This window comes from Phytohabitans aurantiacus (genome assembly GCF_027923225.1).
Lineage (GTDB): Bacteria > Actinomycetota > Actinomycetes > Mycobacteriales > Micromonosporaceae > Phytohabitans > Phytohabitans aurantiacus.
On sequence record NZ_BSDI01000032.1, the window covers coordinates 135,132 to 192,802 of the forward strand.

Genomic DNA, 57,671 nt, shown 5'->3' on the forward strand with positions numbered 1-57,671 from the left:
CCCCGCTACTGCTTATATACCATATATCCGTTATTTCCGGTGTACTGGTGCCAACTTCGTTCGACTGCTTCAAATCGTCACGATGATTTCGTATGGTAGTCACTGGCTATACGGAGTGGAGTCGGTGATGGCAGACACCCGACGCCCTATGTGGCGGAAGAGCAGTCGTTGTGACAAGGACACGTGTGTGGAGGTGGCTCTCGCGCAACCAATGGTTGCGGTGCGAGACGGGAAGGATCCGGCAGGGCCGATGCTGATCTTCCGGGCTGAGGAATGGCGGGCCTTCGTTCGCGCGTTGCGTGATCACGAATTGTGATCGGTTCACTACTCGCACGATTTTGTTTGTGAGATCGAGCACTGCCGGTCCATTCATCCGCGTCTAGCTCTGTTTCCGTACCCCGTTTCAACGTCAGTGGCGTTGGGGGAGGCGGAAGGAGGCACGGATGGATCGCAGGCGAATTCTCGCTGCCAGCGTCGTCTTCGCGACCTTGGGGGCGGCTGCGGCGATCACGGTGCCGGCGCTCGCGACGACGGGCGAAGATGAGCGCACCACGGCCGCCAACAAGGCTGAGCCGGAGTTGCTCGCCGCTCTTCAGCGCGACCTGTCGCTCAGCTCGGACCAGGCGCAGCGGCGGCTGGACTCGGAGCGGACGGCCACCCGTACTCTCGCGGAACTGCGGCAGGACGTGTCGGCGGCGTACGCCGGTGGGTGGCTGAACAAGGATAGTGGCCAGCTCATGGTCGCGGTGACCGACAGCGCGCTGGCCGACGAGGTGCGGGCCGCTGGTGCGGAGCCGAAGGTCGTGGAGCGCTCCGCGACCGAGCTTGACAGCCTCAAGCAGAGTTTGGACCGGCGGGCGGCAGTGGCGTCGCCCGAGTTGCCGGGCTGGTACATCGACGTGGCGACCAATTCTGTCGTCGTACTCGCGAATGATGGCGCTGAGGCGGCGGCCCGCGAGTTCGCGGGCGACGCGCCCGGCGTGCGTGTGGTGTCGACCGACGAGGCGCCGGTGCCGCTGTTCGACGTGCGCGGCGGCGACCCGTTCTTCATCGGTAACGGGCGCTGCTCGGTCGGCTTCTCGGTCGAGGGCGGCTTCGTGACGGCCGGGCACTGCGGCCAGGTCGGCGACGACACGACAGGATTCAACCAGGAGGCGCAGGGCACGTTCAGCGCCTCGTCGTTCCCCGGTGACGACTTCGGTGTGGTGCGGGTGAACGGCGACTGGACGCCGCGGCCGGTGGTCAACGACTTCAACGGTGGCGAGGTCGTGGTGGCCGGTTCGGAGGAGGCGCCGGTGGGCGCGTCGATCTGCCGGTCGGGCTCGACGACGGGCACGCGGTGCGGCGTGATCCAGGCCAAGAATGCCACGGTCAACTACCCGGAGGGTACGGTCACGGGCCTGACCCGCACGAACGTCTGCGCCGAGCCGGGTGACTCGGGCGGCTCGTGGATGTCGGGTGACCAGGCGCAGGGTGTCACCTCGGGCGGATCCGGCAACTGCACGGTGGGCGGCACGACGTTCTTCCAGCCGCTGAACGAGATTCTTCAGCGGAACGGGCTGACGCTGGTCACCTCCGCGAACGGCGGCGGGGGCGGGGAAGCCCCACCGCCGGCCACGGAGGCGCCGGAGCCGGAGGAGCCCGCCGAACCGCCGGCCGGCCAGTGCGCCGACATGGAGAACGTGATGACCGGGTCGCTGAACCGCACCGGGAGCCGCGCGGTACAGCCCAACGGCCGGTTCTTCCGGTTGACCGGTACGGCGCGGTTGACGGCCTGCCTCGACGGTCCGGCCGGTGCCGACTTCGACCTGTACCTCCAGCGGTGGAACGGCCGGTCCTTCCAGACCGTGGCGCGCGCCACCGGGCCGGGTTCTGACGAGCAGATCGTGGTGAACGCGCCGGCCGGTGCCTACCGGTACCGGGTGGAGTCGGACAGCGGTTCGGGCGCGTACACGCTCGGCATCAGTACTTCGTAGCTTGTGGTGCGAGAGCCCGGCCCCTGCCAGCCGGGCTCTCGCGGGTAAGCCGCGGCGAGCGCAACCTCCTCGTTCGCCGGGGCTGTGGTGAGGGGCCCCGACACCCGTCATATCGGGTCAGGCGGGTCGGTGGGCCGGTCGGGTGCCGGCGTCCAGGTACGGGACGCCGGCACCCAGTGCCTGAGTACGCGGCCTCACGTCGCGCGCGCGAAGCGGACGTACGCTGGCGGCATCATGGGGTACCGGTATCTGACCACGCTGATTCTCGGCCTGCACTTTGCCTACCTGCTGTACCTGGTGGCGGGCGGCTTCCTCGCGTGGCGCTGGCCGCGCGCGATCTGGCCGCACCTGGCGGCGGGTGTGTGGGGGTTCGCGGTGATCGCGGGCCGGCTGGTGTGCCCGCTGACCTACGCCGAGGACTGGTCGCGGCGTCAGGCCGGTGAGGCCGGCCTGACGCAGGGTTTCATCGACCGGTACGTCGAGGGCGTCATCTACCCCCAGCAGTACACCCACGTGGCGCAGGCCCTGACCGCGGTGATCGTGCTGGTGTCCTGGGCCGGCTACCTAGTGCGGCGCAAGAAGATCAGGGCGTCCCTCAAGTCGTTAGAGCAACTTGGGGGACGCCCTGATCACCACGGAGAAGCTATGGGAGCTGCGCCGCCTCGTCGGCGAACTGCGCACCGGTCATGAGCGCGGCGTGGATCAGCACGGCCAGCTGACCCGCTGCCACACCGTGCTCCAGGTCGGTGCTGACGTCGCCGGCCAGGATCAGCTCACCCTCGCCGGTGTCGTGCACGTACGCCTTCGGCAGCAGCTTGTCGTGGTTCCAGGCGTTGCAGAACGCGTACGCCTCGGTCAGTCGCTCGGCGGATAGCCGGCGCTGGGCGACGACCCTGACGTGCAGGATCTCGTTGCCCTCGCCCATCCGGTCGAACGTGATGTGCGCCCGTCCCCAGGTGCCGCCGACCGTGCCGTCGTCGTCCACGTAGTACTTGTCGCCGCGGTCGTTGAGCGCCGCGGTGATCGCCTCCAGCGTCAGCGGGCCGACCACCTCCTCGCGCCCCTCGGCGGGCAGCGCGGCCTCCGGTCCGGGGCCGGCCGGCTGGTCCGGCGGCAGCTCCACCTGTACGCCGATCGGGCTCAGGGCCAGCCACGCCTCGACCCGCCGCGACTGGTGATCGGTGCCGTTGCGGGCGTCGAACTGCCCGGCGATCTCGCGGGCCTGGGTGGCCAGCTCCTTGCCGAGGTCGCCCGCGGGGCGGCCGGCCACCACGGTGTCGGGGGATAGGCCGCAGGCCAGCGCGCCAGCGGCCGCGAACTCCATCGCCGACGCCTCATCGAACGGCCGCTCCAGCCATTCGAGGTGCTCGCCCAGGATCTCCAGCGCACGGTCGACGTTGCCGGTCAGCGCGCAGAACCGGATGTGCTCGGGCAGGAACGGGAACGCGTCCCGCTCGAACCGGTGCCGCCGGTACGCCCGCACGTGCGCCCGTGCCGCGTCGTCGAGGCGACCCAGCCGCATGTACGGCTCCAGCACGGTGACCAGCGCCTTTTCGGGCTGCTCGGTGCAACCGAGAACGCCGTTGAGCACGGGCTCGACGGTGCGCAGGGCGTCTTCCCACTCGCCCCAACCCGCGAGCAGCTCCGCCTGGCGGGATGGGTCGCAGCCCGCGCAGTCACTGTTTTCGTCGCGGTCGGTGGTGCGCCACAGCTCGAACCACCGCTGCGCCTCCTCACGGTCACCGACGTGATCGGCGATCTTGCAGCGGAGGTTGTAGATGGTCTGCATGCTGTGGCCGCCCTCGCGGAACCGCCGCTCCATGTCGTCGAGCGCGGCGCGGGTCTGCGCGAGGCCGACGCGGGGCGTGCTGCGCAGCGTGGCGACCGCCCACTTGTGGTACCAGCGCAGCTGCTCGGCGTCCCAGTCGTCGAACATCGGCTCGCCTGTCGTTCCGCGCCGCTCGGCGACATCCTTGTCGAACGTCGCCAGGCACCAGCCGAACGCCGGCAGCATCCGCCACCGCTCGGTGTGATTGTTGTACGCGTCGATCAGCGCGATCCGCGAGTCGTACGCGAGCCGCACATCGCCGGCGGCGTCGGCGTGCGCCGTGATGCGCTCCAGCTCGGCGATCTTTCCGTCACCGTCGGGCATCGACGTGGCATCGTCGAGCGCGTGGCGCAGCTCAGTACTCATGGGGCCTCCGAAGGGAACGCGCGGTCGAGCAGCGCGAGGAAGGAACGGTTGAGTGCCGCGCTGTCCACTGCGCGCAGCGGGTGGTGGCCAGCCAGCAGGGCCTGGCCGTACAGGGCCTCGACGGCGTGCCGCAGAGCGGGGCCCGGCGGGTACGAGGCGAGCTTGCGGATCAGCGGGTGCCGCCAGTTGAGGACCAGCTCGGGCCGGTGCTCGACGGTCACGTCGTCGAACGCCGACAGCACGTCGGCCCACAGCTCATCGGACGCCTCACGGCCGCGCCGGACCGCGTCCTGGGTACGGGCGCGCTGGCTGATGACGTACAGGGCGGGCATGGTCACCGGGTCGAATTGCCGGATCAGCGGCACGCATTCGAGCTCGCGCAGCACCGACCGGGCGGTCTCCAGGAACGGCGCGACCGTGATCTCCTGCTCGGCGGGCAGCGGTTCGAGCCGGGCGGCTAGCTCACCGGGGTCGAGCCGGCGCACCCGGATGTCCGGGTCCAAACGGGACAGTCGTTCGAGGATCTCGGTGTCGTACGCGTACCCGGCGTTGACGACCGGCGTACCGGCGGCGCTGGCGATCGCCGCGAGCGCCCGGAACTCGTCGACCGTCTCCACGTACCGGATCATCGCCAGCCCGCGGCGGAACACCCGCAGCGGCATGCTGCCCCGGCTCGTCTCGAACGGCAGCCACGCGTCGACGAGGCGGAGCATCTCGTCGTCGCGCACGGCGAGCGCCTTGACGCCCAGGTGGTGCACCCGCAGGAAGGCCGCGAGCCGCTCCGGGTGGTTGGCGGACAGGTCGAGCAGCCAGGTGCGCACCTGCTCGCCCAGCGACTCGCGCACCGACGAGAGCAGGTCGTCCTCGTACAGTGCTTCGCGGCTCGCGGTCGGGCGCAGCTGCGAGGTGTCGACGACACACCGCACGAAGAACGCCCACTCCGGCATCAGCTTCGACGCGTCTTCGCTGACCAGCATCCGTTTGAGGTACACGCGGTGGCCGCCCTGGCCGACGGCCGCCGGCGACGCGAGCACGAAGCCGACGCCACGCAGCCCGGCCTCGGGCACGTCGAGGTCGATGACCTCCATCGGGCGGCTGCCGAGCAGCGTGGCACCGTAGTCCAGGAGCGCGGTCCGCCGTACCTCCGGGTCGTCGTACTTGACCTCCCACGGCGCCTCGGGCTCCGTGATCCGCTCGCCACTCACCGTGACGTCGACGTCCAGCAGGTGGGCGTACGAGGACGCGAGCTGGCGGACGGTCTCAGGCTTGAGCCAGTGCTCGGCGCCGACGCGGGGGCGGAGCGTGACCGTGGTGCCAGTCTCGTCGCGGTCGCCCGCCGCGACCGTGTATCGCCCATCCGAGTACCCGGTCCACCGCACCGCTCCCTCACCGCGAGCGGAGCGGGTCACGACCTCGATGGCGTCGGCGACCATGAAGCACGACAGCAGCCCGATGCCGAACTGGCCGAGGAAGTCCTGGCGGGCGAAGCCCAACTCGTCGCGCTTGGAGGTGCGGCCGACGCTCGCGAGGAACGTGTGCACCTCCTCCTCGGTCAGGCCGATGCCGTTGTCGCTGACGCGCAGCGCGCCGTCCGGCAGCGGCTCGATGGTGACCCGACCCGGCTCGTCCCCACCACGCGCCGTGATGGCGTCGGTGGCATTCTGCAACAGCTCGCGCACGAAGACGCGCGGGCTGGCATACAGGTGGTGGCTGAGCAGGTCGACCACACCGCGCAGGTCGACCTGGAACCGGTGTTCCTCGCCTCTCGTGCTCACCCTTTGAGCTCCGCCGCCGCGCTCGCCAGCTGGCAGCCGGTGGCGATACCACACTCCATGAGCTGGTCGAGCTGGGCGAGGGAGACACCGCGTTCGAGGTCGGTGGTGAGCTCGCCGCAGACCCGGGCGCTGCCGTCGTCGGCGACGTGCACGAACGCCTTCGGCCACAGGCGGTCGTGGTTCCACTCGTTGCAGAACTCGTATAGCCGCGGCACGTCGTCGACCGTGAAATCAGTGCTGGACAGCACCCGGATCTGGAGGATCTCGTTGTCCGCGCCGCGGCGGAAGAAGTAGATGACGTTGTCGTCCCACATCCCGCCAACGTCGCCGTCGTCGTCGACCCCATAGTGGTAGTCGTGCGCGCTCAGCACCTGCGTGATCAGCTCATTGGTGAGCGGCGCGAGAATCTGCACCTCACCATCCGGCGGTGGCATGGACGTGTCCTTCCGTACTGGCGTGAGTTGTCGAGAGCACCCTACGTCGAGCGTGCCAACGCGTGGACACGCCCACAAATCCCCAGGTTCGAGGGCTGAACCCCCTACCGTGTGATGGTATGGCGGGCCGTACCTCTTCGGCGAGTCGGCGGCGCGGCGCGACCACAACACGCGGCGCGGCCGCCTCGCGTGGCACGACAGCCCGTAATCGCAGGCCAGCTCGGCGTACCACCAACCCCAGCATCGCGGTCCTGGCCGGTCGTGGCATCCGCGCGGTCTGGATGGGTGTCGCACACAGCGTCGGCTGGGCGGCGCGCAGCGTCGGTAAGCAGGCGGCGACGGCCCGTGACCTCGACCCCGAGCATCGCCGCGACGGCGCCGGCCTTCTGATACTGGGCGTCGCGATCCTCAGCGGCGTGGCGGTCTGGTTCTCCTCAGCCGGTCCGGTCGGCACCTGGGTGGCCGACAGCATGCGGCTGTTCTTCGGTGCGATCTCGGCGGCCCTGCCGTTGCTGCTGCTCGTGGCGGCCGTCCGGCTGATGCGCGAGCCGGGCGACCCGGCGCGCCGCGGCCGCGGCATGGTCGGCTGGTCGGCCCTCATCCTGGCGTCCGCCGGCCTGCTCCACATCGGGCAGTCGCCCATCGACAACACGCAGCGCGACTATGCGGGCGGCCTCATCGGCGCGGGCATCGGGTCGCTGCTGGAGCGCGCGGTGACCCAGTGGGTGGCCGTGCCGCTGCTGATCCTGCTGCTGCTCTTCGGGCTGCTCGTCATCACCGCCACGCCCATCAACAAGGTGCCCGAGCGGCTGGGCGTGCTCGTGGCGTCGGTACTGGGTCGCCCGATCGCCACCGAGGAAGGCCAGGACGAGGACGAGGAGGACGAGGAGCCGGTCCCCGCGCCCCGCCGCCGCTCCTCGCGGCGCCGCCAGGCGAGCGTGTCACAGGACGCCGACGCCGACGAAGACGAGATCGTGCACGACACGGTCGTCCTGCCGCGTACCCCGCCGGCGAAGGTGCCGGCCGCCCGCAAGGTGGCCGAGCCGCCCGAGCACTCGCCGCCGCCGACGCGGGCCGAGCAGTTGGCGATCACCGGGATGGCGGGCGACTACAAGCTGCCGCCGCCGAACCTGCTGCGCGCGGGGACCGCGGCGAAGACTCGCAGCAAGGCCAACGACGAGGTGATCGCCGCGCTGCAGGGTGTTTTCGAGCAGTTCGACGTCGACGCGGCCGTGACGGGATTCACACGCGGTCCGACGGTCACCCGGTACGAGGTAGAGCTGGGCCACGGCGTCAAGGTGGAGCGGATCACCCAGCTGTCCCGCAACATCGCGTACGCCGTGAAGTCACCGGATGTTCGTATTCTCAGCCCGATCCCGGGCAAGAGCGCGGTCGGCGTCGAGATCCCGAACTCCGACCGGGAAGACGTGGCGCTCGGCGACGTGCTGCGGTCACGGGCGTCGGGCAGCGACCACCACCCGATGCTGGTCGCGCTCGGCAAGGACATCGAGGGCGGCTACGTGGTGGCCAACCTCGCCAAGATGCCGCACATCCTCATCGCGGGCGCCACCGGCGCGGGCAAGTCGTCCTGCCTCAACTCGTTGCTGGTGTCGATCCTGAGCCGGGCGACGCCGGACGAGGTGCGGCTGATCCTCATCGACCCCAAGCGCGTGGAGATGACCGCTTACGAGGGCGTACCGCACCTCGTGACGCCCATCATCACCAACCCGAAGAAGGCGGCCGACTCCCTCGACTGGGTCGTGCGCGAGATGGACATGCGCTACGACGACCTGGCCGCCGCCGGGGTACGCCACATCGACGACTACAACCGCAAGGTGCGCGCTGGGCAGATCAAGCCGCCGCCGGGCAGTGAGCGCGAGATCCGCCCGTACCCGTACCTGCTGGTCATCGTCGACGAGCTCGCCGACCTCATGATGGTGGCGCCGCGCGACGTCGAAGATTCGGTCGTGCGGATCACGCAGCTCGCCCGGGCGGCCGGCATCCACCTGGTACTGGCCACCCAGCGCCCCTCGGTCGACGTGGTCACCGGCCTCATCAAGGCGAACGTGCCGTCGCGGCTCGCGTTCGCCACGTCCTCGCTCGCCGACTCGCGGGTCATCCTCGACCAGCCCGGCGCGGAGAAGCTGATCGGGCGCGGCGACGGGCTGTTCCTGCCGATGGGCGCGTCGAAGCCGATCCGCATCCAGGGTGCCTGGGTGTCCGAATCGGAGATCCAGGACATCGTCAAGTTCTGCAAGGACCAGCGCGAGCCGGAGTTCCGGCCGGACGTGCTGGCGCCCGCCGAGCCGAAGAAGAAGATCGACGAAGACATCGGCGACGACCTCGATGTGCTGGTGCAGGCGATCGAGCTGGTGGTCACGTCGCAGTTCGGCTCGACGTCGATGTTGCAGCGCAAGCTGCGGGTCGGCTTCGCCAAGGCGGGACGCCTCATGGACCTCATGGAGACCCGGGGCATCGTCGGGCCGTCCGAGGGCTCCAAGGCGCGCGACGTGCTGATCAAGCCGGACGAGCTGGACGAGGTCATGGCCTCTATCACCAACGCCGGTGAGTCATAGACTTGAGGCGTGGAAGATCTCGACGCCCTCTCCTTACTGACCGACCCTGTGCGCCGGGCGGCGTACGACGCCGTGGTCGCGAGCGCGTCGCCCGTCGGGCGTGACGAGGTCGCGACGGCGCTCGGCGTCGGCCGTACCCTCGCCGCTTTTCATCTCGACAAGCTGGTCGACGCCGGCTTGCTGGAGGCGTCGTTCGCGCGGCGTACCGGAAAATCCGGACCGGGCGCCGGGCGTCCCGCGAAGCTCTACCACCGCGCGGCCGTCGAGCGCGCGGTCAGCGTGCCGCCGCGCACCTATGAGTCCGCGGCCGAGTTGCTGGCCGAGGCCATCGAGCGGTCCGGCGCCGACGCCGCCCTCTTCGAGGTCGCGCGCCGGCGCGGCCGCGCGGACGCCGCCGGGTCCGACGTGGTCACCCTGCTCGCGGAGCGCGGGTACCACCCAGAGGTCGACGATCAAGAGGTACGCCTGCGCAACTGCCCGTTCCACCGGCTGGCCGAGCAGTTCCCACCGCTGGTGTGCGGCATGAACCTCGCGCTTGTCGAGGGCCTGGTCGAGGGCACCGGCTGGCGCGCCCGCCTGGACCCGGCACCGGGCGACTGCTGCGTGCGCCTTTCTAAAAACAACGGCGATGATTTATAGTACCGCCATGATTTTTCACCTCGCCGAGCTCAACGTCGCCCGCATGAAGGCTTCCCTCGACGACCCCGCGATGGCTGGCTTCGTCGCCGGCCTGCAGCCGCTCAACGCGCTCGCCGACGCGTCACCCGGGTTCGTGTGGCGGCTCATCGAGGAGGGCGGCGAAGACTCGACGGGCCTGCGCCCGTTCGGCCCCGACATGCTGGTCAACCTGTCGGTCTGGGAAGACGTCGAGTCGCTGCGGGCGTACACGTACCAGACCCGCGACCACCTGGAGGCGGTACGCAGGCGGCGGGAGTGGTTTCACCACGACAGCGTCGGCGAGCATCTGGTGATGTGGTGGATTCCGGCCGGCACGCTGCCCACCCTCAAAGAGGCGGGCGAGCGGCGCGACCTGCTGAACCGGTCGGGTCCTTGCCCCGAGGCGTTCACCCTCCGCCGTCCGTTCCCCGCGCCACGCGCCGCTGCCGTCTAATTACGAAGGTGTCAGGCTCGCCCGGTACCCTCGGATGGTGTCTGACTCCTCCTCTGACCACTCTCACGTTGCACCGCCCCGCAGGGTCGCGCTGCTGACGCTCGGCTGCGCGCGCAACGAGGTCGATTCGGAGGAGCTGGCCGGCCGGCTGCACGCCGACGGTTGGGATGTCACCACCGATGGCGAGGCCGCCGACGTGGTGCTGGTCAACACGTGCGGCTTCGTCGAAAAAGCCAAGCAAGACTCGATACAGACCCTCATGGCCGCCGCCGACACCGGTGCCAAGGTGGTGGCCGCCGGCTGCATGGCCGAGCGATACGGGCGCGAGCTGGCCGGCAGCCTGCCCGAGGCGCACGCCGTGCTCGGTTTCGACGACTACCCCGAGATCTCCGAGCGGCTCGGCGCGGTGCTGAACGGCGAGCGGCTGGCCGCGCACACCCCTCGTGACCGGCGAGAGCTGCTGCCGATCACGCCGGTGGCCCGGCGCGACACCGGCGTCGTCGTGCCCGGCCACGCGCTGCCCAAGCACCTGCGCCGGCGGCGCCTGGCGGAGGGTCCGGTCGCGTCGCTCAAGCTCGCGAGTGGCTGCGACCGCCGGTGCTCCTTCTGCGCGATCCCCTCGTTCCGCGGGTCCTTCGTCTCGCGTACTCCCGAAGAGCTGCTCGCCGAAGCCGAGTGGCTGGCCAAGAACGGCGTGCGCGAGCTCGTGCTCGTGAGCGAAAACTCCACGTCCTACGGCAAGGATCTCGGCGACCCCCGGCTGCTCGAAAAGCTGCTGCCGCAGCTCGCCGCGATCGAGGGCATCGTGCGCGTCCGGGCCAGCTACCTGCAGCCCGCCGAGACCCGCCCCGGTCTGGTCGAGGTGATCGCCACCACGCCGGGCGTCGCGCCGTACTTCGACCTGTCCTTCCAGCACTCCAGCGAGCCGGTGCTGCGGCGGATGCGCCGGTTCGGGTCGACCGAGCGGTTCCTGGAGCTGCTGGCATCCGCGCGGGCGCTCGCGGCAGATGCCGGCGCGCGCAGCAACTTCATCGTCGGGTTCCCGGGCGAGACCCGCGGCGACGTCGACGAGCTGGTGCGCTTCCTGACCGAGGCGCGGCTCGACGCCATCGGCGTCTTCGACTACAGCGACGAAGACGGCACCGAGGCCGCCACGATGACCGGCAAGGTGAGTCGCGCCACGATCAAGCGGCGGTACGAGAAGCTGCTGTCGCTGGCCGACGAGCTGTGCGCCCAGCGGGCCGAGGAGCGGCTGGGCAGCACGGTCGAGGTGCTCGTCGACACCATTGACGATGGGGTGGTCGAGGGGCGTGCCGCGCACCAGGCGCCCGAGGTCGACGGTTCCACCACGCTGGTCGCGGGCGACGGGGTCGACCTGGCCGCGCTGCGCCCCGGCGACCTGGTCCGGGCCACCGTCACCGCCACCGAGGGCGTCGACCTGGTGGCGGTCCCCGTCACGATGGTCTCGGCGGCGGTGACTGGAGTTTCTGGGCCGGTGACTGGATGACTCTGCTGGTCGGCGCTCGCTCCGCTCGCGCGGGTCATGCGCCCTTTGTGCCTCCCTGTAGCCGCCAGTCGCTCCGGTCGCTGTCCTCGCTGCTGTCAGGTGGCACCACCCGCTTTGTGGCGGCTGCGGGAGGCGGCGCATGACCGAGCCGGGGGCAGCGGCCGTTTCCGTTCCGGTCGTCAACGCCGCCAACGCGTTGACCCTCCTCCGGCTCGTGCTCGTACCGGTCTTCGTCGGCATGGTGCTGGCGTCCGAGATGGTCCACCAGGGCTGGCGGATCGCGGCGTGCCTGACGTTCATGTTCGCTTCGGGCACCGACTTCGCCGACGGCTGGATCGCCCGGCGATACGGGCTGGTGACCGCCTTCGGCAAGGTGGCCGACCCGATCGCCGACAAGGCGCTCACCGGCACCGCGCTGCTGCTGCTGTCCTGGTACGACGGGCTGCCGTGGTGGGTGACCATGGTCATCCTGGTCCGCGAGTTCGGGGTGACGGCGCTGCGGTTCTGGGTCATCCGGTACGGCGTGATCGCCGCCAGCCGTGGCGGCAAGATCAAGACGACGCTCCAGATCCTGGCGATCAGCTGGTACCTGTGGCCGTTCCCGTCCGGGCTGGCCTCCGTCGGTCCGTGGATCATGGCGGCCGCTGTCGTGGTGACCGTGATCACCGGGCTCGACTACACGCTCCGGGCGCTGCGCCTGCGCCGCACTGCCGGCGCCACGTGACCGTCGACACGCTCGTCCGCGCGCTGATCGAGCGGCGCGAGACGGTCGCCGCCGTCGAGTCGCTCACCGGCGGGCTGCTGGCCGCCACGCTGGTCACCGTCCCGGGGGTGAGTGCCGTGTTCCGGGGCGGGCTCGTGGTGTACGCCACCGATCTCAAGGCGACGCTGGCGGGCGTACCCGAGAAGCTTTTGAAGGAGCGCGGGCCGGTCGATCCGGATGTGGCCGTCGCGCTGGCCCATGGTGGGCGCGAGCGTTGCCGGGCCGACTGGGGGTTGTCCACCACGGGCGTCGCCGGACCCGAACCGCAAGACGGCGTACCCGTCGGCACCGTTTACGTGGCGGTGGCCGGCCCTGCCGCCTCTTCCGTGCGAAGGCTGGTCCTGGCCGGCGACCGCCAGGCCATCCGGGTGGCGGCCGTCGACGCCGCGTTTTCCCTTCTCGGCGAGCGTCTCGCGGTGCGGTGAGCGCGGTCCGCGCCGGCCTTTCGGCGGGCGCTGAGCGCGATCCGCGCCGGCCTTCTCGCGTGCGCTGAGCGCGATCTACGCTGTGCGCGAACCGGCAGTGTGGCGGGATGTCGTGCTGCCGGATAGCGGGTACGGTTGCGGGAAGCCTCCGGCAGCCGCCGGTCGGTCCGCGTCAGGGGGAGGTGCGATGGTCCTGCTACGTCGGGTTCTCGGCGACGCATTGCGCGCGCGCCGGCAGGGTCAGCATCGCACCCTGCGCGAGGTGTCCACCGCGGCGAATGTCAGCCTCGGCTACCTGTCCGAAATCGAGCGCGGCCAGAAAGAGGCGTCCAGCGAGCTGCTTTCGGCGATCTGTGACGCGCTCGGTGCCCAGCTCTCCGAGCTGCTGCGCGAGGTGAGCGACACGCTCGCGCTGGCCGAGGACATGGACGGCGTCCTGGTCCCGGTGCGCGACGAGCGGCGGGCCGCCGCCGAGCCGGCAGCGATTCCGGCACAGGCCGACGCTGGGCGGACGCTGGCGCCAGAGGCGTCCATGCGCCGGGTCGCCACCGACGGTTCCGTGTCGGTGTCGGTACGCCAGGAGACGCCACTGAAGGCGACCCTGCGGGCCACCCGCAACATGCGCCCCGTTCAACGCGACCGCGACTTCTGCGCCGCCTGACTCAGCGCTGCCCGCGGCGCGCTACGCGCGCCTGTGGCGCGTGCCAGCGCGCTCGCGGGCAGCGCCCGTTAGCGCGCTCGCGCGCCCGGCGGGCCCTGCCCGTCGATCAAGGGCGAACGCACGTGGTTTGATCTCTTTTCCGCGTGTTTTGGCCCTTGATCCATGCGGTTGACCTTGATCCGCGCAGGGTGGCTGGGGCGGAAGTGTGCGCGTAGGGTTCTGGATGAGACGGCCGAAACCCGGATATCCCCCTGAGGTCGCATGACGGGTTGGCGTCGGGCTGGGACGATGGGGATCTGCCGCGCCGTCGCCCGGGTTGCTGCCCGGCGCCGGCCACATAGAGCGATCACACTGAGGGGATACCGCGGAGATGGCGAACCCGTTCGTCAAGGGCTGGCGCTACATGATGGCCTTGTTCGGCGCCAAGATAGATGAGTACGCCGATCCCAAGGTGCAGATCCAGCAGGCCATCGAAGACGCCCAGCGCCAGCACCAGGCCCTCGTGCAGCAGGCCGCCGCCGTGATCGGCAACCAGCGACAGCTCGAAATGAAGCTGTCCCGCCAGATGTCCGAGGTCGAGCGGCTCCAGTCCATGGCACGGCAGGCGCTCGTGCTCGCCGACAAGGCGCGGGCCAGCGGCGACGAGGCGGAGGCCGGAAAGTACGAGCAGACGGCGCAGACGCTCGCCACCCAGCTTGTCGCGGCCGAGCAGTCGATGGAAGACCTCAAGACGCTGCACGACCAGGCCCTCGGCGCCGCCGCCCAGGCTCGCCGGGCGGTCGAAAACAACTCGATGATCCTCCAGCAGAAGCTCGCCGAGCGCACCAAGCTGCTCAGCCAGCTCGAGCAGGCCAAGATGCAGGAGAGCGTGGCCCGTTCGCTGGAGTCCATGTCGTCGCTGGCCGCGCCCGGCAACACCCCGTCCCTCGACGAGGTGCGCGAGAAGATCGAGCGCCGGTACGCCAACGCGATGGGCCGCGCCGAGCTGGCTGGCAACTCCGTCGAGGGGCGCATGCTGGAGATCCAGAAGTCGACGCTCGACATGGCCGGCGCGTCCCGGCTGGAGCAGATCCGGGCGAGCATGTCCGGCGACAAGCTGGCGGCCAAGCCCGAGCAGCCCGCCGTCGAGCCGGCCGCCAGCGCCGCCGACACCGCCGGAGTGGCCCGTCTCGACGAAATCCGCGCCAACCTGGCCCGCGACAAGAGCGCGGGAGACACCAGCGCCGCAGGCTGACCAGCTACGGGGGAGGACGAGATGGCAGACGCCCGGACCAGGTACTTCCGGCGGCTCAAGCGGTTGCGCCGATCGGCCCGTCGATGGAGCGTCCTCGCGGGCGGTCTTGGCGGTGCGGCCATCGTCCTCACCCCGTACGCCGGACTCGGGCTCGCCGACGCCTTCTGGGCGGCTGCCGCGGGCGGCTCGGTGGCACTGGCCGGATGGCGCTGGGCCGACCTGCGCGCCCTGGCGGCACAGCCGGCCCCACCGCCACCCGACCCGGCCCTGGCCGGCGAGCAGGCCCGCCAACGCCTGGTCAACGCCGTCCAGCGGTTGCCGATCGGCCGCACGGCCGTCGAGGAGGTACGGCGGCAGCAGGCCCGGTTCGCCCTGCGCGGCTCGGGGGCGGCCGGCCCGTGGGCTCGCCTCGACCGGGCGGCTATGACGCTGCACGGGCTCGCCGCACGGCTCACCGGCCCCGGCGAGCCGGCCGTGCTGGAGGCGGCGGTCGCGGAGCGTTCGCTGCGTGACCTCGCGCAGCGGGTGGCGGGGGTGGAAAAGGCACTACGGTTCGCGCCGCCGGACACCCGGCCCGCCCTCGAAGACGCGCACTCGACGCTTGTGGGCCAGCTCGACACCGGTGTGGCGGCGTACGAGCGGCTGGTGGCGGCCGCCGCCAGCTACGTCGCGGAAGACGGCCGCATGGTCACCGAAGACCCGTCGGTGACCCGGCTCACCGAGGCGAGCGACCTGCTCCGCGGGGTGGCGGCCGGGTTGGCCGAGCTCCGCGACACGACTCCCCGGACCCCGCACCCCGGCCCAACCCTCGCGTAACCAGCGGCGTCGCCGCCCGCGCCGGGCCGTGCCCGACAGCCCTCGCCGATCGGTCGAAAGCGCGCGGCGTTACGCCCGCCTGGTCGGCTGCTAGGGCAGTGATTCGCCACGGACGCCTGCGGCGTCCGAATCTTGGAGCTCTACCGTCGTCCAGGCGACGCTCGCGCTCCAAGATTGCCGGATACGGGCGCGGCGGTCGCGCCCTCGGTCACAGCGCGGCAGTCCGTGACCGCAGCCCGCCGGCCGCGCGTGCGGCGCGAGGCCGAGCACCCAAGATCGCCGCATGGGGGGCGCGGGGTTATGAGGTGGTCAGGGCCATCGGGCCTAGGAGCCAGGCGTCGTCGCCAGCGGTCGCTGTCAGCGACGCGGACCCCGAGATTCGTGTACTGAGACGGCGCGCGTCCGTGCCGAACGTGTGCCACCCGTCCGGGGTACCCGACGCGCGGCTGGCCGCCACGTTGTCGCCGAGCGACCGCCCACCGAGAGTCACACGATCGCCGGTCAGGGTCCGGTCGCCCTCCCAGCCCACGAACCCGACCTGCGCCGCGCCAGGAGCCCCGAAGACCGGCGCCGTGAACGACTGCCCGCGTGCCAGCGCCGTGAACCCGTCGAAGACCGCCACGGTACGCGCCGGACCATCACCCCGTACCACCATGAGCAGCGTCCAACCACCGAACGCGTTCATGCCGGTCCGGAACGCTCCCGCATCGACGGCCACCCACCATCTACCACCGCGCGAGCCGCGGACGAGGCCGGTGACGTCGGCGGTCGCCTGGTACGCGCCGCCTTCGAAGTCGTCGTCCGTCGTCCGGTCCACGCGGTCGGCGCTGATCATCGTGTACTCGGACGCGCCCGGCCCGCGCAGCCGGGCGGCCACCGTGGCGGGTGGTGTGCCGGAACCGGCCCAGTAGAGGCCCGCCCATACAACCGACCCGGGTACCGCGATGTCGGCACCGCTCACCATCGAGCCGTACGGGACGCCGGCTGGCGCTTCCGGATCGGCGTACCGGGCCATGCGGTGGTCGCCGTTGTCACCCGGCCGCGAGCCCGCGCGCACCGCTGTGCAGGTGAGCGACAGAGCGCCGCAGGACAGCAGCGAGTTGCCGCCGACCGCGACGGTGGCTGGCAGGGAGCCGGCGAAGGCCGCGGCGAGGCCGCCATCGCGTACGCCGATCGGTGCGACCGCCGTCGTCGTACTGGCGCGGGGTGCGGTGAGCCGGACCCGTGGGGTACCCGCCGCGGTGCCCGAGACGGTGACCGGCAGGTACCCGCGGGCTGTGGCGCCCGGCTTCAGTGACGTACGCGTACAGCGGATGCGTCCGGCGGACCCGGCGCAGCGCCACCCGCCGCCCGGCGCTCCCTCGCGCAGCGCGACGCCACCGGGCACGGTGACCTCCGCGGTGAGCGGGCCGGTATCCGTCGCCCCGAAGCTAGGCAGGGCGCTCCCGCCGCCTGAGCCGCCGCCGGGAGGGGGCGCGGAACTGGCGCTGGATCGGCCGGCGTGTGTCACCGTCAGGGCCAGCACCGCGGGGCGGCCGCGCACGAGGGTGCCGACAGGTTCCAGGCGGGCTTCCAACGCTGCGATCGGCTGGGCCGGTGAGCGCGAGGGGGTCGCGGGCGACGACTCTGGTGGCCGGGTCGGATCGGGTTGCGGCGTCTGGGCTGGCGAGGGCGGCGGGGCTGCGGGGGACGGGGCGGGGGCCGCTTCGGTCGGTGAGGGCGCGGCCTCCGGACGCTCGACCGGCGAAGGCTGGCCGGTGAGCACCAGCGCGATCACCACGAGGCTTGCCGCCACGGCACCGCCGCCGGCCACCGCCTGCGTCGACCGCTGGCGCACCAGCTTCCGGACGACGGCACCCTTCCCGCCGCCACCGAAGCCCCCGGCACCGCCCGCGCCGGCCGAGCCCGCGCCCGTCCCAGCCCCGCCTGCACCAAACCCGGCGCCAGCCGCGCCTGTCCCAGCCGCGCCCGCGCCTGTCCCAGCCCCGGCCGCGCCGAATCCAGCTCCAGCCGCGCCCGCGCCGGTCGCGGCCGTCGTGCCCAGGGCAGCCGCTGCCGCGGTGGTGCCGGCCGTGCCGAGGTACGCCGCCGCTGGGATTCCGAGCAGCACTGGCACCAGGATCAGGCGCAGCGCCGAGTTGACCTCGTCCAGTTCGACGAAGAGCAGGTGGCACGGCCCGCAGCCGGACAGGTGCTCACCGACCCGCCGGTTCTCGCGGCGGGACAGGCCACCGCGGACATGGGCGCCCAGCCGCTCGATCGCCCACCGGCACTCGTCGGCGGGCTCGGTGGCGATGTGTTCGCGCAAGTAGTTTTCGCGCAGCCGCTCCCGTGCCCGGTACGCCATCGCGGCCACACCATTGGGTGTCAGGCCCATGAGCGGCGCGACGGCCGACGGCGGGTCGCCTTCGACTTCGGTGTGCCACAGCACCGTGCGCCACCGTTCGGGCAGCTTGGTGAAGGCCCGCGCCACCAGGGCGTGTTCCAGTTTGCGCTCGGCGGTGTCGTCGAACGGTACACCCGGGGCGTGGATCGCCGGGTCGTCGGTGACGTTCTCGCGTCGCGCCCGCCGCTGGCTGTCGTAGAAGAGTCGCCTGATCGTGGTGACCAGGTACGGGCGGAAGGCCACGTCGGGGCCGCCGCCGTCGCGGAGGGTGCCGAAAAGCTTGGCGAACGCCTCCGCCACCAGGTCGTCGACCTCGGCCGGGTCGCGCGCGAGGGCACGGGCCACCCGCCGCGCCGGCTCGAAATGGCGGCGGTACAGCGCTTCGAAGGCGTCGTGCGCGCCAGCGCGTACCGCGGCGATCAGCTCCGGGTCGCTGGGTTCACCGTCGTATCCGTCGGTCATCACACGGACCAACGCCCACGCCCCGAGCGTGTCACGGAGGTGTCCGTTTAATCCGGTTAGTGAAATCGCGTCATGATCGCGTACCCCGGCTGTCGTCGTGATGGCGGGCGAACGCCCGCAATCGAACAGAGCGCGAGCGGGGAGCCGACGATGGGTATGGACGGCGACCGGTGGCTGTCGGCAAAGGCAGCCGAACGGCGGGCGAGGACGAGCTACCGCCACCGGACGGACGCGGTGATGCTGCGCGAGGCGTGGCGCGCCGGTGTCCAGGAGATCGGGTACGCGCCGCCGGGCGACTGGTGGACACCGGCGGTGGACGCGTTGACCAGGGCGATCGTGCAGGGGCGGGCGCCCGAGCCGCCTGCGGCCCAACTCGGACGGGAACGCGCGGCGGCCGGCTGGACGGTCGAGCAGGCGCTCGGCGACCTGCGCCTGCTGTACCGCCTCCTGCCCGCCGGCACGCCCCCGCCCGACGTGGTTACCGCGCTGGTCGAGGCGGCTGGCAGCGAGGGCACCAGTACGTGATCCGCTCGCCCTGCTCGCGCATCTTGATCAGCGTGCCGCACCGCCGGCACGGCTGGCCACGCCGGCCGTACACGTAATTGGCCTCCGTCTTGCGCAGCGACCCCGTCGTGGTCTGGAGCCAGCGGCCGCGGTTGGACGCGAGCATCCGCTGCGCGAGCGCCACCAGGCCGGGCAGGTCGGGTACGTCGCGGACCGCGGTCCACGGCTCGATGCCGCGCACAAACAAGACCTCGCACTTGTACAGGTTGCCGATGCCGGCCAGATTCCGCTGGTCGAGCAGCGCCTCGGCGATGGCCGTGCCGGGGTGGAGCCCGATGCGTCGGGCCGCCTCGGCGGGATCCCAGTCGGTGCCGAGCAGGTCGGGGCCGAGGTGGCCGACGAGCGTTTCCTCTTCGGCGGTGGGCACCAGCGCCAACTCGTGCAGGTGGTACCCGACGGCGACGGCGTCAGCCGTTCGCAGTACCGCGCGGATCAGGTGCGCCGGACGGGCGGCCCAGCGCTCACCCGGCGCGTATGTCCGCCAGGCCCCGTCCATGCGCAGGTGCGAGTGCAGCGTGAGCTGTCGCGTGCCGTCTTCGTCGCGGACGCGCAGCAGGAGGTGCTTGCCCCGGCTGCGGGACTCCAGGACGGTCCAGCCGACGAGGCTGGCGGTGGCGAGTTGGGGTACCCGGAAATCCGACGCGGTCAGCCGGCGGCCCGCGAGCGCGCGGTGCAGCCCGCGCGCCGTGTTCCAAACGGTGTCCCCTTCCGGCACGCTCATATCCTCCCGCCGGCGAGAGGATATGAGCGCGGAGGGGGCGTTTTATGCGGGGAGGCCGCCGACCTGGGTGTTGATCCAGGAGCGGATCGACGGGAGGTCGCCGTAGATCGACGGGCCGGTCGCGCACGTGGCGTTGTTGTTGCCGGCGCGGCTGGTGGCGCCGATGAGGTTCCAACGCCCGTTGATCATCCGCACCTGCGGCCCGCCCGAGTCGCCGTAGCAGGCGCCCGCGTTGCCGTTGGTGTTGTTGGTGCAGATCTCGCCCGGCCCGTTGATGCCGATGCACCGGCTGTCGGCGACGATCGACGTGTCGAGCTCGTTGGCGACGGTGGGCGCTGAGCCGCAGCCGCGGTTCGGGCACGTGATTCCCCAGCCGATGATCCGCGTGGCGGTGCCGACCGCGCCGGACGTCGTGGGGATGGGTGCCGGCGCGTGCGTGACGTTGCCAGCCAGCTGGAGCAGCTTGACGTCGATGCTCGGGTTGTTGACCGCACGGGTCACGCCGATCACGGTGCCGCCGCTGGTGCGGTTGACGCTGCCGACGCGCACGGAGCTGGGCGTGGGGCAGTGCTTGGCGGTAACCGCCCAGTTGGCCTTGATCAGCGAACCGGTGCAGCCCGACACGTACACCATGAACGAGTAGTTCTCGGTGGCGGGCCGCCCGTTCACGACGTACGGGCCGATGTCGGCGCTGGCGGCGTTGGGTACGGCTACGCCGAAGGCCGCTAGTGCGAGTACGAGGAGCAGCCGGAGCGATTTCATGGTCGCCGTCCTTTCCCGGTGGGATTGGGGTGCCCCGACCATATCGATTGACTGGCATATGTGGATGCATATCGAACTCGCCCTACCACTGGGCGATGAAACAGAATGAAGGTCATGACCGGAGTGGCGGAAACAGACGTGGAGATCGCCACCGTCGCCGAGCGGCCCGAGTGGGCACCGATGCTGGGCCAGCTCGACGGATTCTGGCCGGCGTTCATGTCGAACGACCCGACCGCGTGGTTCTACTACGGCTACCACGTGTCCGCGTACCCGGACTTCGTGCTCATCGCGGTCGACAGCGCCACCGGCCAGCCGATGGCCAAGGCGCACTCGGTGCCGATCGCCTGGGACGGCGACCCCGACGACGGGCTGCCCGACGGCGGGTGGGACTGGGTGGTCCGGGCGTCCGCGTACGACCGGCTGGGCGGCGGGCAGCCCACGATCGTGTCAGCCCTGGAGATCCTCATCCGGCCCGACCTGCGCGGCACGGGCATGTCGGGGCGGATGCTGGCGGCGATGCGCGACAACGCGGCCAAGCACGGCTTCGAAGACCTGGTCGCGCCGGTGCGCCCCAACGGCAAGCACCTGCACCCTGACATGCCGATCGACGAGTACGCCAGGTGGACCCGCGACGACGGGCTGCCGGTCGACCCGTGGCTGCGCGTGCACGTGCGCGCCGGCGGCCGCATCGTCAACGTCGCGCACACCAGCATGGTCATCCCGGCCCGCCTGGAGCGCTGGCGCGAGTGGACCGGGCTGCCCTTCGACACCAGCGGCGCGGTGCGGGTGCCGCAGGCGCTCAGCCCGGTGCACTGCGACGTCGCGCAGGACATCGCCGTCTACGTCGAGCCCAACGTCTGGGTGCACCACCGGCTCACTTCGTCGAGTTGATCCGCACCACGTCACCCGGTGTCACCGAGAGCACGACCGCGGCGCGCCCACCGTTCACCGCCACCGCTGCCCGGCCGGACGAATCCGAGTACACGATCAAGCCGCCGGGGGAGGCCTCGGCGAACGTGCCACCGCGCACGGCGCGGACCCCACCGACGCGCAGCGTCGGCCCGAGGCCGTCGAGCGCCTCGCCGGGCGCGGCGAGCTGCACGTTTCCGAACCGGTCGATGGTCAGCACCTCCGCCTCCAGCCAGCCGTCGCCGACCGCGACCACCGGGTCGGGCAGCCGCACGAGTTTCGTGGCGTCGACGGGCGGGCCGGCGTCGGTGAGCGGCGCGCCTCGCGCGAGGCGGGCGGCCACCGGCGCGAAGACGTCGCGACCATGGAACGTGCGCGAGACGTCAGGCGCGAACCACTCCGGATTCGCAAGCTCGACAACGGCTTCGAGCCCGCCGAGCGCATCCGCCGCCCACGGCAGCAGGCCGTTGTCAGGGCCGACGAGCAGACCACCGGGCGTGCGCGCCGCGATGCCCCGCCGCGCCGTGCCCACGCCAGGATCGACAACCGCCACGTGTACCGCCGGCGGCAGATGCGGCACCGTCTGAGCGAGCACCGCGGCACCCCGAGGCACGTCGCCGGGTGCGACCGAGTGCGTGACATCAATGACGCGTACCTGCGGCGCGAGCCGTGCCACCACACCGTGACATGCGGCAACGAACCCGTCGGAGAGTCCGTAGTCAGTCGTGAAGCTGATCCAGTCGTAACCGGGCATGCCAGAACGTTAGCGGTCGATCGCTGCTCGTGTCCGCCCGGGTTGGTTAGGGTTGATCACATGCGGCTGTGTGTGTTTATCGAACCCCAAGAAGGCGCCACCTACGATGACCAGCTCAAGGTGGCCCTGCGCACGGAGGAATGCGGCTTCGACGGGTTCTTCCGGTCCGACCACTACCTGGCCATCATGGGCGACAACGGCCAGCCCGGCCCCACCGACGCGTGGGTGACGCTGGGCGCGCTCGCCGTGCAGACCAGCCGCATCAGGCTCGGCACGCTCGTCAGCTCCGCGACGTTCCGGCTGCCGGCGCCGCTCGCGATCAGCGTCGCGCAGGTCGACCAGATGAGCGGCGGCCGGGTCGAGCTGGGGCTCGGCGCCGGCTGGTACGAGCCGGAGCACACCGCGTACGGCATCCCGTTTCCGCCGATCGGCGAGCGGTTCGACAAGCTCGCCGAGCAGCTGGCGATCGTGAAGGGCCTGTGGGCCACCCCGTCGGGCGAGACGTTCAGCTTCCGCGGTGGCCACTACGACCTGTACGACTCGCCGGCGCTGCCGAAGCCCACGCAGATCCCCGGCCCGCCGGTCATCATCGGCGGTGTCGGACCCAAGCGCACTCCCGCACTTGCCGCCAAATACGCCGACGAGTACAACGTGGCGTTCCGGCCCGTCGACGTGACCGCGCAGGCGTACGAGCGGGTGCGGGTCGCGTGCGAGGCCGAAGGTCGCGAGCAGCCAATGGTACTGTCCGTCGCCCAGACTGTCGCATGTGGACGTACCGCGGCGGAGGCGCGCGCCCGCGCTGAGAAAATCGGCCAGCAGCCCCCGATCTTCGGCACGCCCGACCAGGTCGTCGACCAGATCGGGCAGTACGCCGCGCTGGGCGCATCGCGCTTCTTCCTCCAGGTCCTCGACCTGGCCGACCTCGACCACCTCGACGTCCTCGCCAGCGAGGTGGCCCCACAGTTGGCGGCATCAGCGGTCCCTGGGTGACTGTGTGCATTCAAGGGCAGACATGTAGTGATGGTTGTGACTAGACTGCTCGCCGGGAGTCCTATCCACGGGGAGGCTTGGGATGACCTCGGCGCCGCGGCATACGACCACGGGCAAGCAGGCAGATCTGGCGCAGCAGTTGACCACGGAGCTCGCGGCGCAGCTGCGTGATCTTCGGAGACGCACGGGTAAGAGCCTGCGCGAGTTGGAGCGGTCCACGCTGAGCAGCGACTCGTCGCTGTCGCGTTACCTGGCCGGTCGCGCGTTGCCGCCCTGGCAGGTGGTCGCCGCGCTCAGCGAAGACGGCGGCGGCGACAGCGCCCGGCTCCACGACCTGTGGAGCCGGGCCCAGCAGGCTCGGGCGACGGCACGGATCGGTGACCAGACGCCGCCCGGTGACCAATCTCCACAATCGACAGTGGTGTCGGAGACCAGTGCCCGGCGGCTTCCGCTGCGCTGGCTTGTCGCGCTCGCTGCGGTCGCTGGCGTGGTGGGTGTGCTCGCCCGGCGGCGCTTCGCCCGCGCCTGACGCCGTGGGGGTCGACAAGCGGGTGCCGCGCCGCGCTGTGCTGGCCGGCGCCGCCGCGGTTGCGGCCGGTGGTGCCGGTGCCCTCGTGGCCACCGTCACGGCTCGCAGCTCACCGGTTGCGGGCGTGGCGGTCCACCAGCCCGGCATCGTCACGCCGCCGCCAGACAAGGCGGTCCTGGCGGCGTACGACGTGCGGGCCGCCGACCGCGCCGGCCTTGTCGCGCTCTTCCGGCGGCTGACCGACGCCGCCCGCGGTTCCGCTGCGGAGGTCACGGTCGCGGTCGGGGAGTCGCTGTTCGACGGCAGGTACGGGCTGGCGGAGCAGCGACCGCGCCGCCTCACGCGCATGCCGTCGTTCCCCGGCGACGTGCTCGACGAGGCATCCTGTCACGGCGATCTGCTCATCCAGTGCTGCGCGGCCAGTACACCGCAGCCGCTGACCGACCCGGACCTGGCACCACGGTGGCGGATCGACGGGTTCCGCGCGGAAAACACCGTCACGGCGGACGGTCGGCCCTCGACCCGCAACCTGTTCGGTTTCCGCGAGGGCGCCGGCAACCCCGACCCGGGCGACGCTGCCGAGCTGGACCGGGTGGTGTGGGTGCGGCCGGGCGGCGATGAGCCACAGTGGACGGCCGGGGGCACCTACCTGGTGGCCCGGCTGATCCGCTTCGCCACCGCGCTGTGGGACGCCGACCCGGTCCAGCGTCAGGAGGCGATCTTCGGTCGCCGCAAGAGCGATGGCGCGCCGCTGGGCCGGGACCGCGAAGACGCTGACTTCGACTACGCCGACGACCCGGCGGGGCGGCTTGTCGCCGTGGACGCCCATATCCGCCTGGCCAACCCGCGCACCCCGCAGACCGAGAGCAGCCGGATCCTGCGCCGGGCGTACTCGTACCGGCGGGCGCCGGACGCCGCCGGCCATCCCGACGAGGGCCTCGTCTTTGTCTGCTTCCAGCAGGACCTGGAGCGCGGCTTCGCGACCGTGCAGCGCCGCCTTGCCGGGCAGCCGCTGGACCGGTACATCCTGACCACGGGTGGTGGCTACTTCTTCGCGCTGCCCGGCGCGGAGCCCGGCGGGTACCTGGGACGTCCGCTGCTCGAGCCCTGATCGCGGGCTTGTCCCAACCTCGTCCCCGATGCGGCCCAGCATCTGGAGGGACGGCCTGGGACGCCTGACGATGAGGCGTCCGCTCAGGCGAGTCACGGGGGTCGCTATGAAGATGGGTCTGGCTGCCGCGGTCGTGTCGGTGCTCACGGCCGGGTTCCTGGTGGCGCCGGAGGCGCCCGCCGCAGTCGCCGTCCCGCCACCTGCCACTGTGCCGGCGGCGGCCGCCCAGGCCCCAGCTCGCGCCGCCGCGGCGCTGCCGTCCAACCCGGTCGACTACGCGTATGACGGTGCGGGACAGTTGCGCGGCGTCACCCAGACCTCGTCCGGGGGCCAGAGCGCGCGTTACGGATACGACGACGGCGGCAACCTGCTGTCGATCCAGCGCTCCGCGGCCAGCGCGTTGACCGTGATCAGCGTGGTGCCGAGCCGAGCGCCGGCCGGTGCCACCGTGACGGTCTCCGGCACCGGCTTCGCCACCACCGCCTCAGCCAACACCGTGCGCTTCAACGGCACCGCCGCGATCGTCACCCAGGCCACACCGGTGCGCCTCACCGTGACCGTCCCGGCCGGCGCGACCAGCGGCGCGGTCACCGTGACCACGGCGGCGGGCACCGCTACCAGCGCGCAGCCGTTCACCCTCGCCGCCGCGATGCCCGTGCCCACGGTCACCGCCCTCAGCCCGACGCGCGCGGCGGCCGGAGCCACCGTGACGATCTCCGGCACCGGCTTCGACACCAGCCCGGGCGGCAACATCGTCTCCTTCGGGCGGACCCGGGCCCGCGTGGGCGCGGCGACCGCGACCAGCTTGACCGTGACCGTGCCGGAGGCGGCCGGCTCTGGCCGGGTCACCGTGGCCACCGCCGGTGGGAGCGCCGCAAGCGGCAGCGACTTCGTCGTCGTGCCCACGCCGTACGCGGCCGCGGCGATCGCCAACACCGGTGTGTTGACGATCGACACCGGCAGCGCGTCGATCGGCGTGCCGACCGCCGAGCAGGTGGCGGTGTGGCGGTTCAACGGCACGAAAGGGCAGCGGCTGAGCCTCGGCCTGACCAGTTCGACGTTCCCCGGCAACGACTTCCGGATCGCGATCTTCTCGCCGTACGGGGCCCCGTTCGCCCGGAACGAGTTCAACGAGCCCTGGAAGTACCAGGACCTGTTCGGCGGGCTCGCCCTTCCCCCGCTTCCCACCACGGGCACCTACCAGATCGTCGTCGACCCGGGCGGCGCCTCCACCGGCACCGTCACCGCCACCCTGTCCAGCCGGGTCACCGGGACGCTCAGCCTCACCGGCGCGGGCACCACCGTGGCGCTGGCACGGGCCGGTCAGCAGGCCGAGCTCACCATCCCCGCCGCGGCCGGCCAGAAGATCAACCTGGGGTTCACCGGCGCCACGTTCGCCGCGTCGGTCACCGCGACGGCCCAGGTGCTGGAGCCCCACGGCAGTGTCGTGATGACGGCAGACGGCACCTCGCGGACGCTGCTGTCGGTGACGGGCGGCGGCGACTACGAGTTCACGGCCAGCAACGCCGGCAACTACCGGTTCCTGTTCGGCACCACCGACCAGAGCACCGGCTCGGTGACGGTCACCGCGTCGCCGGACCTCGACGCGGGCGCCATCACCGTCGGCACCGCCAAGACCGTGGTCATCAGCCGGCCCGGCCAGGACGCCCTGATGACCTTCGCCGGCACCGCCGGGCAGCGGCTCAGCGTCGACTTCACCGCCTACACGTTCGCGTACGCGCCGTACGTGACCGTGTACCGGCCGGACGGCACCGTGCTCACCGAGGGATTCCCCCAGTCGCTCCACATCGACCTGCCCGACCTGACGGCCACCGGGACGTACCGGATGGTGGTCAGCCCTGGCTCCAGCACCGGCTCGTTCACCGTGCTGGTCAGCCAGCGCCAGGCAGCGGGCACGCTGACCACGACCGGCCCGGCGGTCACCGTGACGCTCGCCCAGGCCGGGCGTACGGCCGACCTCACCTTCGCGGCGACGGCGGGGCAGCGGCTGTCGTTCGCGTTCTCCAACTGGACGTTCTCCTCCGGCACCGTGCAAGCCCGCCTCTACTCGCCGTCTGGCGGCCTCCTCGCGACGTACAACGTCGGCTCGCTCTCCACGTTCTTCCGCACCCTCACGGTCACCGGCGACCATCGCCTGTCCCTGACCAACGGCACCAACACCGGCTCCGTCGCGGTGACCCTCTCCGCTGAGGCGAACGGCGGCGCGCTGACCGTCGGCACCGCCAAGACGGCGACCGCCAGCCGGCTCGGGCAGACGACCCTGCTCACCTTCACCGGCACCGCCGGGCAGCGGCTGAGCCTGAGCTTCGCCTCGTACACGTTCACCTACGGCATCGGCGTGACCGTTGTGCGGCCGGATGGCACGGCCTTCAAGCAGGGTGTGCTGGAGGTTTTCGAGTTCGACCTGGACCCGCTGCCGGTGGCCGGCACCTACCAGATCATCCTGTCGCCGTACGCGGAGACCGGGTCGGCCGCGCTCACACTGCGCCAGCGCGCTGACGCCGGCGCCTCCACCGTCGGCGGCGCCACCAAGGTGCTCACCAGCACGGCCGGCCAGTACGTGGAGACCTCTTTCACCGCGACCGCCAACCAGCGGCTCTCGTTCGGCTTCACGAACTGGACCTACACCGGCACCGAGCTGCGCACCCGCGTCATCAACTCCGCGAGTGGCGTGGTGGCCGACACGACCGTCCAGAAGGACGGCAGCCTGGAGGCGACGGCGGGCGCGGCCGGCACCTACCGGCTCATCGTGTACGCCGGCAACCTCGGCGCCGGCTCGGTCACCCTGACGCTCTCCGAGCAGCTCAACGCCGGCACGATCACGTTGAACACCGCCAAGACGGTCACCATCTCCCGGGCCGGGCAGAGCGCCCGGCTGACGTACGCGGGCACGGCCGGGCAGAACCTCGCGCTGGCGTTCACCAACGTCACGATGACGTACTACCCGTGGCTGGTCGTGCGCCGGCCGGACGGGCAGGTGCTCACCTCCAGCGGCGGCGCGTCGTCAGTCAGCATCGCGACGCTGCCGTCGACCGGTACCTATGAGATCACCATCGGTCCGTACTCGTTCACCGGCTCGGCCACGCTCACCCTGGGCACCCGCAGCGCCCTCGCGGCCGCCACACCAGACGCCGACGGCAAGGCCGAGATCCCTCGCACCCTGCCGGCCCCGGCGCCCAAGCAGGCGACCGCCGCGAAGCCGGTACCCGCACAGAAGTTGCCGACGCCGGCCCGCGATCGGGCGTCCCGCGGTCAAGGCGGCGAGTCGTGGCGGCCGGATGCGGCGAACCTCGCCGGCACCGACTGGGACAGCCGCCGCCCCGAGCCGACCGGGCCGCTGCCGCCGGCCCTACGCGCGCCCGCGGGCAAGACGGCGGTCAGCGGTCGCGTGCTCACCCTCGACGCCAAGCCGCTGCCCGGCGTCACCGTCACCGTCGACGGGGTCGAGGCCAAGACCGACGAACAGGGCCGGTTCCTGCTCGCCGACCTCAAACCCGGCCGCCGCGTGCTGCGCGTCGACGGCGCCAGCGCCAGCTCGCCCGGGCGCGTGTTCGGCCTGCACGACATCGGTGTCGACCTGACCGCCGGCCAGACGCACGTGCTGCCGTACACCATCTGGCTGTCCAAACTGGACACCAAGCACACCGTCAGGTTCACCTCGCCGGCGGAGCGGGAGGTCGTCCTCACCACCCCGGCCATTCCCGGCCTGGAGGTGCGGCTGCCCAAGGGCGCTGTCGTCCGCGACGTGACGGGCAAGGTCGTCACCGAACTCGGCATCACCGCCATCCCGCTGGACCGCTCGCCATTCCCGCTGCCGCGCGCCCAGGTGCCGTCGTACTTCACGGTGCAGCCGGGAAGCGCGTATGTCTTCCCGGCCGGCGCCCGCGTCATCTACCCGAACTTCACCAAGGCCAAGCCGGGGTCCAAGATGGACTTCTGGCACTACGAGCCGGCCGGGCGCGGCTGGTTCGTCTACGGCCACGGCACCGTCACGCCCGATGGCAAGCAGGTCACGCCCGACAAAGGCACCGAGGTCTACCAGTTCACCGGCGCCATGCTCATCACGCCGGGCTACGACCCGCCGCCGGCCCAGGCACCGGTGCCCGGCAGCGGCGCGCGCGGCGGCGACCCCGTTGACCTCGGCACCGGCCTGCTCGTCGACCAGCGCACCGACCTGGTGGTCGACGACGTCATGCCGCTCAACCTCACCCGCACGTACCAGCAGAGCGACATCGGCAAGCGCAGCTTCGGCACCGGTGTCAACTCCGACTACGACATCAACCTGTACTCGGAGAACCGTTTCGTGGACTGCTGGCTGCTGCTGCCCGACGGCGGCCGGGTGCGGTACCACCGCATCACCCCGGGCAGCACCGGTGACAGCGACTACCTCAACGCGGCGTTCGCACCCGACCCCACCCCGACCCGGTTCGCCGGCTCGATCCTCGCCTGGAACGGAGACGGCTGGGACCTGCGGATGCGCGACGGCACCGTCTACATCTTCGGTGACGAGGCGCCACTGCAGGAGATCCGGGACCGCTACGGCAATACGGTGACGATCACCCGCGCGCCCTCCGAGCCAGACAACCTGGGCGTCGTACGGGCCAAGGGGCCGATCACGCAGGTGACCTCACCGAACGGCAAGTGGATCAAATTCAGCCACGACTCCACCGACCGGATCATCCGCGCGGAGGACAACATCGGCCGCGCGGTCTCGTACACCTACAACGCCACCGGCCACCTCGACACGGTCACCGACGCCAACGGCGGCCAGACCGTGTACACATACGAGGCGGGTCGGCTCAAGACGATCCGGGATGCCCGCCAGAACGTCTACCTCACCAACGTCTACGACGCCAACGGCCGCGTCCAGGAGCAGACGCTGCCGGACGGCGGCACCTTCCAGTTCGCCTACGTCACCGATGCCAGCGGCCGGGTCACCCGGACCGACCTGACCGACCCGCGTGGCCACGTGCGGCGGGTGACGTTCAATGCGGCCGGCTTCAGCACCAGCGACACCGCGGCGCACGGCACGCCGCTCGCCCAGACGCTCCAGATCACCCGCGACCCCGCCACGAACCTGCCGACGGCCTATGTGGACGCATTGAACCGGCGTACCGAACTGGCCTACGACGCCTTCGGCAACGTCACGGGCATCACCGAGCTGGCCGGCACGGCCAACGCGCGCAGCACGACCATCGCCTACGACGGGCCGTTCGACCAGGTCAGCAAGGTCACCGATCCGCTCACGCACAGCACCGACTACGGCTACCTGCCGAGCGGCGCGCTGCGCACGGTCACCGACCCGATGTCCCGGGTGACCACATTGGACACCAATGAGGTCGGGCAGGTCACCAAGGTCACCGACAACGACACCAAGGCCACCAGCTTCGGATACGTGCTGGGCGACCTCGCGACGGTCACCGACCCGCTCGGGCGGGTCAGCCGCACAGCCGTCGACGGGATCGGGCGTCCGGTGCGGATGGCCGACGCGCAGGGAAACATCACCCGGGTCACCTACGACGGTTTCAGCAACGTCCGCACGGTCACCGACCCGATCGGCCGGCTCACCGACTACCAGTACGACCCGAATGGCAACCTGAAGACGGTCACCGACCCGCGCCAGAACGCCACCGACTACGGGTACGACTCCTCGGACCGGCTGCACACGGTGACCGACCCGCTCGACCGGGTCACCACGTACGACTACGACGGCAACGGCAACCTCAAGACCGCGACCAGCGCCCGCGGCAAGGTCACCTCGTACGAGTACGACGAACTCGACCGGCCCAAGCTCGTGCGATACGGCGTCTCCGGTACCACCCAGGAGAGCCAGGCCGCCTACACGTACGACGCGGGCAACCGGGTGCGGACGGTCGTGGACTCGGCGGGCGGCACCACCACCATCACCCCGGACGACTTCGACCGGGTCACCAGTGCGGTAAGCCCGCAGGGGCAGGTCGACTACACCTACGACAAAGCCGACCGGCGCGCCACCTTGCAGGTCGCGGGACAGCCTCAGGTGGTGTACGGGTACAACAACGCTGACCAGCTCACCAGCGTCGCCCGCGACACCGAGATCGCTGCCATCAGCTACGACACCGTCGGCCGCCGCAAGACCCTCACACTCCCCGCCGGCGTCACCCAGACCTACGGATACGACCCGGCGAGCCAGGTCACCTCGATCGCATACACCCGCGGCACCGCTGCCCTCGGCGATCTCACCTACGCCTACGACGAGGCGGGCAACCCGATCCGGGTGGCCGGCAGCTTCGCCCGCGGCACCATACCCGCCGCGTACGGCCCGGCCAGCTACGACAACGCCAACCAGCTCATCACCAACGGGTTCGCGACCCACGCCTACGACCCGGACCGCAACCTCACCTCCGACGGCACCGCCACCTACACGTGGAACGCCCGCGGCCAACTCACCGCCTACAGCAAACCCGGCCTGAGCGTCTCCTACGGCTACGACGGCCTAGGTCGCCGGTCCAGCCGCGGCACCGGCGGTGTCAACACCAACTACCTGTACGACGGGCTCAACGTCGCCCAGGAGTACACCGGGTCGACGCCGTCGGCGCGCCTGCTCACCGGCGGCATCGACGAGGTGTTCAACCGCACCACCACCGGCGGCGACCGATCACTGCTCACCGACGCGCTGGGCAACACCATCGCGGGCGCCGACAGCCACTCGATCGGCGCGGAGTACACCTACGAGCCGTTCGGCGCCACCACCGTCACCGGCGAAGATCTGGGCAACCCGACCCGGTTCACCGGCCGAGAGGACGACCCCAGCGGCCTCTACTACTACCGAGCTCGGTTCTACTCACCATCAGCGGGCCGGTTCATCAGCCAAGACCCTCTCGGGCTCGGCTCGGGCGACACCAACCCCTACACGTACGTGTTCAACCAGCCCACCAGCCTCGTCGACCCGATGGGCACCAAACCCCAAGGCTCCGGCGACTGCCTGTCCAACAGCTTCACCGCCGGTACGCAGGTCTTGATGGCCGACGGCAGCCGCAAGCCGATCGAGCAGGTCAAGCCGGGTGACCGGGTGATGGCCACGGACCCGGAGTCGGATGAGTCCGGTGCCCGGCCGGTGACAGCGGTCATCAAGGGCGACGGCGCGAAGACGCTGGTCGACGTCGCGGTCGTGGGTGAAGACGGGTCGAGGCAGTCGTTGTCGGCGACGGACGGACACCCGTTCTGGATCGACGACGACGGCAAGGCCGAAACGCCTGGCGGCCGGTGGATCGACGCGGTCGAACTCAAGCGCGGCCAGTGGCTGAAGTCCGCCGACGGCAACCTCGTCCAGGTCGCGGGCACCCACGCCTACCAACAGCACGCCGTCGTCTACAACCTGACCGTCGACGACATCCACACGTACTATGTGATGGCTGGCGACGAACCGGTTCTGGTTCACAACTGTGGCCCAGTCTTGCTAGGGAAGAAAGGCGACATTGAACAGTACATAGCCGATAAGCCTGACGGAAGTTTCGATGCGGACTTTTTGAACATCAAAGGCACTAGAAACAATGGGCAAGGGGGCACCGGGGGATGGACTTGGACGAGGAATAAGAAGTTCATCCAGGATGCCCTCAATTCCGGTCGTGAGATTTGGCTTGTTTCGGATCCACATGAGCCCTTGGTCGTGGGCGGCAGGTACACGTACATAACCGGAAAGACGTACAGGCGGGAACTCCGGTACCTTCAGGGCATGGGTTACGGATGGCGGCAAGAGGGCGACCACTGGGTCGTTGTCCGGGTGCGGCCCTAGCGAGAGAATGAGCGAAGCTGTCTTGAGTAAGCGAACCCTTCGTGATGTCTTCAAGCATTTTCCGGCAGAAACTGAACGTGCGCTCAGGTTTCTGGTGGACGATTATGAACTAAATGGGCCAGAATATACAGATATCGTGTTGCCGGCAATTGCATTTATGGGTAGCGGGGTGCGATATAGGGTCATGCTGGACTTATCGGATCAGGTTGTTCTGGTTCATGTTGAGATTGATGCTGGGTCTGGCACGCTCGTCGCACATCTTGAGGATGTCGTCGTGAAGGCGGGTCTTGCGAAGCCCGGCATCATGTCCGACCGTGTTCATAACTTGAGTACCTTGCATCGGGCGTTGGACTCGCGGGCCGCATATATTAGGTCCCTGCACCCTTTGCTTGTTGGTGGTGCCGCCATTGAACTTATGCGTAAGGCGGGCGCTCGCGAGCGCCGCGGATAGCGCGGGTAAGCCTCGATCGGGGCTTCCTGGGTGAGATAGTAGATGGCGTCACCAAGACGGCCCAGGCGGCGGTGGCCCGGTACTGTGAGCGAGAGCGTCAGCCGGGTTGGCCACCTCGATCGTGTTCAGCGCAACCACTCATGTCCGACATTGATCCTCTCAGGCATCGGTCGGATCTATCGGCGCCGCCGTCGCATTCCACGGTCCAGCGGGCTCTTGCCGGGCTACCTTGCTGAGATAACCTCATTGAAATAGCGCTAGCCGCAATGAGGCGTATTGTCTGCGACAAGGAACGCCGTACGTGACCGCTCGACCTACCACGTCGGCATCTTGAAGAGGCGCCCTTGTTCTCCTTCGTCGTGCAATTGAAGTACCACATCGCGACTATGCAGCGTCAGAGAGTTCGAATCCAGTGGCGCCGGGAGGTCGCTATCAAGAAGCGAGATGATCGGTTGGAGGCCCAAGTCGGCATATCGTCGCAGCACTACGATCAGCTTTTCCCGCTTTCGCGGCTCCAGCTGTTCTAGAGCGCCATCATGGTAGACGAAGCGAGGAAATGGGACGTCTATGTACGTTCGTAGCATTGCCAGGTCAAATGCAATACAGAGAAGCTTTCTGTAGGTGGTTCCACGGTCTCCGCTCGTTGCTATACCGGAGTTTCCAATAAATTAAGCCGTAAATTCGAGGCCACCTTGACTGTTCATCTTGATAGCCAGGATTGCATTTTGCCCCAATACTTATACTTACTCAAGGAGTCTGAGTTCCGTATGAAGTCCAGCGAGTCTGCGCGCCGTTGATTCAATTCTGACAACTCGTTTTGGATGTCAGCTAGTCGCTTCTGTGCATCCAGCGCTTGCTGACGCAGTGCGGCTCGGCGCTCTTGATTGATGGCGCGATTGAAAGCGATCAACTGTACATAGTCATGCTTAAGCTGTTCGCCGAACAGCACCCCTGCTTCACGAAAAAGCGTCTCAGCGTCAGACGGCTTGAACAGTACCTGCTGCTCTTCAAGGGATTCCTCTCGATTCTTCGAACCAAGCGAGAAAGACGGTAGCTCTCCTCGTTAAGCGCAGCGATCTGCGCTTCTGTTCTTTCTACGAGGTCCGAAGTCGTACGCATGTCTTCTTCTTGGAAGTTGAAGGAAGCCAGGGTCTTTGACTTGGAGTCGATGTCGCGTCGTTTCACCAAAATTAGGCCGTCGAGGACCGAGGGATCGACGTCGTCGCCACTCCATTCACGAGCAAGTGATCCGAGGTGAATGGCGTTCTCATTTAGCTCTTCTCGCTTGCCGTAAAGATCAACGACCGGCCGAGAGTCCATACCTAGGATATGGGCTACGAACGGCTTCCAGTCTTGATGCTTTCCTGAAAACTTGCCCAGCTGGAAGACATCCAAGCGGCAGCGACCCGGTACGGTGAGTGAGAGCGTCGGCATCCGTCCCTCCGGGTTGTACGTGGCGGTTCATACGACATCCGGCAACCCTGGGCCCGTGCCGCAGCAGTTGAGGTCAGCGTTGACGGCTTGCAGTCACCCGCATGGAGGTTGCAGTGAGGTGCAGGGGGCGGCGAGGCTGATGTTCCTTGGCGCGAGGCCGGTTTCGGTGACCACCATGGCTATCAAGTCGAAGCGGCTTGGAGCGAGCGTGCACAGAACCCTCATAGCTCCATGCGAGGGCTGCGGCCGCCTACTTTCGGCGCTCGAAATAACACCGAGGATCAGTAGATGACCGTAGAGGGATTTGTTCTCAATTCCCCAGGACCTCTGTCTCAGCGGGCACAGAGATTTCTTACAACACGAGCCCATCGCGTGGACTTCGATCGGGGATTGACTGGTGATGCGCTCGCGAAGAAAATTGAAGAGGTGTACGGTCGTTCTCGCGTGGGGATTGTCAGCCTTCTCGATCGGCTACAAGAGAGGTATGGAGGGCTGACATATAAGAGCGGATACTTCGACGAACAAGCAACCTTCTCGCCGGTGTGTGAACCTGACGACCCTAGCGACGAGCTAGAAATCCTTTACGCAGTTACGACAGGCGCGCCAACAGGTGCTTCGGTACACATCGACGGCGTGGTCGAGATTGGGTTCGACGAACGAGGCATTGCAGAATTCGCGTCGTTGGACTATCTCATCGAATGTGACGCAATCTTCGACGTTGCTGGCGAATGGTCGGAGTCAAAGGCCTTGTATCTCGATAAAGGTATCTTCTCTGAGGTGCACGCAAGGCTGCTTTCCGGCGAGATCGCAAACGTCGAGATGTTGCCGGAGGCGACCGGAAATCATAGCTCTTGGTTCCTCGGAGAGGACGTTGGAATATTTGTCTGCCGTACATGGAGTGAGCTGCAGTTACCGATGCAACCATTTATGAAGATCTGGAGTGCCGACGAACGCGTTGCCGGCAACGTCGCCAATAGAGTTCTTCAGGGGTAGGGCGCAGACAAAAGTTCCCCAATGGCTGTGCTGGTTTCAGGAGAGTGGACGATTGATGATGCTTCAAGAGCATGATGCCGTGCTTGCTGAGGCGGTCGACTCTCACCTCGTTCGGCGTCCGGTTACTGCCGAGGTTGCTCGCGCTGTCCAGGAGCGGTGCCCGGAAGTCGTCGACTCTCTGGAGCGCTGGATTAGCGCCGCCGCAGCAGCAGGCGACTGGCGTAGAGTTGAGCGTTTCGCGAACCTGGGCGCAAAGTTGCAGGCGCCCGGTCTCGACAGGGTCATAATGGATCTACTTGAGGCGAATCACGCTGGCTTGAATCAAGAGGATCTGGTCGATATTCTCGGCGAGATAATGGCAGTCGATTCGGCAAGCGTGATTTTTGGAATCGTCAAGCGCTCCATTGAATCGGATGCTCCCGCCTATTGGTTATGCCAAAAGGCGATACTTGCTCTGAGCGAGCTTGAGTCCGACGAGGCTAGCCGATATTTGAAAGAGATGACGGCTGATTCGTGGCCAAATCTGATCCGTTGGCACGCGGCAGTAGCGCTATGTGTCGAAGATGAACTCGGTTTTGATGAGGACTAATGGTGGAGTGAGTATGTGGTTCCCAGCAGTGGGTGAGCTGGTTAGATGCTATAGGGGCGCGGATGAGGACCGTCGTTGAGTTTGTTGACGAGCTGGGCAACATTCGCAGACTCCGTGAGCTGGAAGGCTTCTTCGCTAGTCTCCGGGATCGCGACGACAAAAGAATGGGCATCGTTTCTACGTATATCCCGCGATGGCTTCAGGTTGCATTTGCGCCGGAAAAGACGGATAGGGAGGTTGAGATCTGGCTTGAGCAGTGGCGGGCGGTGTCCGATAAGTTGGCATTCGAAAGGGCGTCTGGGTGGACCGAAATGGACTGGCTTCACTGGTTCTCTAGCGACAATGAATTCTGGAGTCTGGCGGATGTCTCGCTCAATGAGGGCGAGTGCTGCTTGAGGCTCTATCTGGTTCATCATGATGAGCCTGTTCCCATTGAAGCGCTGAGATGGATGGCAATTGTGGGACACCTTCAAGTGCGTGCTGTATCCAGGTTGGAATGATATCCGCACCGAATATATCGAGCTGAAGAGCAACCTGTTGGGCGTAACTGGGGTCGCCGCCGTCGTGAAGACCTGGTCGCGCTTTACGCGGAGCTGGGCTGGAGAAGGCGCTCGCACGACCGCGTTGTTGGAAGCTCTACCTGCTGTACGGGCAGTCTCTGTCAATTTCCCGCACTGCGGCAGCGCTCAAGGATCTGTTCGGGCGCAGGGCGCGCTCGTTCATGAGCAAGCCACCTGCGGCAGATAGCTGGAATGGCAATCGTTAGGCCAATCTGTCGGGCAGTAAGAAGCGTGGGAGATCGAAGGTGCCTGGTGGGACAACATCGGAAGTGGACTGAGATGACAGCCTCGACTTACGAGAAGTGGTTGGATCTCTACGGAGAGCTATACGAGAACCCATCGTTGCGCGAGGACAGTACATGCCTCAATTGCGGTCGGGTCGGGCATCTAAGGGTGGTATTTGTAGTTCGCGAATCGAATCGTGATAGCTGCCGTGCTTACTTATGGTGTGCCAATTGTGTGACAGGTATTGGGCCCCTGCGAGCGCCACTTCCGGAGTCTGGATGGCCATTAACTCCGCATGGTCAGGAGGTGATACCTAACTACGCCCTCGTGCCCGATGAAGATTAACGCAGATCATGATCTGCGAACTACGTGATGTGACGCTTTGAGAGTCAGAGGCTAACGCTTGGTATCCATGTATATCGCCTCCCCGGAGGGTTGGCGGCCCCCAGGGGCGGGCGCGAGGGACCTCAGAGTGGACCGAGGTAGCCGTTGACGGGGACGGATGGATGTCTGTTCTGTTCGTGGGCCGATGTCAGAAGACGGCCATCGCCAAGGGCGGCGCCGCCTCGCGACGCGGGGCGCTGCCGCGGTCAAGTCACGGTCGATGTCGAGTTAGGAGCGGACGCGCAAGCCGCAGGGTGGCGGGGAAGCCGGCCGCGGTTGACGCGTCGCGGAGTCGGGACGCGTGCACGGCTTTGCCGTCGGCACGCTCGACCGACAGCGCGCCCAACGTTCCCACGGGGACTATCGCGACGCGGCTCGGTCGGCTCTTGATGCGCAACCCGTTGGCAGCGGGAAGGCTTACGGGGCTCAAGGTGATCAAAGGCAGGCGTAACGTGTTCTATATCCTCAATACCGAGCCACTCGATCTAACTGGCCGCATCCTAAGTTCTGGAAGGTTTAGAGGTGAGGTACGTCAAGACCTCGTGGCACCACGCCTTCGATGATGAGCCGGTACTCATCTACAGCGAACTCGACGAGGATCGTTACGAGACTCGCAAAGTTGAGGTCTTTCGTGATGGGCGCAGTGAGTGGTGCGACGAGAACCATCAGACGGATAGCATAGGGCTTTCCGAAATCCCATTTCCAACGGCCGACGAAGTTTCTGCTCTGCCAGAATTTGATGTTGAAGAGATTTCTTCGACCGAGTTTGAGCGGGTGTGGGCGGATTCGCAAGATAGTTCCCGCGTGACTGGGTAAGGCGCTCGCGCGAGCGCGGAGAGGTCGGCTGTAGCGCGGTGTGTGACGCGGTCATCGAGCAGCGGTGCCAGACGTGCGGTTCTGTCGTTCAGTGCCGGGCGTGGGAGGACGTCATCGGTGGGCGGCTGCAGTGGGTGGTGTTGTGCGACTGCGGCACGTGCGGCGGTGGTGAGTCGGAGGAGTTCGGCTGGGACGAGACTCCGGCCGAGGTGCGGCGAGCTCTGCTCGATATGTGCGGCACTTTCCGGCTGCGCGTGCAGGCGCCACTGGAGGTCGCCCGCATGCCGTTGATGCGAATCGTGCGGGCGACCGGCGAGCCGCTCGCCAGCCTCTCGGCTCGCGTCGAGGCGCTGCTGATCCAGGGGCAGACGGGCACCGAGGCCGAACTGGAGCTGCTGGCGCTCCGGCTGGCGGAGGTCGGTGTGCCGACGACCATCGCCAAGGACGATGCGGGTTAACCAGCACCCGCTGCCGCCAGTCAAGTCACCGTCTATGTCGTTAGGAGCGGAGGCGGAGGCCGCGCGGAGTGGCGCGGAAGCCGGCCGCCGTCAGCGCGTCGCGGAGCGGAGACGCGTGCACGGCTTCGCCGTCGGCGCGCTCGACCGACAGAGCCCCCAACGCTCCAGAGTGGACAGCGTCGGCCAGCGCCTTGGCCGCTGCCCCGAGCGCATCGGCATCGTCCATGAAGGACAGCAGGGTGCGGCCGCCGCGTTCGACGTACAGGGCCAGCTCGCCGCCGACCAACGCGACCAGTGCGCCCGCCTTGCGCCCCGGGCGGTGGCCGGTGCCCTCCTGGGCGAGCACGCGGTCGGGCCACGGCAGGGCGGCGCCGTACGGGTTGGCCGGGTCGGTGGCGGCCAGTACCAGGGCGGTGGCGGCGCCGCGGTGGTCGTCGGCGAGGGCGCGCAGGCGGTCGACCGCGCCGGGCACCGCGAACTGTGCCGCGCCCAGCCCCTCGACGAAGTACCCACGGCGGGCCGCGCCGCGCTCCTCCAGCGCCGCCAGCACGGGGTAGACGGCCGCGAAGCCGCCCGGTGCGCCCTCGGCGGCTACGGCGCCTCGGGTGACGACGCCGTGCCGTTCGAGCAGGGTGTCGGCGAGTGCGGCGGCGCGGTGGGTGGGGTCGGTGTCGCGCTCGGGCAGCAGGGACCAGCGTCCGGCCATGGTCGGCGGGCCGGTGCGGGTGGGCATGGCGACCCTGCCCGGGCGGCGGTATCGGGTGCGGGCGGCGGCCGGCTTGGCGCGGTGGGCGCCGCCACCGCCGAGCGCCGCGCGGAGGGGCGCGAGCGTGTCGTTGGTGAGCCAGCCGGCCCAGACCAGATCCCACACCGCGGCCACGAGTGTCGAGTCGTCGGTGGAGCTCACGCGATCGGAGAGCGCGCGGAAGAACAGCGCCTGCCCACCGGCCAGCGTGTCGAGGATGGACTGGTGCAGCGGGGTCAGCGCCAGCGACTCGTCGGGTGGCGGCAGGAGCAGCGGGGCCGCGTCGGCGTACGCCAGGGTGACCCAGCCGTCGCCGCCGGGGATCGAGCCGGCGCCCGCCCACAGCACCTCGCCGCTGGCGCACAGCTCGTCGAGGTACGCGGGGGAGTAGTCGGCGACCCGAGCGGTGAGCACGAGCCGTTCCAATGCGGACGCTGGCACGGCCACGCCCTGCAACTGCTCGACCGCGGCGGCGACCGCCTCGACACCGCGCGCGGAGGTGCCGACCGACTGCCAGCGGGGCAGGAACGTGGCGAGCGCCCTGGGCGGCACGGGCTCGATCTCGCGGCGCAGGGCGGCGAGCGACCGCCGGCGCAGGAGCCGTAGGACTTCGGCGTCGCACCACTCGAGGCCGGCCCCGTCGGGCGAGAATTCCCCGGAGACGACCCGCCCCGTGCCACCGAGGCGGCGCAGTGCCTGCTCGACCACGAAGACGCCCAGCCCGAACCGGGCCGCGCAGGTGGCAGCCGTGAACGGCCCGTGGGTGCGGGCGTATCGGGAGACCAGGTCGCCGAGCGGGTCGGGGACGGGCTCGACGTATGCCTGAGCGACGCCCACGGGCAGTGCCACGCCGAGCGCGTCGCGGTAGCGTCCCGCGTCTTCTACGCCTATCCACCGCTGCTCACCGGCGACGCGGACGTGCAGGGCCCGCTTGGCGGACTCTAATGTGGACAGCCACTCCGGAAGGGCGCCGCGCTCGGACAGCTCGGCGTCGGACAGGTCGCCGAGCAGCCGCAGCAGCTCGGCCACGTCTTCGGCGTCGCGCGGGCGGCGCTCCTCGGTGAGCCACTGGAGCTGCCGCTCGGTGGCGTCGACCACTGCTGGTTCGAGCAGCTCGCGCAGGTCGACGCGGCCCAGCAGCTCGCCGAGGAGCGTGGAGTCGAGGGCGAGGGCGGCCGCCCGGCGCTCGGCCAGCGGCGCGTCACCCTCGTACAGGAACGCGCCCACGTATCCGAACAGCAGCGACCGGGCGAACGGCGACGGCTTCTGGCTCTCGACCTCGACCAGCCGCACCTTGCGCCCGCCCAGCTCGCGCATGAGCCCCGCCAGCCCCGGCACGTCGAACACGTCTTGCAGGCACTCGCGGGCGGCTTCGAGCGTGATGGGGAAGTCACCATATTCCCTGGCGACGTCGAGGAGCTGGGCCGCCCGTTGGCGCTGCTGCCACAGCGGCTGGCGGCGCCGGGGGTCGCGGCGGGGCAGGAGCAGCGCCCTGGCCGCGCACTCGCGGAACCGGGACGCGAACAGCGCCGACCCGCCCACCGCCTCCTCGACCAGCTGGGTGATCTCGTCGGGGTCGAACGCGACCAGGTCGGCACCCGGCGGCTCCTCTGCCGTGTCGGGCAGCCGCACCACGATGCCGTCGTCGGAGGGCATCACCTGGGCGTCGACGCCGTATCGCTCTGCGAGCCGCTGCCCGATCGCCAGCGCCCAGGGGCCGTTGACGCGCGCACCGAGGACACAGTGGACGGCCATGCGCCAGTCGCCCAGCTCGTCACGGAAGCGCTCGACCACCACCGTGCGGTCGTCGGGCAGGGCGCGGGTGGCCTCGCGCTGCTCGCGCAGGTAGGCCATCAGGTTGCCGGCGGCCCACTCGTCGAGCCCGGCACCGCGTAGCGCCGCCACGGCGGTCTCGTCGTCTTCTTTGACCAGTGCCCGCAGCCGCGCGCCGATCGCACGGCCCAGCTCGACCGGCCGCCCGAGCTGGTCACCCTTCCAGAACGGCATGCGCGCCGCCGCACCCGGCGCGGGCGAGACGAGGACCCGGTCGGGGGTGATGTCTTCGATCCGCCACGACGTCGAGCCGAGCAGGAAGACGTCGCCGACGCGCGACTCGTAGACCATCTCCTCGTCGAGCTCGCCGACCCGGGCCGCCCGCTCGGCACCGGCCAGGAAGACGCCGAAGAGACCGCGGTCGGGGATCGTGCCGCCGCTGGTGACGGCCAGCCGCTGGGCGCCGGGACGGCCGGTGAGCACGTCGGCGGCGCGGTCCCAGACCAGGCGGGGGCGCAGCTCGGCGAACGCGGTCGACGGGTAGCGCCCGGAGAGCATGTCGAGCACGGCGTGCAGCGCCGAGTCGGGCAGCTCCGCGAAGGGCGCCGCCCGCCGCACCAGCTCGGCGAGGTCGGTGACCCGCCACTGGTCGAGCGCCACCATCGCGACGATCTGCTGGGCGAGCACGTCGAGCGGGTTGCGCGGGTAGCGCAGCTCTTCGATCGCGCCGACGGTCATGCGCTCGGCGACGACCGCGCAGGAGACCAGGTCGCCGCGGTGCTTGGGGAAGACCACGCCTCGGGAGACGGCGCCCACCTGGTGGCCGGCGCGACCGACGCGCTGGAGGCCAGCGGACACGCTCGGGGGCGCCTCGATCTGCACGACCAGGTCGACCGCGCCCATGTCGATGCCCAGCTCCAGGCTGGAGGTGGCGACCACGGCGGGAAGCTGGCCCGACTTGAGCGCCTCTTCGATGTGTTTGCGCTCTTCGCGGGAGACGCTGCCGTGGTGGGCGCGCGCGATCACGGGCGGCGCACCGGCGGCGGCTCCCGACTGCGCCATGATCTCGGCCGGCAGCTTGCCGATCTCGTGATGGTCGGACGCGATCTCGTTGAGGCGGGCGCAGAGGCGCTCGGCGCCGCGCCGCGAGTTGGTGAACACGATCGTCGAGCGGTGCTGCCCGATCAGCTCGAAGACCCGCTCCTCGACGGCGGGCCAGATGGACGGCCGCCGGGTGCCCTCGTCGCCCGGGTCTTCGATCTCGTCGAGCCGCGTCATGTCTTCGACCGGCACCTGGACCTCGACCTCGATGGTCTTGGCAGCGGGCGGCTGCACGACCTCGACCGGCTGCGCCCCGCCGAGGAAGCGTGCCACCTCGTCGATGGGCCGCACGGTCGCGGACAGCCCGATGCGCTGGGCCGGCCGGGGCAGCAGCGCGTCGAGCCGCTCCAGCGAGAGCGCGAGGTGGGCGCCGCGCTTGGTGGCCGAGACCGCGTGCACCTCGTCGATGATCACCGTCTCGACGCCGGCCAGCGACTCGCGTGCGGCCGAGGTGAGCAGCAGGAACAGCGACTCGGGTGTGGTGATCAGGATGTCGGGCGGGGTGCGGGCGAAGCTGCGGCGCTCGTCGGCAGGGGTGTCGCCGGTGCGCATGCCCACGGTGATGTCGGGCTGCGGGACGCCGAGCCGGGCGGCCGCGTGCCGGATGCCGGTGAGCGGGGCTCGCAGGTTGCGCTCGACGTCGACTGCCAGCGCCTTGAGCGGGCTGACGTAGAGCACCCGGCAGCGATGCTTGGGATCGGCTGGCGCGGGCTCGCGGGCCAGGCGGTCGAGCGACCAGAGGAACGCCGCGAGGGTCTTGCCGGACCCGGTGGGCGCCACGACCAGGGCGTGCCGACCCGCGCCGATCGCACGCCAGGCGCCCGCCTGCGCGTCGGTCGGCGCCGCGAACGCGGCGCTGAACCACTCCCGCGTCGCCCGCCCGAACTGCGCCAGCACCTCAGCCATGCGTCCAATCTTGCCTACCGCCTACGACACAAACGGGCTTCCGCGTGACCAGAGTTGCGGTTGTGGCAGATGAGCAGACTTACCCGCTTGCCGGTAATGGACGGAGTCGGGTAGCTTCGCCGGAACACAGCGCTGTAGTGGAGGGGTGACGGCCTGTGATAAATGTTCTTGAGCACGATACAGACGTCCTGGTCAGGCAGGTCGACAGCCAGTTGGCGCTGATGCGACTGTCGGGGGGAGCCGACATGACGGTCGCTGAGCGGCTGGCGGTGAGCCTGCGCGAGCTGATCGTCAGTACGACGCGGGCCAGCGCGGTCGACCGGGCCCGGGTGCGCGCCGCCGTGCACTATCTGATGTTGCGCCGGTCACTGGTCGCCGACCTGCGCGTCGTCAACGAGATCGCACGCTCGCTCGGCCGTGATGACCTGGTCATACAGGCCGCGTGAGCCGCAGAGCCGGTTGGTCAGGCTCTCACAGGCAACGTACAGGCGCCGCCGATAGAATCCTCGCCATGACCGAGTCGACTGCCCAGGAGGGCAGTAGTACCGAGCCGGGTAACGCCCGGCGCTCCTCTCCGGTGAGTCCGTCGTGTTGATCGCGATCGGCCTCCTTCTCATCCTGCTGCTCACCGCCGCTACCGGCTATTTCGTCGCGCAGGAGTTCGGCTACGTCGCCGTCGACCGCGGCGCGCTGCGCCGCCTGGCCGACCAGGGCGACGCCGCCGCGCGGCGCGCCCTGAAGGTCACGAGCAGGCTCTCCTTCATGCTGTCGGGCGCCCAGCTTGGCATCACCGTGACGGTCCTGCTCGTCGGGTACGTCGCCGAGCCGTTCGTGGGCGCCGGCCTGGCAGACCTGTTGGGTACCGCTGGCGTGCCGGAGTCGGTCAGCCTGCCGGTCTCGGTCGTGCTGGTACTGCTCGTGTCGACCGGCATCCAGATGGTGCTCGGCGAGCTGGCACCCAAGAACTACGCCATCGCCCGAGCGGTGCCGCTCGCCCGCGCGCTCAGCCGGTCGACGCTGATCTACCTGACCATGTTCGGCCCGGTGATCAGGCTCTTCGACCTGGCGGCCGCGCGCCTGTTGCGCCGGGTCGGCGTCGAGCCCGTCGAGGAACTGCCCACCGGCGCCACCGCCGAAGATCTCACGCAGATCATCTCGGACGCCCGCGCCCAGGGGCACCTCGACGCACAGACCTCGATCCTGCTCGACCGCGGTCTCGACTTCCGCCGGCTGACCGCCGGTGAGGCGATGGTGCCCCGCGTCGACGTGCACACCATCCGTGCCGGCGAGCCGGTGTCGAAGGTGGTGGAGCTGCTGGAGACCGGAAACTCCCGGTTCCCCGTGCTGGGCGACGACGGCATCGACGACGTGGTGGGCGTGGTGGGCATCGCCGACGTCATGGAAGTGCCGCCCGCCGCTCGCCAGACCACGCCGGTGACCGCGCTGGCGGTACCCCCTCTGCTTGTGCCAGAGACGCTGCCGTTGCCGGCTGTGCTCGACCGGCTGCGAGCCGGGCATCGGCAGCTCGCGTGCGTGGTGGATGAGTATGGCGGCTTCGCCGGCGTGGTGACCTTGGAAGACGTGGCTGAAGAGCTCGTGGGTCCGATCCGCGACGAGGACGACCACCCCGAGCCGTCGCCGACGCGCCTCGCGGACGGCGCGTGGCTCGTGCCGGCGCGCTGGCGGATCGACGAGGTCGCCGATGTCACGGGCATCGAGCTGCCGGCGGGTCCGGAATATGACACGCTGTCCGGCCTGGTCATGCGCGAGCTTGGGCGGGTGCCGGCGGTCGGTGACCGGGTCGAGATCGAGCTGCCGGAAGGCGCCGCCACCGTGCGGGTCGAATCGGTGGGCCGGCGCGTGCCCGAGTCGGTGCGGCTGGAGGTGCACGCATGAGCACCCCGCTGGCCCTGGTGCTGTCCGTGGTGTTGCTGGCGCTCAACGGCTTCTTCGTGGCGGCCGAGTTCGCGCTGGTGGGCAGCAAGCGTTACCGGTTGGAGCAGGCCGCCGCCAGCGGTGGCCGCGCGGCCCGGGCGGCGCTGGAGGGCAGTCGCGAGCTGTCGCTGATGCTGGCCGGCGCGCAGCTCGGCATCACGCTCTGCACGCTGGGGCTTGGCGCGCTCGCCGAGCCGGCGATCGAGTCGGTGCTCGGCCCCGGCCTGCACGCCATCGGCCTGCCCGACGCGGCCAGCCACGTGATCGCGTTCATCGTGGCGCTGTTGCTGGTGGGCTTCCTGCACCTGGTCGTCGGCGAGATGGCGCCCAAGTCGTGGGCGATCACCGACCCGGAGCGGTCGGCTCTGCTGCTGGCGTTGCCGTTCCGGGCGTTCACCCGGGTGACCCGGCCGGTGCTGGCGGTCTTCAACGGGCTGGCCAACGGCCTGCTCCGGCTGGTGAAGGTCGAGCCGCAGGACCGGCTGTCGGAGGTGCACGGGCAGGAGGAGCTGCGGATGCTGCTGGAGCAGTCGCGCGAGCACGGCACGCTGGCCGCCGACCAGGAGGAGCTGCTGTCGAGCATGCTCCAGCTCCAGCGCACGACGGTGGCAGACGTGATGACGCCGATCGACCAGCTCGTGACGGTGTCGGCGGGTGACAGCGCCGAGCGGATCGAGGCGGTGTCCCGTTCGTGTGGCCGCTCGCGCCTGGCGGTGGCGAACGGTTCGTACGTTGGTCTTGTGCACGTGCGTGACGTCGTCAAGGCCACTACGCAGGGCCGCCCCATGACGGCGGCCGACCTGATGACGGCCCCGTTCACGCTGCCCGGCACCGCAAACCTGATGGAGGCGGTCGCGGCGATGCGCGCACAGCGGGCACAGCTCGCGCTGGTGGGCGACGGCACCGCGACGGTTGGCTTCGTTGCCCTGGAAGACCTGCTCGAAGAGGTCATCGGCGAGTTCGACGACGAAACAGATGCCGTCCCGCGGGGCCGGCGAATGCGATAGGAGCAACCGGATGGTTTTCAAGAAGCTGCTGGGCGCCTTCGGGGTGGGCGGGCCATCGGTCGACACCGTGCTGTCCAACCCCAACACCCGGCCCGGCCTGACCCTCGAAGGCCAGGTGCACATCCTGGGCGGTGACCACGACGTCGAGATCGAGCAGGTCGCGCTCGGCCTGGTCACGCGGGTCGAGGTGGAGAGCGGCGACGCCAACTACGACGCGACGGTGGAGTTCCACCGGATCGCGGTGGCGGGCCGGTTCGCGCTGAAGAAGGGCGAGCGCAAGGAGATCCCGTTCCAGTTCCCGGTGCCGTGGGAGACGCCGGTCACCGACGTGTACGGCCAGCGCCTGCACGGCATGACCATGGGCCTGCGCACCGAGCTGGCCGTGGCCCGCGCGGTCGACAAGGGCGACCTCGACCCGGTGCACGTGCACCCGCTGCCGGCGCAGGAGCGCATCCTCGACGCGTTCACCGGGCTGGGTTTCCGCTTCAAGAGCGCCGACCTGGAGCGCGGGCGGATCCGCGGGCTGAACCAGACGCTGCCGTTCTACCAGGAGATCGAGTTCTGGCCGGCGCCGCAGTACTCGGGCAGCATCAACGAGGTCGAGCTGACCTTCGTGGCTGACCAGCACGGCGTCGACGTGGTGTTGGAGTTCGACAAGCGGGGCGGCTTCTTCACGGGCGGGCACGACGCGTTCGGGCGGTTCCGGGTCGAGCACGCGACGGTGGACCAGACCGACTGGGCCGCCGTGGTCGACGGCTGGGTGCGGCAGGCGACCGAACGCTACTCCAGCTTCCGCGCGTCGCACGGCTTCCACGGCGGCGGGCACGGCAGCAAGGGCCACGGCCGGGGCATCGGCGTCGGCGGTGCGATCGCCGGGGCGGGCGCGGGCCTGCTGGGCGGCATGGTGCTGGGCGAGGCGATGGAAGGCATGTTCGACGGCGGCGGCGAAGACTTCGGCGACTTCGGCGGCGAGTAACCCGCCGGCGCGCCGTGGGCGCCGCTTGCGGCGCTCGCGCCGCCTTTTCCGTCGATCAAGGGCGAATGCACGTGGTTGGATCTCTTTTCCGCGTGCGTTCGCCCTTGATCCATGCGATTGCCCTTGATCGGCGCGGCTTGGCGGCGGCCCGCCGCGCGCTTTCGCGTCGGGCGGGCCGCATGCGGCGTGGGATGCCGCAGTTTCGGGGAAATCGTGCCCTCCGAGCGGGCTTGAGTGCGCAATATCCACGAACTTGTCGTAACGCCGCCAGGTCCGCGGCCCGGCCCGGCTGGTCCGCCCGTGCGCTGAGCCTTCGCGCGACGCCTGCTGTAGATCAACCTCAGGATCAGGATCGAGTTTCGGGCTGCCGCGATGTCCGTCGCGGCACAGACCGTTGCTCCCGCAGCCTCACCCTCCGCGATTCACGGTCCAGGCCGGGCCGGCGTGGCAGCGAGGGTGGCGCTGGCGGTCCGATAGAGGCGATGGCCGCATCGCCCGCGCCGGGCGCCGCGCAAGGCGCAGGCTGCAGACGCCGCGCAAGGCGCAGGCTGCAGACGCCGCGCAAGGCGCAGGCTGCAGACGCCGCGCCGCGCCGCATCGCGCATCCCGCAAGGCGCACCGCAGGCGCCGCGCCGCATCGCGCATGCCGCGCCGCATCCCGCAAGGCGCACCGCGGGCGCTGCGCCGCATCACGCATCCCGCAAGGCGCACCGCAGGCGCCGCGCCGCGTCGCGTATCGCGCAAGGCGCACCGCAGGCTGCGGCTGCAGGCGCCGCATCGCGCATCGCGCATCGCGCATCGCGCATCGCGTGCCGCGCGCCGCGCAAGGCGGGCCGCGCGCCGCAGGCGCGGCGCCCGCCGATCAAGGGCCTCTGCATGGATCAAGGGCGAATGCACGCGGTTTAGAGATCCAACCACGTGCATTCGCCCTTGATCGGCGGCGAGGCGGGCGCGGGGCGCGTAGCGGCCCGATGTCCGGGTTACGGGGAGAGGCGGATGAAGGTCACGGACTGGGCGGGGAAGTCGTATTCGAACGACGGGCCCAGGCCGCCCTGGCGGAACGTGACCGGTACGGCCTTTGTGGGCTCGTGCAGGGTGTTCATGTCGGACGGGGACGACGCCGTGTACGACGTGACCTTGGCCGTCGAGCCGACCGACGCGCCGTCGAGGCGGACGGCGGTACGGGCTGCCGTGTCGCGGGCGTTGACGACCTTCAGGACCACGTCGCCGTTGTCGTCGCGGGTGACCACCTGGTAGAGCGGCTCGACGGTGCCGAGGCTGTCGTACGCGTCGTTGACCTTCACGCCGTCGAGGTACGTCGTGATCGCGCGCCCGTTCACCGTGATTTTGATGTGGTACGTGCGGCCGGTCTCGATGGTGTTTCCGCTCGTGCCGATGGTCGCTTTCGCGCCGCCGGTCGACTTCTCCAGGGCGGATGTCGTGTTGCCCCAGCCGCCAAGGTTCCACCAGTAGTAGTTGCCGGTGTCCTTGACGCCGAACATCACCAGGAAGCCCTCGGCACCGCCGGTCTTGCGGGCGGTCAGTTCCAGCGTGTAGTTCGACCAGTCCACGCTGCCGGCGGTCGATCGCGCGTCGGTGGCGCCGGACGACTGGGCGTACGCGCCGTCCTGCACCGCCCACGTGCCGGTCTGCGGTGACCAGGCACCCGCACCCGCCGAGAAGTCGTCGGCGAACAGCGTCGTACCGTCTGCCGCCGTCACCTTCACGTCGTCGTACACCGCCTGCGTGTTCCAGGTGGCGAGGCCGACCGAGCCGGCGATGTCAGCCGGTGCGGGCGGTCCGTTCGGACCCGGCGTGTACGTGCTGGGCAGCACCGAACCGCCCGCGTTCTCGGAGAACATCTTCTGCACGTAGTAGCTCGTCGAGCCGTACAGCTGGTCGTTGTCGAACCAGATCAGGTCCGGCGACCACTGCACGTGGTCCACATTGGCCAGTAGTGGCGCGTACGAGGCCAGCTCGACCACGTCGGAGTTGCGCTCCAGCCCCGTGATGAACGAAGCCTCGGAGAGCGCGTTGTAGAAGGTGTTGCCGCGCGAGGCGTACTCGCCGACGAACACCTTCGGCCCGTTGCGGTCGTAGTTGTCGTAGCGGCGGTTGTTGGCGAGGAACCACTCCGGGCTGTTGTAGTAGTGCTCGTCGACCATGTCCGCGTTCTGCTCGCGGGCGAACTCCCAGCCGCGGTCGAAGATGGCGCCAGCCGACGTCTGTCCACTGTTGGTGATGATTTTGATGTCGGGGTACGCCGCTTCGATGGCCCGCGCGAAGTGCGGGTAGTTCCGGTAGAACTCGGGGTAGATCTCCTCGTTGCCGAGCCCGATGTACTCCAGCCCGAACGGCTGCGGATGCCCCATCGCCGCCCGCACCGAGCCCCACTCGGTGTTCACTCCACCGTTGGCGAACTCGATGAGGTCCAATGTGTCCTGTACCCACGGGCCGAGCTGGTCTTCGGCCAGCGGCCGGTCCTCGTTGCAGCCGTTGACGCCGACGGAGACGACCGGCAGCGCCTCGGCACCGAGATCCTCGGCGAACTGGAAGTACTCGAAGTATCCGATGCCGTAGGTCTGGTTGTAGCCCCAGAAGTTGAAGTTGGTGGGGCGCTGCTCGACCGGCCCGACGGTCTCCTTCCAGCGGTAGATGCGCCGCCGGTCCGGGAAGGGCGCGTAGTTGCCCACGTTGGTCACGCAGCCGCCGGGGAAGCGCAGGAACTGCGGCTTGAGTGCGGCGATCGACTGCGCGAGGTCCTTGCGCATGCCGTTCTTGCGACCCTTGTACGTGTCCTTGGGAAACAGCGACACCATGTCGAGCCGGATGGTGCCCGCCGAACCCGCCATCACGACGAGCCGGCCGGTGCTGGTGCTGCCGGTGGCGGTGATCCGGGCGGTGTACTTGGTCCAGGTGTCGGAGGCGACGTTCACCTGCGCCTGGCCGTACACAGTGGAGCCGCTCTCCACCGTCACGGTCAGCGGGGTGCCGGTGGGAGACGTGGTGCGCGCCCACACCGAGAAGTCGTAGGCGGCACCCTCACGCACCACGACACCCGCGTTGTAGCCGGTGTTGCTGACGCCGACACCGGCGCCGCTAGATTCCAGCACGAGGTTGTTGAGGTTCTTGTCGTTCAGGGATTCCGTGCCGGCGACCGTCACGGTGCCGGTGGCGCCACGCTCCACCTTGGACCACGCGGTGAGGCCGGTGAAGCTGCGGTTGTCGACGCTGTTGAACTCGAACGACCGGTTCCGCACCAGCTCGGCGTAGAGGCCGCCGTCGGCCGCGTAGTTGATGTCTTCGTAGAAGATGCCGTAGAGGCGGTCGCTCATCGGCTTGCCTGCCGCGTCGCCGTCCGCGGTCAGCTCGCCGCCGATCGCGTACGGCCGCACGACGAACTTGTTGCCGGTCGCGGCGACCTTCAGTTGACCGTCGGCCACCGTCAGATACCCGCCGGGCGCCGACACCCGGACCTTGCCGCCGCCCGCGTCGACCAGCTTGAAGCGGTCGCTGCCGGCGCGCGGGTTGTCGGCGAGCGCGACCCGGCCGTTGGTGCGGACGGCGAGGCGATCGCCGGAGGCGACCTCAGTCAGCGTGACCGTGCCATCGCCGGTGTCGGCCGCGCGCACGACGAGCTGGGTGGTGGCGCGCTTGTCGGAGGCGGTCACCGCGCCGGTCGCGCCAACGTCAAAAAAGGTGCCGTTGGTTTCCAGTGCGAACGGGGTGTCCGGCACGACGGGCTGCCCATCGGGCACGAGGATCGCGACGTAGTCGAAGTCGGCGACCAGCGTGGTGCCGTTCTGCGCCGACAGCGCGTACACGCCGACCTTCTTCACGTCGATCGCGGAGGTGACCTGAGCGGCCTGCACCCATGCGGCACCGTCCCAATAGGACGTGGTGAAGACGTCGCCGACCCGGGCCACCTTGAGGGTCTCGCCGGTCGAGCCGGGCCGCGCGGTGAAGGTCGAGGAGAACGCCGCGTTCACTTCCAGCGCGTTTTCGATGACCGGGCCGCCCCCGAAGCTGACGTTGGTGAGGCCCGCGCGCAGGTAGTTGTCGGCGTCCTGCCAGGCGAGGATGCCAGCGCCCTGGAAGTCGAGCGAGACGGGCGCCTCGAAGGACGCCACGATCTGGAAGTCACCGGCCGGCACGTCCTGGAAGAACAGATTGCGGGCGCTGTTGTCGGACTGGTACGTGTCGCCCCGGAGGCTGTTGACGCGCAGGTACCCGGGGCGCTCGGTCAGCGACCAGCGGGTCGGATCGTTGTTGAGTACCTCCCAGTCGGGGCCGAGGGACGTGCCGTCGAAATTGTCCACAGTGGCGCCTGGCGGGAGTTCGGGGTCGGCCGCGTACGCCGGGACGGGTGCGGCGATGACGAGTGTGAACGCTAACAAAGCGGCGAGTTTTTTGGTCACGACGCGTCCTTTCGGCCGGTCTCGCGCCTGCCGAGTCGCGGTACGGCAGGCACGAGACCGGTGGGGGTAGAAAGGGATTAACGCTTGCGTGCGGTGATGACGCGCTGGAGCAGGATGAAGACGAACAGCAGGGCGCCGATGACGATCTTGGTCCACCAGCTGCTGAGACGGCCGTCGAACGTGATGAGGGTCTGGATGACGCCCAGCACCATGACGCCCAACAGCGTGCCGAGCACGTAGCCTGAGCCACCGGTCAGCAGCGTGCCGCCGATGACCACCGCGGCGATCGCGTCGAGCTCCATGCCCACCGCGTGCAGGCCGTAGCCGGACAGCATGTAGAAGCTGAGCAGCACGCCGCCGAGGGCGGAGCAGAAGCCGCTGATCGTGTAGACGGCGATTTTGGTGCGTGCGACCGGCAGGCCCATCAGCAGCGCCGACCGCGGGTTGCCGCCGATCGCGTACGTGTTGCGGCCGAGCCGCGTGTACGCGAGCACGAACGCGGCGATCAGCACCACGACGAGCGCTATGACGACGCTCGGCGAGACGAAGTAATCACCGAACCGGATGCGTGACTGCGCCATCGATACCCAGAACGGGTCGTCGATCGGGATCGACGAGGTGCCGATCGTGTAGCAGAGCCCGCGGGCGAGGAACATCCCGGCGAGCGTGACGATGAACGGCTGGATGTCGAAGTAGTGGATGATGCAGCCCATGCCGAACCCGAGCGCCGAACCGACGAGCAGCACGAGCGGCAGCACCACGAACGCGGGCCAGCCGCGGTCTTGCAGCAGCGACGCGGAGAGCATGGTGGTGAGAGCGACCACCGAGCCGACCGACAGGTCGATGCCGCCGGTCAGGATCACGAACGTCATGCCTACCGCGACGACGAGCAGGAACCCGTTGTCGATGAAGACGTTGAGCACCACCTGCGCGTCGCCGAACGCCTCGTAGTTCGCCGCGCCGACGCCGTACATGAGCGCCAGCAGGCTGAGCGTGGCCAGCACTGGCAGGTACTTCTGGTTGGGCCAGGAGATCCGGGACCGTACCTGGGACAGCGTGGTCATGCCGGCACCTCCACCTTCGTCGGCGCGTCCGAGGTCGGCGCGGTGGGCGTCGGTGGTCGTTGCCGGCGGCCCTTGAAGACCTTCTCGCGGAAGGACGGCGACTGGACGAGGCAGACGATCGTGACCACGAGCGCCTTGACCAGGAGCGTGGTCTCGGGCGGTACGCCGATCGTGTAGATGGTCGTGGTGAGCGTCTGGATGATCAGGGCGCCGATCACGGTGCCGCCGATCGAGAACCGGCCGCCGGTCAGCAGGGTGCCGCCGATGACCACCGCGAGGATCGCGTCCAACTCATACCAGAGGCCGGCGTTGTTGCCGTCGGCGCTGGAGACGTTCGAGCTGATCATCAGGCCGGCGATGCCCGCGCAGAGGGCGGCGAACACGTACGCCATCAGCTTGATCCGCCGTGACCGGATGCCGGCGAGCCGGCTGGCCTCGGCGTTGCCACCGACCGACTCGACGAGCATGCCGAGGGCGGTGCGCCGGGTGAGCAGGACCGAAACCACGATCACGACGATGGCGATGAGCACCGGAACCGGGAACGTGAGCAGGTAGCCGGCGCCGATCTCCTTGTACGGCGAGCTGTTGATCGTGATGATCTGCCCATCGGTGATGAGCTGGGCCAGCCCTCGGCCGGCGACCATCAGGATGAGCGTCGCGATGATCGGCTGGATGCCGATGCCAGCCACCAGGAAGCCGTTCCAGAGACCGAGAAGGAGCGCGAGCCCCAGCGCCATGACGACGGCCACGAGTACGCCGCCGACGCTGTTCTGGTCGCCCTGCTCGCTGATCCGCCAGCAGGCGAGCGCACCGCAGATCGCGACCACCGAACCCACTGACAGGTCGATGCCTCCGGTGGCGATCACCAGCGTCATGCCGAGCGCCACCAGGATCAGCGGCGCGCCGAAGCGGAGAATGTCGATCAGGCTGCCGTACAGGTGACCGTCACGCACCTCGATCTTGAAGAAGCTCGGCGTGAAGATCAGGTTGCTCAGCAGGAGGACGACCAGGATGGCGACCGGCCAGAACAGCCGGTACTTGGCAAGCCTGGTGATGGTGGTCATGCCCGTGCTCCACTCGCGATGGTCTCCATGATGCGGTCGGCGTCCACCTCGTCGTCGTTCGCCAACTCGGCGATGAGGTGCCGGTCGCGCAGTACTGCGATCTTGTGGCTGAGCCGGAGTACCTCTTCCAGCTCCGCCGAGACGAACAGCACCGCCATCCCGCCATCGGACAGGGCCGCGACGAGGCGCTGGATCTCGGCCTTGGCGCCGATGTCGATGCCGCGGGTGGGCTCGTCGAGGATGAGCAGCTGCGGCTCGGTGATCAGCCAGCGCGCCAGCAGTACCTTCTGCTGGTTTCCGCCGGAGAGGTTGCGCACGACGGCCTCCGGATTCGCGGGCCTGATGTCGAGCGCCTTGATGTACTTGTCGACGAGCTCGTCCTGCCGCCGCCGGGGGATCGGCCGCGTCCAGCCGCGGACCGCCTGCATGGCGAGGATGATGTTTTCGCGGACGGTGAGCTCTTCGATGAGGCCTTCGGTGCGGCGGTTTTCGGAGCAGAACGCGATGTCGTGACCCATCGCGGACCGCGGGCCGCGCATCGCCACCGGCTTGCCGTCGACCAGCAACTGGCCGTTGTCGGCCTTGTCGGCGCCGTAGATGAGCCGGGCCACCTCGGTGCGTCCGGAGCCCAGCAGGCCCGCGAGGCCGACCACCTCTCCCTTGTGGATGGTGAGGCTGAACGGCGATACGGCGCCCTTGCGGCCGAGATCCTGCGCCTCGATCAGGGGCTGGCCCCGCTCCAGCGCGGCGAGCGCGGGCTTGGGCTGCTCTTCGAGCTGCTCCAGAACCTCCAGCTCCTTGCCGATCATCTTCCCGACGAGGTCGATGAGCGTGAGCTCGCGGGTGACGTACTCGCCGACCAGCCGGCCGTTGCGCAGCACGGTGATCCGGTCGGAGATGCTGAAGACCTGGTCGAGGAAGTGGGTCACGAAGAGGATCGCGACGCCTTCCTCCTTGAGCTGGCGCATGACCCGGAAGAGCTGCTCGACCTCGCTGGCGTCGAGGCTCGACGTGGGCTCGTCGAGGATCAGCACCTTGGCCGAGATGTCGATCGCGCGGGCGATGGCGACCATCTGCTGTACGGCGAGGGAGTACGTGCTCAGCGGTGCCGAGACGTCGATGTCGAGCTGGAGCCGTTCGAGCAGCGCGTCTGCCCGCTTCTCCATCTGCGACCAGTGGATCATGCCGAACCGCCGTGGCTCGCGGCCGATGAAGATGTTCTCCGCGACCGAGAGGTTCGGGCAGAGGTTGACCTCCTGGTACACGGTGCTGATGCCGGCCTGCTGGGCCTGGAGCGGCCCGCTGAACCGCACATCCGTGCCGTCCAGGGTGGTCTGCCCCTGGTCGATGTCGTAGACCCCGGTCAACACCTTGATCAGCGTCGACTTGCCGGCGCCGTTTTCGCCCATCAGGGCGTGCACCTCGCCCGGGAGCAGCCGGAAGTCGACGTCGCTGAGCGCCTTGACGCCGGGGAACTCCTTGCTGATCCCCGTCATCGTCAAGATGGCTGTACTCACTCGTGCTCGCCTTTCCCCTGGATGGCCTGGTAGTCGACCTCGGGTCGACTACCAGGCCTTAAAGATCAGGTGTCAGTACTGCCGGCTGGGCAGAACCGCCTTGGCCTGCTCCTGCGTGAACGTGGTCTCCTCGGTGACCACCCGAGCGGGAACCGTCTCGCCCGCGTGCACCTTCTCCACCAGGTCCATCAGCTGTGGGCCAAGCAGCGGGCTGCACTCGACGATGTAGTTGATCTTGCCGTCGGCCAGCGCCTGCATGCCGTCCTTCACCGCGTCGACCGTGATGATCTTGATGTCGACACCCGGCTTCTTGCCCGCGCCCTCGATGGCCTCGATCGCGCCCAGGCCCATGTCGTCGTTGTGCGCGTAGAGCACGTCGATGTCCGGGTTGGCCTTCAGGAAGGCCTCCATGACCTCCTTGCCCTTGGCTCGCGTGAAGTCACCGGTCTGCGAGGCGATGACCTTGAACTTCGGGTCGGCCGCGATGACGTCGCCGAAGCCCTTCTTGCGGTCGTTCGCCGGGGCGGAACCGGTGGTGCCCTGGAGCTCGACGATGTTCACCGTCTCGGTCTTGCCGGTGTACTCCTTGACCAGCCAGTCGCCGGCCTTCTTGCCCTCTTCGACGAAGTCGGAGCCGATGAAGGTCTTGTAAAGCGACGTGTCGGTCGAGTCGACCGCGCGGTCCGTCAGGATCACCGGGATCTTGGCGTCCTTGGCCTCCTTGAGGACCGTGTCCCAGCCCGACTCCACGACCGGCGAGAAGGCGATGATGTCGACCTTCTGCTGGATGTAGGAGCGGATCGCCTTGATCTGGTTCTCCTGCTTCTGCTGCGCGTCGGAGAACTTCAGCTCGATGCCGGCCTCCTTGGCGGAGTCCTGGATCGACTTGGTGTTGGCGGTACGCCAACCACTCTCGGCGCCGACCTGGGAGAAGCCCAGAACGATCTTGTCGCTGCCCGAGCCCGAATCGCTGCCGCTGCCGGAGTCGTCACCGCCGCAGGCGGCCAGGGGCGCCGCGAGCAGGCCGGCGGCGATGACCATGGATATCTTTCTGAGCACTGCGCACTCTCCTCATCGGGATAGCATCATTACCACTCGTCACTGTTAGCGCTAACATCCGCTGGAAGTCGGAAGCCTCCTTCAGGGGATGGGTTCAGCCTCTGGACGCGTACGTTCTCGGCATGCCATGACGATGCGATCGGGGTCGGGGTGGCCCTGCGCTTCGGTTGCGTGACGTGGTGTTTGCGAGAGTGTTAACGCTCACGTGGCACCTCGTCAAGGGCTTCACTTAATTGTGATGTGCCGGGTGGGCCCGTGGAAGACTTCGGTACCGATCGATTTAGATCGCCACTTGACGTCCAGAGGTGTGAGCGTTAACACTGCCACCACACATTCGTAACCGGCCGGAGTTGGGGGAGGTGCTCATGACCGGCGAGCGCCGAGTGCGCGGCAAGCCGGTGATGATGGATGTCGCCCGGCTGGCCGGCGTCTCGCATCAGACCGTGTCGCGAGTGCTCAACGAGCATCCCAGCGTGCGCAGCGAGACCCGCGAACGTGTCCTGCGCGCCATGGAGGAGCTGGACTACCGCCGCAACTCGGCCGCCCGGGCGCTGGTGACCAACAGGTCGCACACGCTCGGGCTGGTCACGTTCGACACCACCCTCGTCGGTCCATCGTCCACTGTGTACGCGATAGAGCGTGCCGCCCGCGACGCCGGATACTTCGTCAGCGTCGCGAGTGCTCGCTCGCTCGACGAGGGTTCGGTCGCGAACGCCATCAACCGGCTGCGCGAGCAGGCGGTGGAAGGCATCATCACGGTGGCGCCGATGGATTCGGCACTGGCCGCGCTGGCACGCGTGCCGGCCGACATCCCGCTCGTCGGCATCGGCGTCGGTGAGGCCATGGGCGTGCCCATGGTGAGTGTCGACAACATCGCTGGCGCGGCGATGGCCACCAAGCACCTCGTCGACCTGGGCCACGCCACGGTCCACCACATCTCCGGTCCACCCGAGTGGCCCGAGACCCGGGAACGGGTGACCGGTTGGCGCACCACCTTGCGGCAGGTCGGGGCTCCGGAGGCGCCGGTGCTCTCCGGCGACTGGAGTTCGCGTTCCGGCTACGAGGCGGCGCGCATGCTCGCGTCCGATCCGAACGTCACCGCGATCTTCTGCGGCAACGATCAGATGGCGCTCGGTGCGCTCCGGGCCCTGCACGAGGCGGGGCGCGACGTGCCGACCGAGGTGAGCGTCGTGGGGTTCGACGACATACCCGAGGCGGCGTACCTGCTGCCGCCGTTGACCACGGTGCAGCAGGATTTCGCGGCGCTCGGGCGCGCCAGCCTGGAGCTGCTCGTCGAGCAGATCACGGCTGGTGTGCGTACCCAGCAGCACATGCGGTTCCCACCGGAACTGGTGGTGCGGGAAAGCACGGGTAGATGAGGAAACCAACGGCACGGGCTGGTCGTGTGAACGCTAACAACCACCGGAGGCGTCAGTGCGCAGATTCGCGTCGATCGCCGTGCTCGTTATGCTGACCACCATGCTGGTCGGCACCGGGCCGGCGCAGGCTTCACCCGGAGTGCAATACACCAATTCGCTGATCGCTCAGCGGGCCGACCCGCACATCGTCAAGCACACCGACGGGTTCTACTACTTCACCGCGACCGCTCCCGAGTACGACCGCATCGTGATGCGCCGGGCCACCACCCTCCAGGGCCTCGCCAGCGCCGCCGAGACGGTCATCTGGCGAAGGCACACCAGCGGCGAGATGGGTGCGCACATCTGGGCACCGGAAATCCACT

General features: G+C 69.1%; 44 protein-coding genes and 1 pseudogene (1 of these 45 only partly in view). 30 read left to right on the forward strand and 15 right to left on the reverse strand.

What is annotated here, in order from left to right:
• Nucleotides 1-148 precede the first annotated feature (148 nt).
• The 3 genes from QMG73_RS28490 to QMG73_RS28500 all read left to right on the forward strand — a co-directional run bounded on the left by QMG73_RS28490 (nucleotide 149) and on the right by QMG73_RS28500 (nucleotide 2,666).
• Nucleotides 149-316, forward strand: coding sequence for a DUF397 domain-containing protein (locus QMG73_RS28490; protein WP_281900875.1), 168 nt, complete (start codon nucleotides 149-151; stop codon nucleotides 314-316).
• 127 nt (nucleotides 317-443) lie between these two features.
• The gene (locus QMG73_RS28495) at nucleotides 444-1,976 is read left to right on the forward strand and encodes a S1 family peptidase (RefSeq protein ID WP_281900701.1); all 1,533 of its coding nucleotides are present in this window, start codon (nucleotides 444-446) and stop codon (nucleotides 1,974-1,976) included.
• A 234-nt stretch (nucleotides 1,977-2,210) separates the two neighbouring features.
• Nucleotides 2,211-2,666, forward strand: a complete 456-nt coding sequence (locus QMG73_RS28500) for a DUF2784 domain-containing protein (protein WP_281900703.1) — start codon at nucleotides 2,211-2,213, stop codon at nucleotides 2,664-2,666.
• On the opposite strand, the gene QMG73_RS28505 is transcribed toward QMG73_RS28500, so the two are convergent.
• The 3 genes from QMG73_RS28505 to QMG73_RS28515 are packed head-to-tail and all read right to left on the reverse strand — an operon-like array spanning nucleotide 2,620 to nucleotide 6,379.
• A complete protein-coding gene (locus QMG73_RS28505) occupies nucleotides 2,620-4,170 on the reverse strand; it encodes a type III secretion system chaperone family protein (RefSeq protein WP_281900705.1) in 1,551 nt (516 codons plus the stop codon). The genes QMG73_RS28500 and QMG73_RS28505 overlap by 47 nt on opposite strands.
• Nucleotides 4,167-5,945 (reverse strand): HSP90 family protein, encoded by a 1,779-nt coding sequence (locus QMG73_RS28510; RefSeq protein WP_281900706.1) that lies wholly within the window; start codon nucleotides 5,943-5,945, stop codon nucleotides 4,167-4,169. The genes QMG73_RS28505 and QMG73_RS28510 overlap by 4 nt, the downstream gene beginning before the upstream one ends.
• Nucleotides 5,942-6,379: a type III secretion system chaperone family protein gene (locus QMG73_RS28515; protein WP_281900707.1), complete on the reverse strand. Its 438-nt coding sequence runs from the start codon at nucleotides 6,377-6,379 to the stop codon at nucleotides 5,942-5,944. Before QMG73_RS28515 ends, QMG73_RS28510 begins: the two co-directional genes overlap by 4 nt.
• 119 nt (nucleotides 6,380-6,498) lie before the next feature.
• Here QMG73_RS28515 and QMG73_RS28520 point away from each other — a divergent pair, with 119 nt between their 5' ends.
• The 9 genes from QMG73_RS28520 to pspM all read left to right on the forward strand — a co-directional run bounded on the left by QMG73_RS28520 (nucleotide 6,499) and on the right by pspM (nucleotide 15,472).
• Nucleotides 6,499-8,955, forward strand: a complete 2,457-nt coding sequence (locus tag QMG73_RS28520) for a DNA translocase FtsK (RefSeq protein WP_281900710.1) — start codon at nucleotides 6,499-6,501, stop codon at nucleotides 8,953-8,955.
• 9 nt (nucleotides 8,956-8,964) lie between these two features.
• The gene (locus QMG73_RS28525; protein WP_281900712.1) at nucleotides 8,965-9,594 is read left to right on the forward strand and encodes a helix-turn-helix transcriptional regulator; all 630 of its coding nucleotides are present in this window, start codon (nucleotides 8,965-8,967) and stop codon (nucleotides 9,592-9,594) included.
• Between the two features lie 7 nt (nucleotides 9,595-9,601).
• The gene (locus tag QMG73_RS28530) at nucleotides 9,602-10,066 is read left to right on the forward strand and encodes a DUF3291 domain-containing protein (protein WP_281900714.1); all 465 of its coding nucleotides are present in this window, start codon (nucleotides 9,602-9,604) and stop codon (nucleotides 10,064-10,066) included.
• 34 nt (nucleotides 10,067-10,100) lie between these two features.
• On the forward strand, nucleotides 10,101-11,573 hold the full coding sequence (rimO, locus tag QMG73_RS28535; protein ID WP_281900715.1) for a 30S ribosomal protein S12 methylthiotransferase RimO: 1,473 nt from the start codon (nucleotides 10,101-10,103) through the stop codon (nucleotides 11,571-11,573).
• 139 nt (nucleotides 11,574-11,712) lie between these two features.
• Entirely contained in the window at nucleotides 11,713-12,297 is a 585-nt protein-coding gene (pgsA, locus tag QMG73_RS28540) for a CDP-diacylglycerol--glycerol-3-phosphate 3-phosphatidyltransferase (protein WP_281900717.1), read from the forward strand.
• Nucleotides 12,294-12,761, forward strand: coding sequence for a CinA family protein (locus tag QMG73_RS28545; protein WP_281900719.1), 468 nt, complete (start codon nucleotides 12,294-12,296; stop codon nucleotides 12,759-12,761). The genes pgsA and QMG73_RS28545 overlap by 4 nt, the downstream gene beginning before the upstream one ends.
• Nucleotides 12,762-12,948: 187 nt before the next feature.
• Nucleotides 12,949-13,422, forward strand: coding sequence for a helix-turn-helix domain-containing protein (locus QMG73_RS28550; protein ID WP_281900720.1), 474 nt, complete (start codon nucleotides 12,949-12,951; stop codon nucleotides 13,420-13,422).
• Nucleotides 13,423-13,792: 370 nt separating this feature from the next.
• Nucleotides 13,793-14,656: a PspA/IM30 family protein gene (locus tag QMG73_RS28555; RefSeq protein WP_281900722.1), complete on the forward strand. Its 864-nt coding sequence runs from the start codon at nucleotides 13,793-13,795 to the stop codon at nucleotides 14,654-14,656.
• A gap of 21 nt (nucleotides 14,657-14,677) precedes the next feature.
• Nucleotides 14,678-15,472 (forward strand): phage shock envelope stress response protein PspM, encoded by a 795-nt coding sequence (pspM, locus tag QMG73_RS28560; RefSeq protein WP_281900724.1) that lies wholly within the window; start codon nucleotides 14,678-14,680, stop codon nucleotides 15,470-15,472.
• Nucleotides 15,473-15,770: 298 nt separating this feature from the next.
• Here pspM and QMG73_RS28565 read toward each other — a convergent pair whose 3' ends face one another.
• Entirely contained in the window at nucleotides 15,771-18,320 is a 2,550-nt protein-coding gene (locus QMG73_RS28565; RefSeq protein WP_281900725.1) for a sigma-70 family RNA polymerase sigma factor, read from the reverse strand.
• A gap of 150 nt (nucleotides 18,321-18,470) precedes the next feature.
• Here QMG73_RS28565 and QMG73_RS28570 point away from each other — a divergent pair, with 150 nt between their 5' ends.
• Complete coding sequence (locus tag QMG73_RS28570; RefSeq protein WP_281900727.1) at nucleotides 18,471-18,845, forward strand: hypothetical protein; 375 nt, start codon at nucleotides 18,471-18,473, stop codon at nucleotides 18,843-18,845.
• On the opposite strand, the gene QMG73_RS28575 is transcribed toward QMG73_RS28570, so the two are convergent.
• Both QMG73_RS28575 and QMG73_RS28580 read right to left on the reverse strand, forming a co-directional pair.
• Entirely contained in the window at nucleotides 18,799-19,599 is an 801-nt protein-coding gene (locus QMG73_RS28575; RefSeq protein WP_281900728.1) for a DNA-formamidopyrimidine glycosylase family protein, read from the reverse strand. The genes QMG73_RS28570 and QMG73_RS28575 overlap by 47 nt on opposite strands.
• A 48-nt stretch (nucleotides 19,600-19,647) precedes the next feature.
• Nucleotides 19,648-20,367, reverse strand: coding sequence for a S1 family peptidase (locus QMG73_RS28580; protein ID WP_281900729.1), 720 nt, complete (start codon nucleotides 20,365-20,367; stop codon nucleotides 19,648-19,650).
• Nucleotides 20,368-20,481: 114 nt separating this feature from the next.
• Between QMG73_RS28580 and QMG73_RS28585 the strand changes: the two genes are divergently transcribed.
• Entirely contained in the window at nucleotides 20,482-21,258 is a 777-nt protein-coding gene (locus QMG73_RS28585; protein ID WP_281900731.1) for an N-acetyltransferase, read from the forward strand.
• Here the strand turns inward: QMG73_RS28585 and QMG73_RS28590 are convergent.
• Nucleotides 21,242-22,030 (reverse strand): SAM hydrolase/SAM-dependent halogenase family protein, encoded by a 789-nt coding sequence (locus QMG73_RS28590; RefSeq protein ID WP_281900732.1) that lies wholly within the window; start codon nucleotides 22,028-22,030, stop codon nucleotides 21,242-21,244. The genes QMG73_RS28585 and QMG73_RS28590 overlap by 17 nt on opposite strands.
• A 60-nt stretch (nucleotides 22,031-22,090) precedes the next feature.
• Between QMG73_RS28590 and QMG73_RS28595 the strand changes: the two genes are divergently transcribed.
• From QMG73_RS28595 to QMG73_RS28615, 5 genes are all read left to right on the forward strand, one after another.
• Nucleotides 22,091-23,020 (forward strand): LLM class F420-dependent oxidoreductase, encoded by a 930-nt coding sequence (locus QMG73_RS28595; RefSeq protein ID WP_281900733.1) that lies wholly within the window; start codon nucleotides 22,091-22,093, stop codon nucleotides 23,018-23,020.
• Between the two features lie 82 nt (nucleotides 23,021-23,102).
• On the forward strand, nucleotides 23,103-23,549 hold the full coding sequence (locus QMG73_RS28600; protein WP_281900735.1) for a helix-turn-helix domain-containing protein: 447 nt from the start codon (nucleotides 23,103-23,105) through the stop codon (nucleotides 23,547-23,549).
• 4 nt (nucleotides 23,550-23,553) lie between these two features.
• Nucleotides 23,554-24,660 (forward strand): Dyp-type peroxidase, encoded by a 1,107-nt coding sequence (locus QMG73_RS28605; protein WP_281900737.1) that lies wholly within the window; start codon nucleotides 23,554-23,556, stop codon nucleotides 24,658-24,660.
• A 106-nt stretch (nucleotides 24,661-24,766) separates the two neighbouring features.
• Nucleotides 24,767-32,455 carry an RHS repeat-associated core domain-containing protein gene (locus tag QMG73_RS28610; protein ID WP_281900739.1) on the forward strand — a complete coding sequence of 2,563 codons (7,689 nt, stop codon included), beginning with the start codon at nucleotides 24,767-24,769 and terminating at the stop codon, nucleotides 32,453-32,455.
• Between the two features lie 7 nt (nucleotides 32,456-32,462).
• On the forward strand, nucleotides 32,463-32,906 hold the full coding sequence (locus tag QMG73_RS28615; protein WP_281900741.1) for a hypothetical protein: 444 nt from the start codon (nucleotides 32,463-32,465) through the stop codon (nucleotides 32,904-32,906).
• A 314-nt stretch (nucleotides 32,907-33,220) separates the two neighbouring features.
• On the opposite strand, the gene QMG73_RS46485 is transcribed toward QMG73_RS28615, so the two are convergent.
• Together QMG73_RS46485 and QMG73_RS28620 are read right to left on the reverse strand one after the other, a co-directional pair.
• Nucleotides 33,221-33,571, reverse strand: coding sequence for a DUF2326 domain-containing protein (locus QMG73_RS46485; RefSeq protein ID WP_407676875.1), 351 nt, complete (start codon nucleotides 33,569-33,571; stop codon nucleotides 33,221-33,223).
• Nucleotides 33,572-33,812: 241 nt separating this feature from the next.
• Nucleotides 33,813-34,340, reverse strand: a complete 528-nt coding sequence (locus QMG73_RS28620) for a hypothetical protein (protein WP_281900744.1) — start codon at nucleotides 34,338-34,340, stop codon at nucleotides 33,813-33,815.
• 372 nt (nucleotides 34,341-34,712) lie between these two features.
• Between QMG73_RS28620 and QMG73_RS28625 the strand changes: the two genes are divergently transcribed.
• From QMG73_RS28625 to QMG73_RS28645, 5 genes are all read left to right on the forward strand, one after another.
• On the forward strand, nucleotides 34,713-35,333 hold the full coding sequence (locus QMG73_RS28625; protein WP_281900746.1) for a hypothetical protein: 621 nt from the start codon (nucleotides 34,713-34,715) through the stop codon (nucleotides 35,331-35,333).
• Between the two features lie 55 nt (nucleotides 35,334-35,388).
• On the forward strand, nucleotides 35,389-35,922 hold the full coding sequence (locus QMG73_RS28630; protein WP_281900748.1) for a hypothetical protein: 534 nt from the start codon (nucleotides 35,389-35,391) through the stop codon (nucleotides 35,920-35,922).
• A gap of 62 nt (nucleotides 35,923-35,984) precedes the next feature.
• The gene (locus QMG73_RS28635) at nucleotides 35,985-36,422 is read left to right on the forward strand and encodes a hypothetical protein (RefSeq protein WP_281900749.1); all 438 of its coding nucleotides are present in this window, start codon (nucleotides 35,985-35,987) and stop codon (nucleotides 36,420-36,422) included.
• Between the two features lie 1,191 nt (nucleotides 36,423-37,613).
• On the forward strand, nucleotides 37,614-37,907 hold the full coding sequence (locus QMG73_RS28640; RefSeq protein ID WP_281900751.1) for a DUF6881 domain-containing protein: 294 nt from the start codon (nucleotides 37,614-37,616) through the stop codon (nucleotides 37,905-37,907).
• Nucleotides 37,908-37,945: 38 nt separating this feature from the next.
• Nucleotides 37,946-38,365 (forward strand): hypothetical protein, encoded by a 420-nt coding sequence (locus tag QMG73_RS28645; protein ID WP_281900753.1) that lies wholly within the window; start codon nucleotides 37,946-37,948, stop codon nucleotides 38,363-38,365.
• Nucleotides 38,366-38,405: 40 nt separating this feature from the next.
• On the opposite strand, the pseudogene QMG73_RS28650 reads toward QMG73_RS28645, so the two are convergent.
• Nucleotides 38,406-42,878, reverse strand: a pseudogene (locus QMG73_RS28650) (ATP-dependent helicase); the annotation flags it as partial.
• Nucleotides 42,879-43,045: 167 nt separating this feature from the next.
• Between QMG73_RS28650 and QMG73_RS28655 the strand changes: the two are divergent.
• The 4 genes from QMG73_RS28655 to QMG73_RS28670 all read left to right on the forward strand — a co-directional run bounded on the left by QMG73_RS28655 (nucleotide 43,046) and on the right by QMG73_RS28670 (nucleotide 46,808).
• Nucleotides 43,046-43,336: a hypothetical protein gene (locus QMG73_RS28655; protein ID WP_281900756.1), complete on the forward strand. Its 291-nt coding sequence runs from the start codon at nucleotides 43,046-43,048 to the stop codon at nucleotides 43,334-43,336.
• A gap of 142 nt (nucleotides 43,337-43,478) precedes the next feature.
• A complete protein-coding gene (locus tag QMG73_RS28660) occupies nucleotides 43,479-44,786 on the forward strand; it encodes a hemolysin family protein (RefSeq protein ID WP_281900757.1) in 1,308 nt (435 codons plus the stop codon).
• Nucleotides 44,783-45,832 (forward strand): hemolysin family protein, encoded by a 1,050-nt coding sequence (locus QMG73_RS28665; RefSeq protein WP_281900759.1) that lies wholly within the window; start codon nucleotides 44,783-44,785, stop codon nucleotides 45,830-45,832. Before QMG73_RS28660 ends, QMG73_RS28665 begins: the two co-directional genes overlap by 4 nt.
• A 10-nt stretch (nucleotides 45,833-45,842) precedes the next feature.
• Nucleotides 45,843-46,808 (forward strand): sporulation protein, encoded by a 966-nt coding sequence (locus QMG73_RS28670; protein ID WP_281900761.1) that lies wholly within the window; start codon nucleotides 45,843-45,845, stop codon nucleotides 46,806-46,808.
• A 980-nt stretch (nucleotides 46,809-47,788) separates the two neighbouring features.
• Here QMG73_RS28670 and QMG73_RS28675 read toward each other — a convergent pair.
• The 5 genes from QMG73_RS28675 to QMG73_RS28695 all read right to left on the reverse strand — a co-directional run bounded on the left by QMG73_RS28675 (nucleotide 47,789) and on the right by QMG73_RS28695 (nucleotide 55,912).
• On the reverse strand, nucleotides 47,789-51,226 hold the full coding sequence (locus tag QMG73_RS28675) for an alpha-L-arabinofuranosidase C-terminal domain-containing protein (protein WP_281900763.1): 3,438 nt from the start codon (nucleotides 51,224-51,226) through the stop codon (nucleotides 47,789-47,791).
• A 77-nt stretch (nucleotides 51,227-51,303) separates the two neighbouring features.
• Nucleotides 51,304-52,290, reverse strand: a complete 987-nt coding sequence (yjfF, locus tag QMG73_RS28680; protein WP_281900765.1) for a galactofuranose ABC transporter, permease protein YjfF — start codon at nucleotides 52,288-52,290, stop codon at nucleotides 51,304-51,306.
• Nucleotides 52,287-53,354 (reverse strand): ABC transporter permease, encoded by a 1,068-nt coding sequence (locus QMG73_RS28685; RefSeq protein WP_281900768.1) that lies wholly within the window; start codon nucleotides 53,352-53,354, stop codon nucleotides 52,287-52,289. The genes yjfF and QMG73_RS28685 overlap by 4 nt, the downstream gene beginning before the upstream one ends.
• Nucleotides 53,351-54,850 (reverse strand): sugar ABC transporter ATP-binding protein, encoded by a 1,500-nt coding sequence (locus QMG73_RS28690; RefSeq protein ID WP_281900877.1) that lies wholly within the window; start codon nucleotides 54,848-54,850, stop codon nucleotides 53,351-53,353. Before QMG73_RS28690 ends, QMG73_RS28685 begins: the two co-directional genes overlap by 4 nt.
• 93 nt (nucleotides 54,851-54,943) lie before the next feature.
• A complete protein-coding gene (locus QMG73_RS28695) occupies nucleotides 54,944-55,912 on the reverse strand; it encodes an ABC transporter substrate-binding protein (RefSeq protein WP_281900879.1) in 969 nt (322 codons plus the stop codon).
• A gap of 383 nt (nucleotides 55,913-56,295) precedes the next feature.
• Between QMG73_RS28695 and QMG73_RS28700 the strand changes: the two genes are divergently transcribed.
• Nucleotides 56,296-57,309: a LacI family DNA-binding transcriptional regulator gene (locus QMG73_RS28700; RefSeq protein ID WP_281900769.1), complete on the forward strand. Its 1,014-nt coding sequence runs from the start codon at nucleotides 56,296-56,298 to the stop codon at nucleotides 57,307-57,309.
• 55 nt (nucleotides 57,310-57,364) lie between these two features.
• On the forward strand, nucleotides 57,365-57,671 hold the 5' end (the start) of the coding sequence (locus QMG73_RS28705) for a family 43 glycosylhydrolase (protein ID WP_281900771.1). It continues 1,118 nt past the right edge of the window; 307 of the gene's 1,425 nt are visible here — the first part of the coding sequence; the start codon lies at nucleotides 57,365-57,367; its stop codon lies off the right edge, out of view.

What these genes read in the sequence shown, in the direction of transcription:
- QMG73_RS28505 (WP_281900705.1), bottom strand. Translation starts at nt 4,170, where the DNA reads ATGAGTACTGAGCTGCGCCACGCGCTCGACGATGCCACGTCGATGCCC.
- QMG73_RS28555 (WP_281900722.1), top strand. Translation starts at nt 13,793, where the DNA reads ATGGCGAACCCGTTCGTCAAGGGCTGGCGCTACATGATGGCCTTGTTC.
- QMG73_RS28550 (WP_281900720.1), top strand. Translation starts at nt 12,949, where the DNA reads ATGGTCCTGCTACGTCGGGTTCTCGGCGACGCATTGCGCGCGCGCCGG.
- QMG73_RS28630 (WP_281900748.1), top strand. Translation starts at nt 35,389, where the DNA reads ATGATGCTTCAAGAGCATGATGCCGTGCTTGCTGAGGCGGTCGACTCT.
- QMG73_RS28670 (WP_281900761.1), top strand. Translation starts at nt 45,843, where the DNA reads ATGGTTTTCAAGAAGCTGCTGGGCGCCTTCGGGGTGGGCGGGCCATCG.
- QMG73_RS28580 (WP_281900729.1), bottom strand. Translation starts at nt 20,367, where the DNA reads ATGAAATCGCTCCGGCTGCTCCTCGTACTCGCACTAGCGGCCTTCGGC.
- QMG73_RS28635 (WP_281900749.1), top strand. Translation starts at nt 35,985, where the DNA reads ATGAGGACCGTCGTTGAGTTTGTTGACGAGCTGGGCAACATTCGCAGA.
- QMG73_RS28620 (WP_281900744.1), bottom strand. Translation starts at nt 34,340, where the DNA reads ATGCCGACGCTCTCACTCACCGTACCGGGTCGCTGCCGCTTGGATGTC.
- QMG73_RS28530 (WP_281900714.1), top strand. Translation starts at nt 9,602, where the DNA reads ATGATTTTTCACCTCGCCGAGCTCAACGTCGCCCGCATGAAGGCTTCC.
- rimO (WP_281900715.1), top strand. Translation starts at nt 10,101, where the DNA reads ATGGTGTCTGACTCCTCCTCTGACCACTCTCACGTTGCACCGCCCCGC.
- QMG73_RS28610 (WP_281900739.1), top strand. Translation starts at nt 24,767, where the DNA reads ATGAAGATGGGTCTGGCTGCCGCGGTCGTGTCGGTGCTCACGGCCGGG.
- QMG73_RS28585 (WP_281900731.1), top strand. Translation starts at nt 20,482, where the DNA reads ATGACCGGAGTGGCGGAAACAGACGTGGAGATCGCCACCGTCGCCGAG.
- QMG73_RS28700 (WP_281900769.1), top strand. Translation starts at nt 56,296, where the DNA reads ATGACCGGCGAGCGCCGAGTGCGCGGCAAGCCGGTGATGATGGATGTC.
- QMG73_RS28600 (WP_281900735.1), top strand. Translation starts at nt 23,103, where the DNA reads ATGACCTCGGCGCCGCGGCATACGACCACGGGCAAGCAGGCAGATCTG.
- QMG73_RS28500 (WP_281900703.1), top strand. Translation starts at nt 2,211, where the DNA reads ATGGGGTACCGGTATCTGACCACGCTGATTCTCGGCCTGCACTTTGCC.
- QMG73_RS28490 (WP_281900875.1), top strand. Translation starts at nt 149, where the DNA reads ATGTGGCGGAAGAGCAGTCGTTGTGACAAGGACACGTGTGTGGAGGTG.
- QMG73_RS28515 (WP_281900707.1), bottom strand. Translation starts at nt 6,379, where the DNA reads ATGCCACCGCCGGATGGTGAGGTGCAGATTCTCGCGCCGCTCACCAAT.
- pspM (WP_281900724.1), top strand. Translation starts at nt 14,678, where the DNA reads ATGGCAGACGCCCGGACCAGGTACTTCCGGCGGCTCAAGCGGTTGCGC.
- QMG73_RS28665 (WP_281900759.1), top strand. Translation starts at nt 44,783, where the DNA reads ATGAGCACCCCGCTGGCCCTGGTGCTGTCCGTGGTGTTGCTGGCGCTC.
- QMG73_RS28570 (WP_281900727.1), top strand. Translation starts at nt 18,471, where the DNA reads ATGGGTATGGACGGCGACCGGTGGCTGTCGGCAAAGGCAGCCGAACGG.
- QMG73_RS28495 (WP_281900701.1), top strand. Translation starts at nt 444, where the DNA reads ATGGATCGCAGGCGAATTCTCGCTGCCAGCGTCGTCTTCGCGACCTTG.
- QMG73_RS28615 (WP_281900741.1), top strand. Translation starts at nt 32,463, where the DNA reads ATGAGCGAAGCTGTCTTGAGTAAGCGAACCCTTCGTGATGTCTTCAAG.
- QMG73_RS28595 (WP_281900733.1), top strand. Translation starts at nt 22,091, where the DNA reads ATGCGGCTGTGTGTGTTTATCGAACCCCAAGAAGGCGCCACCTACGAT.
- QMG73_RS28590 (WP_281900732.1), bottom strand. Translation starts at nt 22,030, where the DNA reads ATGCCCGGTTACGACTGGATCAGCTTCACGACTGACTACGGACTCTCC.
- yjfF (WP_281900765.1), bottom strand. Translation starts at nt 52,290, where the DNA reads ATGACCACGCTGTCCCAGGTACGGTCCCGGATCTCCTGGCCCAACCAG.
- QMG73_RS28690 (WP_281900877.1), bottom strand. Translation starts at nt 54,850, where the DNA reads ATGACGGGGATCAGCAAGGAGTTCCCCGGCGTCAAGGCGCTCAGCGAC.
- QMG73_RS28520 (WP_281900710.1), top strand. Translation starts at nt 6,499, where the DNA reads ATGGCGGGCCGTACCTCTTCGGCGAGTCGGCGGCGCGGCGCGACCACA.
- QMG73_RS28565 (WP_281900725.1), bottom strand. Translation starts at nt 18,320, where the DNA reads ATGACCGACGGATACGACGGTGAACCCAGCGACCCGGAGCTGATCGCC.
- QMG73_RS28695 (WP_281900879.1), bottom strand. Translation starts at nt 55,912, where the DNA reads ATGGTCATCGCCGCCGGCCTGCTCGCGGCGCCCCTGGCCGCCTGCGGC.
- QMG73_RS28685 (WP_281900768.1), bottom strand. Translation starts at nt 53,354, where the DNA reads ATGACCACCATCACCAGGCTTGCCAAGTACCGGCTGTTCTGGCCGGTC.
- pgsA (WP_281900717.1), top strand. Translation starts at nt 11,713, where the DNA reads ATGACCGAGCCGGGGGCAGCGGCCGTTTCCGTTCCGGTCGTCAACGCC.